The sequence below is a fragment of the Ferrimicrobium sp. genome (assembly GCA_022690815.1).
Taxonomy (GTDB): Bacteria; Actinomycetota; Acidimicrobiia; order Acidimicrobiales; family Acidimicrobiaceae; genus Ferrimicrobium.
Genome location: JALCZJ010000010.1, coordinates 1 through 57,671, shown reverse-complemented (window position 1 = coordinate 57,671; position 57,671 = coordinate 1). Strand labels below are relative to the sequence as shown.

51 protein-coding genes, 3 tRNA genes and 1 pseudogene (1 of these 55 running past the window's edge) are annotated in these 57,671 nt (G+C 58.9%); 18 read left to right on the top strand and 37 right to left on the bottom strand.

Features of this window, described 5'->3' with window-relative positions; translation table 11 throughout:
- The 7 genes in view from flgK to MP439_04680 are tightly spaced (at most 30 nt apart) and all read right to left on the bottom strand, a layout consistent with a single transcriptional unit that may run on beyond the window.
- Positions 1 to 399, bottom strand: partial view of a flagellar hook-associated protein FlgK gene (gene flgK / locus MP439_04710; GenBank protein MCI2975362.1) — the 5' end (the start) only. It extends 1,017 nt beyond the left edge of the window; only the first 399 of its 1,416 coding nucleotides appear in the window; its start codon is at positions 397 to 399; its stop codon lies off the left edge, out of view.
- Entirely contained in the window at positions 396 to 764 is a 369-nt protein-coding gene (locus MP439_04705) for a hypothetical protein (protein ID MCI2975361.1), read from the bottom strand. Before MP439_04705 ends, flgK begins: the two co-directional genes overlap by 4 nt.
- A 30-nt stretch (positions 765 to 794) precedes the next feature.
- Positions 795 to 2,036, bottom strand: coding sequence for a type IV secretory system conjugative DNA transfer family protein (locus tag MP439_04700; protein ID MCI2975360.1), 1,242 nt, complete (start codon positions 2,034 to 2,036; stop codon positions 795 to 797).
- A gap of 1 nt (position 2,037) precedes the next feature.
- On the bottom strand, positions 2,038 to 3,192 hold the full coding sequence (locus MP439_04695) for an ATP-binding protein (GenBank protein ID MCI2975359.1): 1,155 nt from the start codon (positions 3,190 to 3,192) through the stop codon (positions 2,038 to 2,040).
- Complete coding sequence (locus tag MP439_04690; protein MCI2975358.1) at positions 3,183 to 4,436, bottom strand: hypothetical protein; 1,254 nt, start codon at positions 4,434 to 4,436, stop codon at positions 3,183 to 3,185. Before MP439_04690 ends, MP439_04695 begins: the two co-directional genes overlap by 10 nt.
- Entirely contained in the window at positions 4,433 to 5,512 is a 1,080-nt protein-coding gene (locus MP439_04685) for a hypothetical protein (GenBank protein MCI2975357.1), read from the bottom strand. The genes MP439_04690 and MP439_04685 overlap by 4 nt, the downstream gene beginning before the upstream one ends.
- Positions 5,509 to 5,796, bottom strand: a complete 288-nt coding sequence (locus MP439_04680; GenBank protein ID MCI2975356.1) for a DUF6112 family protein — start codon at positions 5,794 to 5,796, stop codon at positions 5,509 to 5,511. The genes MP439_04685 and MP439_04680 overlap by 4 nt, the downstream gene beginning before the upstream one ends.
- A 128-nt stretch (positions 5,797 to 5,924) precedes the next feature.
- Here MP439_04680 and MP439_04675 point away from each other — a divergent pair, with 128 nt between their 5' ends.
- Entirely contained in the window at positions 5,925 to 6,965 is a 1,041-nt protein-coding gene (locus MP439_04675) for an ATP-binding protein (protein MCI2975355.1), read from the top strand.
- The gene (locus tag MP439_04670; protein ID MCI2975354.1) at positions 6,962 to 7,672 is read left to right on the top strand and encodes a response regulator transcription factor; all 711 of its coding nucleotides are present in this window, start codon (positions 6,962 to 6,964) and stop codon (positions 7,670 to 7,672) included. Before MP439_04675 ends, MP439_04670 begins: the two co-directional genes overlap by 4 nt.
- A 16-nt stretch (positions 7,673 to 7,688) precedes the next feature.
- Here MP439_04670 and MP439_04665 read toward each other — a convergent pair whose 3' ends face one another.
- Positions 7,689 to 8,048, bottom strand: coding sequence for a hypothetical protein (locus MP439_04665; GenBank protein MCI2975353.1), 360 nt, complete (start codon positions 8,046 to 8,048; stop codon positions 7,689 to 7,691).
- Complete coding sequence (locus MP439_04660; protein MCI2975352.1) at positions 8,021 to 9,316, bottom strand: FAD-binding oxidoreductase; 1,296 nt, start codon at positions 9,314 to 9,316, stop codon at positions 8,021 to 8,023. Before MP439_04660 ends, MP439_04665 begins: the two co-directional genes overlap by 28 nt.
- Positions 9,317 to 9,536: 220 nt before the next feature.
- Here MP439_04660 and MP439_04655 point away from each other — a divergent pair, with 220 nt between their 5' ends.
- The gene (locus tag MP439_04655) at positions 9,537 to 10,493 is read left to right on the top strand and encodes a quinone oxidoreductase (protein ID MCI2975351.1); all 957 of its coding nucleotides are present in this window, start codon (positions 9,537 to 9,539) and stop codon (positions 10,491 to 10,493) included.
- A gap of 311 nt (positions 10,494 to 10,804) precedes the next feature.
- Here MP439_04655 and MP439_04650 read toward each other — a convergent pair whose 3' ends face one another.
- The 5 genes from MP439_04650 to MP439_04630 all read right to left on the bottom strand — a co-directional run bounded on the left by MP439_04650 (position 10,805) and on the right by MP439_04630 (position 14,377).
- A complete protein-coding gene (locus MP439_04650) occupies positions 10,805 to 11,245 on the bottom strand; it encodes a hypothetical protein (protein ID MCI2975350.1) in 441 nt (146 codons plus the stop codon).
- The gene (clpS, locus tag MP439_04645; protein ID MCI2975349.1) at positions 11,242 to 11,460 is read right to left on the bottom strand and encodes an ATP-dependent Clp protease adapter ClpS; all 219 of its coding nucleotides are present in this window, start codon (positions 11,458 to 11,460) and stop codon (positions 11,242 to 11,244) included. The genes MP439_04650 and clpS overlap by 4 nt, the downstream gene beginning before the upstream one ends.
- Positions 11,461 to 11,567: 107 nt before the next feature.
- Positions 11,568 to 12,539 (bottom strand): COX15/CtaA family protein, encoded by a 972-nt coding sequence (locus MP439_04640; GenBank protein ID MCI2975348.1) that lies wholly within the window; start codon positions 12,537 to 12,539, stop codon positions 11,568 to 11,570.
- 61 nt (positions 12,540 to 12,600) lie between these two features.
- A complete protein-coding gene (locus MP439_04635; GenBank protein MCI2975347.1) occupies positions 12,601 to 13,332 on the bottom strand; it encodes an ABC transporter permease in 732 nt (243 codons plus the stop codon).
- Positions 13,325 to 14,377, bottom strand: coding sequence for an ABC transporter ATP-binding protein (locus tag MP439_04630; GenBank protein MCI2975346.1), 1,053 nt, complete (start codon positions 14,375 to 14,377; stop codon positions 13,325 to 13,327). The genes MP439_04635 and MP439_04630 overlap by 8 nt, the downstream gene beginning before the upstream one ends.
- Positions 14,378 to 14,400: 23 nt before the next feature.
- Here MP439_04630 and serS point away from each other — a divergent pair, with 23 nt between their 5' ends.
- The 4 genes from serS (at position 14,401) to MP439_04610 (ending at position 17,172) form a co-directional block, all read left to right on the top strand.
- Positions 14,401 to 15,711, top strand: a complete 1,311-nt coding sequence (gene serS, locus MP439_04625; GenBank protein MCI2975345.1) for a serine--tRNA ligase — start codon at positions 14,401 to 14,403, stop codon at positions 15,709 to 15,711.
- A gap of 176 nt (positions 15,712 to 15,887) precedes the next feature.
- Positions 15,888 to 16,262 carry a succinate dehydrogenase, cytochrome b556 subunit gene (sdhC, locus tag MP439_04620; GenBank protein MCI2975344.1) on the top strand — a complete coding sequence of 125 codons (375 nt, stop codon included), beginning with the start codon at positions 15,888 to 15,890 and terminating at the stop codon, positions 16,260 to 16,262.
- Positions 16,262 to 16,648, top strand: a complete 387-nt coding sequence (sdhD, locus tag MP439_04615) for a succinate dehydrogenase, hydrophobic membrane anchor protein (protein ID MCI2975343.1) — start codon at positions 16,262 to 16,264, stop codon at positions 16,646 to 16,648. Before sdhC ends, sdhD begins: the two co-directional genes overlap by 1 nt.
- A gap of 8 nt (positions 16,649 to 16,656) precedes the next feature.
- A complete protein-coding gene (locus tag MP439_04610) occupies positions 16,657 to 17,172 on the top strand; it encodes a GNAT family N-acetyltransferase (GenBank protein ID MCI2975342.1) in 516 nt (171 codons plus the stop codon).
- Here MP439_04610 and MP439_04605 read toward each other — a convergent pair.
- The 3 genes from MP439_04605 to MP439_04595 all read right to left on the bottom strand — a co-directional run bounded on the left by MP439_04605 (position 17,156) and on the right by MP439_04595 (position 21,522).
- A complete protein-coding gene (locus tag MP439_04605; protein MCI2975341.1) occupies positions 17,156 to 19,828 on the bottom strand; it encodes an SMC family ATPase in 2,673 nt (890 codons plus the stop codon). The two genes, MP439_04610 and MP439_04605, sit on opposite strands and share 17 nt — an antisense overlap.
- Positions 19,829 to 20,926, bottom strand: a complete 1,098-nt coding sequence (locus MP439_04600) for a DNA repair exonuclease (GenBank protein MCI2975340.1) — start codon at positions 20,924 to 20,926, stop codon at positions 19,829 to 19,831. It lies immediately after the preceding gene.
- 140 nt (positions 20,927 to 21,066) lie between these two features.
- Complete coding sequence (locus MP439_04595) at positions 21,067 to 21,522, bottom strand: MarR family transcriptional regulator (protein ID MCI2975339.1); 456 nt, start codon at positions 21,520 to 21,522, stop codon at positions 21,067 to 21,069.
- A gap of 45 nt (positions 21,523 to 21,567) precedes the next feature.
- Here MP439_04595 and MP439_04590 point away from each other — a divergent pair, with 45 nt between their 5' ends.
- Together MP439_04590 and MP439_04585 are read left to right on the top strand one after the other, a co-directional pair.
- Positions 21,568 to 23,670 carry an MMPL family transporter gene (locus MP439_04590; GenBank protein ID MCI2975338.1) on the top strand — a complete coding sequence of 701 codons (2,103 nt, stop codon included), beginning with the start codon at positions 21,568 to 21,570 and terminating at the stop codon, positions 23,668 to 23,670.
- 619 nt (positions 23,671 to 24,289) lie between these two features.
- Positions 24,290 to 26,023, top strand: a complete 1,734-nt coding sequence (locus tag MP439_04585) for a hypothetical protein (protein MCI2975337.1) — start codon at positions 24,290 to 24,292, stop codon at positions 26,021 to 26,023.
- Between the two features lie 56 nt (positions 26,024 to 26,079).
- Here the strand turns inward: MP439_04585 and MP439_04580 are convergent, their stop codons facing one another.
- The 3 genes from MP439_04580 to MP439_04570 all read right to left on the bottom strand — a co-directional run bounded on the left by MP439_04580 (position 26,080) and on the right by MP439_04570 (position 28,920).
- Entirely contained in the window at positions 26,080 to 27,177 is a 1,098-nt protein-coding gene (locus tag MP439_04580; GenBank protein MCI2975336.1) for a TIGR04053 family radical SAM/SPASM domain-containing protein, read from the bottom strand.
- Positions 27,178 to 27,655: 478 nt separating this feature from the next.
- Positions 27,656 to 27,728: transfer RNA gene (locus MP439_04575), tRNA-Glu, on the bottom strand.
- 16 nt (positions 27,729 to 27,744) lie between these two features.
- A complete protein-coding gene (locus MP439_04570) occupies positions 27,745 to 28,920 on the bottom strand; it encodes a hypothetical protein (protein MCI2975335.1) in 1,176 nt (391 codons plus the stop codon).
- Positions 28,921 to 29,155: 235 nt separating this feature from the next.
- Here MP439_04570 and MP439_04565 point away from each other — a divergent pair, with 235 nt between their 5' ends.
- Positions 29,156 to 29,938, top strand: a complete 783-nt coding sequence (locus tag MP439_04565) for an ImmA/IrrE family metallo-endopeptidase (GenBank protein ID MCI2975334.1) — start codon at positions 29,156 to 29,158, stop codon at positions 29,936 to 29,938.
- A gap of 146 nt (positions 29,939 to 30,084) precedes the next feature.
- On the opposite strand, the gene MP439_04560 is transcribed toward MP439_04565, so the two are convergent.
- Positions 30,085 to 31,266 carry an NAD-dependent epimerase/dehydratase family protein gene (locus MP439_04560; GenBank protein MCI2975333.1) on the bottom strand — a complete coding sequence of 394 codons (1,182 nt, stop codon included), beginning with the start codon at positions 31,264 to 31,266 and terminating at the stop codon, positions 30,085 to 30,087.
- Positions 31,267 to 32,581: 1,315 nt separating this feature from the next.
- Here MP439_04560 and MP439_04555 point away from each other — a divergent pair.
- Positions 32,582 to 32,722, top strand: coding sequence for a hypothetical protein (locus MP439_04555; GenBank protein ID MCI2975332.1), 141 nt, complete (start codon positions 32,582 to 32,584; stop codon positions 32,720 to 32,722).
- Between the two features lie 6 nt (positions 32,723 to 32,728).
- Here MP439_04555 and MP439_04550 read toward each other — a convergent pair whose 3' ends face one another.
- The gene (locus tag MP439_04550; protein ID MCI2975331.1) at positions 32,729 to 33,283 is read right to left on the bottom strand and encodes a hypothetical protein; all 555 of its coding nucleotides are present in this window, start codon (positions 33,281 to 33,283) and stop codon (positions 32,729 to 32,731) included.
- 551 nt (positions 33,284 to 33,834) lie between these two features.
- Between MP439_04550 and MP439_04545 the strand changes: the two genes are divergently transcribed.
- From MP439_04545 to MP439_04535, 3 genes are all read left to right on the top strand, one after another.
- Positions 33,835 to 35,289, top strand: a complete 1,455-nt coding sequence (locus MP439_04545; protein ID MCI2975330.1) for a G1 family endopeptidase — start codon at positions 33,835 to 33,837, stop codon at positions 35,287 to 35,289.
- Positions 35,290 to 35,302: 13 nt separating this feature from the next.
- Positions 35,303 to 36,193 (top strand): 3-hydroxyacyl-CoA dehydrogenase, encoded by an 891-nt coding sequence (locus MP439_04540; GenBank protein ID MCI2975329.1) that lies wholly within the window; start codon positions 35,303 to 35,305, stop codon positions 36,191 to 36,193.
- Positions 36,194 to 36,257: 64 nt separating this feature from the next.
- The gene (locus tag MP439_04535) at positions 36,258 to 37,094 is read left to right on the top strand and encodes a methyltransferase domain-containing protein (GenBank protein MCI2975328.1); all 837 of its coding nucleotides are present in this window, start codon (positions 36,258 to 36,260) and stop codon (positions 37,092 to 37,094) included.
- A gap of 127 nt (positions 37,095 to 37,221) precedes the next feature.
- Here the strand turns inward: MP439_04535 and MP439_04530 are convergent, their stop codons facing one another.
- The 11 genes and pseudogenes from MP439_04530 to MP439_04480 form a co-directional block, all read right to left on the bottom strand.
- Positions 37,222 to 38,358 carry a transposase gene (locus MP439_04530; protein MCI2975327.1) on the bottom strand — a complete coding sequence of 379 codons (1,137 nt, stop codon included), beginning with the start codon at positions 38,356 to 38,358 and terminating at the stop codon, positions 37,222 to 37,224.
- 43 nt (positions 38,359 to 38,401) lie between these two features.
- A pseudogene (locus MP439_04525) lies at positions 38,402 to 39,024 on the bottom strand (IS607 family transposase).
- Positions 39,025 to 39,106: 82 nt separating this feature from the next.
- Entirely contained in the window at positions 39,107 to 39,808 is a 702-nt protein-coding gene (locus tag MP439_04520) for an ABC transporter ATP-binding protein (GenBank protein ID MCI2975326.1), read from the bottom strand.
- Entirely contained in the window at positions 39,805 to 40,572 is a 768-nt protein-coding gene (locus MP439_04515; GenBank protein ID MCI2975325.1) for an ABC transporter ATP-binding protein, read from the bottom strand. The genes MP439_04520 and MP439_04515 overlap by 4 nt, the downstream gene beginning before the upstream one ends.
- 2 nt (positions 40,573 to 40,574) lie before the next feature.
- The gene (locus tag MP439_04510) at positions 40,575 to 41,654 is read right to left on the bottom strand and encodes a branched-chain amino acid ABC transporter permease (protein MCI2975324.1); all 1,080 of its coding nucleotides are present in this window, start codon (positions 41,652 to 41,654) and stop codon (positions 40,575 to 40,577) included.
- 4 nt (positions 41,655 to 41,658) lie between these two features.
- Positions 41,659 to 42,528: a branched-chain amino acid ABC transporter permease gene (locus MP439_04505; GenBank protein ID MCI2975323.1), complete on the bottom strand. Its 870-nt coding sequence runs from the start codon at positions 42,526 to 42,528 to the stop codon at positions 41,659 to 41,661.
- An 83-nt stretch (positions 42,529 to 42,611) separates the two neighbouring features.
- Complete coding sequence (locus MP439_04500; GenBank protein ID MCI2975322.1) at positions 42,612 to 43,889, bottom strand: ABC transporter substrate-binding protein; 1,278 nt, start codon at positions 43,887 to 43,889, stop codon at positions 42,612 to 42,614.
- A gap of 503 nt (positions 43,890 to 44,392) precedes the next feature.
- A complete protein-coding gene (locus MP439_04495; protein MCI2975321.1) occupies positions 44,393 to 45,031 on the bottom strand; it encodes a TetR/AcrR family transcriptional regulator in 639 nt (212 codons plus the stop codon).
- A gap of 339 nt (positions 45,032 to 45,370) precedes the next feature.
- Positions 45,371 to 45,446 (bottom strand) — tRNA-Phe (locus MP439_04490).
- 14 nt (positions 45,447 to 45,460) lie between these two features.
- Positions 45,461 to 45,538 (bottom strand) — tRNA-Asp (locus MP439_04485).
- Positions 45,539 to 45,607: 69 nt separating this feature from the next.
- Entirely contained in the window at positions 45,608 to 46,477 is an 870-nt protein-coding gene (locus tag MP439_04480; GenBank protein ID MCI2975320.1) for a hypothetical protein, read from the bottom strand.
- Positions 46,478 to 47,003: 526 nt separating this feature from the next.
- Between MP439_04480 and purF the strand changes: the two genes are divergently transcribed.
- Genes purF through pyrE form a run of 3 tightly spaced genes read left to right on the top strand, consistent with a single transcriptional unit; the run spans position 47,004 to position 50,046 of the window.
- Positions 47,004 to 48,455 (top strand): amidophosphoribosyltransferase, encoded by a 1,452-nt coding sequence (purF, locus tag MP439_04475; protein ID MCI2975319.1) that lies wholly within the window; start codon positions 47,004 to 47,006, stop codon positions 48,453 to 48,455.
- Positions 48,456 to 48,466: 11 nt separating this feature from the next.
- Positions 48,467 to 49,471 (top strand): phosphoribosylformylglycinamidine cyclo-ligase, encoded by a 1,005-nt coding sequence (purM, locus tag MP439_04470; protein MCI2975318.1) that lies wholly within the window; start codon positions 48,467 to 48,469, stop codon positions 49,469 to 49,471.
- Positions 49,462 to 50,046, top strand: a complete 585-nt coding sequence (pyrE, locus tag MP439_04465; GenBank protein MCI2975317.1) for an orotate phosphoribosyltransferase — start codon at positions 49,462 to 49,464, stop codon at positions 50,044 to 50,046. The genes purM and pyrE overlap by 10 nt, the downstream gene beginning before the upstream one ends.
- Positions 50,047 to 50,079: 33 nt before the next feature.
- On the opposite strand, the gene MP439_04460 is transcribed toward pyrE, so the two are convergent.
- The 3 genes from MP439_04460 to MP439_04450 form a co-directional block, all read right to left on the bottom strand.
- Positions 50,080 to 50,643 (bottom strand): hypothetical protein, encoded by a 564-nt coding sequence (locus MP439_04460; GenBank protein MCI2975316.1) that lies wholly within the window; start codon positions 50,641 to 50,643, stop codon positions 50,080 to 50,082.
- A 613-nt stretch (positions 50,644 to 51,256) separates the two neighbouring features.
- The gene (locus MP439_04455; GenBank protein MCI2975315.1) at positions 51,257 to 52,732 is read right to left on the bottom strand and encodes a hypothetical protein; all 1,476 of its coding nucleotides are present in this window, start codon (positions 52,730 to 52,732) and stop codon (positions 51,257 to 51,259) included.
- A gap of 163 nt (positions 52,733 to 52,895) precedes the next feature.
- Positions 52,896 to 54,266 (bottom strand): S53 family peptidase, encoded by a 1,371-nt coding sequence (locus tag MP439_04450; GenBank protein MCI2975314.1) that lies wholly within the window; start codon positions 54,264 to 54,266, stop codon positions 52,896 to 52,898.
- 1,013 nt (positions 54,267 to 55,279) lie between these two features.
- Here MP439_04450 and MP439_04445 point away from each other — a divergent pair.
- Positions 55,280 to 56,644 carry an MmgE/PrpD family protein gene (locus tag MP439_04445; GenBank protein ID MCI2975313.1) on the top strand — a complete coding sequence of 455 codons (1,365 nt, stop codon included), beginning with the start codon at positions 55,280 to 55,282 and terminating at the stop codon, positions 56,642 to 56,644.
- A 39-nt stretch (positions 56,645 to 56,683) separates the two neighbouring features.
- Here MP439_04445 and MP439_04440 read toward each other — a convergent pair whose 3' ends face one another.
- On the bottom strand, positions 56,684 to 57,508 hold the full coding sequence (locus MP439_04440) for an IclR family transcriptional regulator (GenBank protein ID MCI2975312.1): 825 nt from the start codon (positions 57,506 to 57,508) through the stop codon (positions 56,684 to 56,686).
- Positions 57,509 to 57,671 lie beyond the last annotated feature (163 nt).

The following is a 57,671-nucleotide window of genomic DNA, read 5'->3' as shown; positions in this document are numbered from 1 at the left end:
CGCCACGACCTGGGCATAACTCGCAGGTTGGGTTGGCGAATCGGCCAACGCCGAGAAGTCGTTGTACATCGTGTTGAGCTGTTCAGCGATGCCGCTCGAGCTCGGCTCGTTGAACGAAGCCTGGGCACTGGTCAAGAGCGATTGCAGTTGGTTCGCATAGCTTTGGGATCCATTGGCCGAGAGCTCGAGTTGGCGATTGAAGCTATTGGTAGATTGGAGGACTCCAGCGACACTCACGCCGTTGCCGATCGCATCCCCTGGTATCTGCTGATTGACAAGCGAGGCTGTCTCCTTGAGATAGCCTGGGGTGTTGGCATTCGAGATGTTCTCGCTGACGGTGTCAAGGCCCGTCTGGGCGGCGTCGAGCCCGGAGAGGGCGATCGAGAGGGATCCACTCATGCTCGGTGACTCACTGACTCGGGCTTGAGCAGCTCGACATCACCATCACTTTGATAGAGACCGATATCGAGCCCTAGATCGCGCATCAGATTGGCGACGACCATCGACCGCCAAAAGCAGCCGACCATCACCACATTCGCCTTTGTCACGAGCTGTTGATAACGGCTCCGATAGGTCCCTGGCTCTGGCTGCAACGTCTCAACCTCTCCGACTAAGCGTTCAACGGTGGCTTGAAGCTCTAGTGCACGATTGGCCAGCTCCTCATCGGCGTTGTGCTCCATCAAATCACTCATCGCGCTCAACTCATGATCGAGCTGATCGAGAAGCTCTTCGATAGCGCTCACATTGGCTACATGATCATCCATGGTGGTTCCATCGGCACGGCATCGATCAACCTAAGTTCTCGTTTGCCCGCGAACCCAAAGTCGGCTCACTGAACTCGACCCCTCCATGAGCAGCGGTTGACGAGACCCGAGTGACTCGGGTGCGATATCGCGCAGGTAGGCACGGGTGATGGGATCTGCCGTTGAGCTGAGAAAGAGCTTGCTGGCATGGTTGTTGATGATCGAGTTGGCACCTCGCCCATAGCGGTGCTCGAGCTGGGAAAGATCCTGGACAATCGAGATCAGTCGCACACCCTGTCCCACCCCAACCGCGGCCAGCCGATCGAGATTGGGGATGGGGGCGAGGTTCGCCAACTCGTCGAGGCAGACAAGGAGCGGCTCCATACGACGCCGCTCAAGGGCAACAGCAACGATCCGTGACAAGAGTACGGCGAACAGCAGCGAAAAAAGCTCCTGGTCGGCGGTACTCGCTATTAGGAAGGTTGCACTCGGTGGACCATCGATGAGCTCGGACACGCGAACCTGTGGCAGAGTTGTCTCAACGTTGACCAACGGGTTGACCAACCCGCGCGCCGTCAGGAGCACTGAGTCACGCTGGCGCTCCTCGAGTCCACAGGCAGCCAGCACCCCATTGGCCAACCGCTGTTCGCCATGGGCGACGAGGCTTCGATAGAGTTCGCCTGGGTCATCGATTCCCGCGAGCATCCCAGCGCCGGTGAGCGCCGCCGACCGCAAGAGCGCGGCGACGATCGGCTCCGCGAGTTGGTACCAGAATTGAGTATCCCCACTCGTCAAGGCGAAGCCCGGTTGGGCTAGGACGAGCGCATGTGCCATCGCCAGTGCCGCTCGCTCGTTAACAGCCTCACAGACGAGATCCCAGTGATGCGTAGCGAGTGCCCGATCGCCGATGATGACCACCCGTCCTCGTTGCTTGCGAGCCTCAAGCACTGACGTGGTGAGGAGATCAGTCTTGACCGAGGTGGCCACCAACGACCCTGGAAATGAGCACAAGTTCGGGAGCACGACCCGCGTGGTCTTGCCGCTGCGAGTTGGTCCGACCACCAAGAGCGAGTGCTCATCATCGATGCTGACCTGACGCCTCTCGGAGAGGCGAACCTGCAAGCGTGGGCCCCGCACCCGCTGCAGGCTGCCAACGCGCAACCGAAGCTTTGGCTCGGTCCGGATTCGTTGAGGCCGGGCGTTAGGTCCACGCGGGTGATTCGCACCCGCGCGCTCGAATCGCCCGAGGGTAACGAGGACCGCCGCGATGACGATGAGACCGAAAATCTCCACCTCAGGCTCGCATTGCACGATCGGTGTCGACGAGTTCATGCTCGCCGTCGATGAGGCGGTGGGTCACCAGGAACTGATGCGTGCCGATCGACCAGAGCGCCTCTCCACGACCCAGGGTCGCGATACACTCGGTGAGCGCTCTGGGGAGCCCTAGCATCGTGGCGATGTGGTCGAGCTCCTCCCTCGGCTGGCGAAAGATGACTCTCGTCTCGACATCCTTGACCAACTCGGCAGACTCGGCATCGAGATCAGAAAGACGGTGGGTCACCGCGATCACCGAGGCTCCATAGCTTCGTGCCAGTTTGAACAACTCACGCATCTCGCGCACCGAGTCGCTGTGTTGAAGCACCGACCAGGCCTCGTCGATGACCACAAAGCCGGATCCGACCTCGGACCGGGCGAACTGGGCGATGCGAGCCCTCAGGAGACAGCTGATCGCAAAACCGGTGAGTCGGCGATCCCCGAGCGATCGTAGATCGACGACGACCCGACGCTCGAGGGCGACCCCTGCACCAGTTACACCAAAGATCCCTGCGAGGTCGCCGTCGATGAGACGCATGAGCTGAGCGTGGAGTTCGCGACGAAGCCGGATGCTCTCCGGGTCCACGTGTGCACCTGATCGATGGACCTCGACGAGCTCGACGAGGCGGCCAAGGGTGATGGAAGCTGGTGCGTCAAGCAAGGCGTCGACGAGCTCGTGAAGGAGACGATATTCGAGCGGCAACGGCGAACGATCATAGAGCACCCGAAACAGGCTCACCATAACCCCACCAAGGATACGCCTGGAGCCGTCGACGCCGGCAAACGGGTCGAGTCCCGTCCCTTCGGCCAGGGTCAACCGATGAGCTCCGAGCACCTCGGCGGCCGACTGGTACTCCCCCTTAGGGTCAAGGATCAGTATCGATGAGGTTGCCGATGGCTCACGCACCAACAGGGTCTTCACAAAGGCGCTCTTGCCCCTTCCGATCTCACCCAAAACCAACAGGTTGGGGCTGGTGAGATAACCGACACGATAGAGCTCAAACGGATCGAAACACAGCACCCCACCGAGCTGAGAGGGGCCCACCGGGCGAACGCGCGTCGGCGGAAGCGGACTCGACGCCAGCAGCGGCAACCAACCCAGCGTTCGCGTGGTATCCTGATAGCTCAGCTCCATCCATTCACTCCAAGCAACGCCCGCTCGAAAAGTGCGCGTTGCTCGCCAAGGCCAACTTTGAGCCGCAACTGAGCGCTGGAGGCCAGCGTTTCGAGCGCGGTACGGCTCGCCACCAGTTGACTGGGACTCGGCGCCAACAGTGCCACGATGAGCTGATAACGACAGAGCCGATAACCAGCCAAGAGATCCTCCTCTTGCGTCTGGGCCGTCGCCTCCCGATAGTCGTCTCGGGCTCGATCCAGATACCCACGCTCGCGGCGAAGCCGACGGTCGGCCACCATCTCCGTTCGATGCCGAGCCACGTGTCGCTGGGCACGAGCAGTTTCGATCGGCCTGATGATGATCGAGACCACCCGGCTCGGAGGTCCCGGCCCAAAGAGCGCCAGCAGCATCCGTGGATCGATACTACGGCCGGGCCAACCGGTCACCACATGCATCGATGCCGCGAACTCGGCACCGATGAGCATGTCAACACGCTCATCCATCGTGGTGCCATCGGTCGAGAAGGCCGCGCTCAGATTGCCACAGGCATCGTCGATAAGCTGGCTCGGCACCTCGGGCGCCACGAGGGTGAGACGATCGGAGTGCCCAAGCGCTGCCAAGCCTGTGATCGCTCGCGCCATCGCGACCCGTCGCGCCCTCGGCGCTCCGGGGGGAGCCACCACCAACATCGTGGTGGCGATCTGGTAGCTTCCAAGTGCGAGCGCACGATAGGCTGCCGAACAGCTCCTGAGGTCCTCAACGAGCGTTTGGGGCAAAATAGCGCTACGCACGACCACTTCCCCATGGCTGATCAATCGATTGGACGCCTCATTCAAGAGCTCGGACCATGCGCTCGCCTCATCTCGTTGCGCGCGCAGCGACAAGGTAGGCGTCTCCCCCAGGACATAGAGTCCACCGACCAACTGACGCGTACCCCGGCTCATCAGGAGCTGCCCCTCTAAGACCACACCCCGCGATCGCCGAGCCAATCGGGAGCTAAGCCACATCTTGACCCACGCGAGTGGGTGCACATGTACTACCATCGTCGCCCAGAGTGACGCGAGCAGCGCTACAAGCAGCACGATCCCAATCACGAGGCGCGCAACCCCGCTGGCAAGGCCGATAACGGCCATCGCTCCCAACACCACCGAGGCGATCTTTGCCACGGTGGCGATGGAGAGGCCCAGCATCCGCGTGCCCGAGGCTGGCGTCCCAAAGTAGACCAGCTCACTTCGGTCCTCACCAGTGTGGTGTGGTGTCAACTCCCTCCTCCTTTGCGCTTGTAACCGTTGAGAAACTCATCGACCCAGGGGTCCCGCTTGGCGAGTTCGGCGATCGCAGTGGGCACCGGATGCCCCTGGTACTGTGGGGGCGTCGATGCTCGCTCCTTTGCCCAGGGAGCCGCGAGCACCATTTGGGCCATGTACCCCTGATCAGCTAACCCGCCAAGGCGCGCCATCGCCATCGAGCGCGCACTCGAGAACGCCTCCATGGCCACGACCTCGGAGAAGGCGACCGAGCGCAAGATCGCGATCGGCGCGAAACAGACGACCAACAGCAGTGCCACCCCCGACAACGCCAACGAGAAGAGCCTTGATGGTGCCGACGCACTCGTGGCCTCCACCAGCAACGATGCCCCAAGGCCCACACCGATCGCGAGGATCAGCTTGGCGATCACCAACCCAAAGAGCGATCGCACGGCGTTAGCAAACCAGTGACGCCCGATCGAGAGCACGATCCCAAGCGACGCGAGCGGGAACAGCGCTAGCGTGAGATAGATCCCAGCGTCACGCATCAACAGCTCGAGAAAGAGCGCTACGGCACCGATCAGGGCCAATCCAGCAAGGATACCCGCCACGATTGGGCCAACCCCAGGGATGGCTCGCCCCCACGAGAATAACAGCGCGAGCCGCGGCAACTCCCCAAGGTCGCCGAGCGGCGCACGAGCCAGTGCGTCCACGACGTTGGCCAAATCACTGGTCAGCGTCGGAGCGAGCACAACGGCACAAACAGCCACCGGGACGCGTGCCACCAGCTCGATGAGACCACCGATGCTTTGGCGCCACAACGCCATGATCACCCCGATCAGAAGCGCCGGGAGCAGCACAAGGCTGAGCAACTCGACCTGGTCCCGATAGACACCCAGCATCGCCGATGCCGAGATGTCGAGCCGATCAGCGGCTCCGAGCAACGACACGATCTCGCCCAAGAACCAACTGAGCGCCCCGGTGAAGAGGTGGCCGGCAAAACCGGCGAGCGCGTCGATCAGGTAGGTGATGATGGCATGGGCGATCCCGTCGACGGGGCCGCCCAGGATCGATCCGACCATTCGACTCACACGCCAAGCCCAAGGTGAAAGAAGAAGTTGATGATGGCAGGGGCTGCACCGATGATGAGGGCCGCTGCCCCTGCCGCGAGCACGGCCCGGCGGCCAAAGTACGACTGTTGGTAGTTCTGGCTATGCGCACCAAGCGCCCAGGTCGCCGCGCCGATGATGAGACCAATGAGGGCCAAAATCAGCGCCCACCCCCCGATCCCATTGGCGAGCTGTTGGATCACCGATCCACCAGGTAGGGCCGAGGGATCGGGGGTGAGCGTTACGTTTCCAAGCATCCATGCCATCTGTTGCTCCTTCCGTGGAGATTCTTAGCATATCATCTCTTTACAATATTTTTCATGTCATTCTAGTAAATTCCTTTTTAGCCAACCAACCTACGTCGTCAGCTCGACGTCCGACCTAGGATGAAGTGGTGGAGGAACGTCAAACCGTAGGAAATGCTGAGGGCGAATACGTCGAGATCGTTGATCTATGGAAACGAGCAGCCGCGAGCCTCTCCATCGGTGTGGTCTTGGTCGACGCCGACTACCGAACGGTCTATTCAGACTACGCCGACAAGATTCCGACCGGCGGGTTTGCCGAACGAATCCTCCTGGAACGCGCCATTTCGGCACTCAAACACGACGCTCGTCTTGAGCTCTACCGGACCCAAACCCTCGAGGTATTCGGACCTCCAAAGAGCTACTTTCAGCTGGTCACCACCCCACTTGGCAGCGATCCGCACCCTCCCTTCATCATCACCGTCGAAAACATCACCGAACGAAAGCGATTGGAGGAGGTACGACGTGACTTCGTTGCCAACGTCTCACACGAGCTCAAAACCCCGGTTGGAGGTATTGTGCTGCTCGCCGATGCCTTGAGCCAGGAGAGCGACCCGGCCACGGTGCTGAGGCTGTCACGGCGTATCCTCGACGAGGGCGATCGGTTGGCACGCCTCGTCACCGATCTGTTGGACCTCTCCAAGCTCGAAGAGACCGAACTCCACCAGATCCACGAGGTCAACCTCAATGAGGTCGCCTCCGAATGCGTCGACCGTTATCGCCTGGGTGCTGAGGCCTGCGGCATCGACCTGGTGGTCGAGTTCAGCGCCGAGCAACCCCTCGTCAGTGGCGATCGTTGGCAACTGAGCTCGGCGATCTCGAACCTCGTCGACAACGCCATCAAGTACTCTGAGCCATCGACTGAGGTTAAGCTCACCATCAGGGTTGTCCAATCCAAGGTCGAGGCCATCATCTCCGATCACGGGATCGGTATTCCAGCCCGGGACCTGACCCGCATCTTCGAACGATTCTATCGCGTTGACGCCGACCGCTCCCGAGCAACGGGTGGCACGGGACTCGGACTCTCTATAGTGAGACATGTGATAGAGAACCATCAGGGCACCATCGACGTCACCTCCACCGAAGGAGTCGGAACGACCTTTACGATCTCGCTTCCACGGGTTAGCTCATGACCACGGACAAAGAGCGTATCCTCATCGCCGAAGACGAGGAGAGCTTCGTCGATGCCATGACCCTCGGGTTGAGCCGGGAGGGCTTTGAGCCCATCGTCGCCACCGATGGACAACGCGCACTCGACCTGTTCCACGAGACCCAACCGGACTGCATCTTGCTCGACGTCATGTTGCCCAAGATCTCTGGCCTCGACGTGTGTCGCCAGATCCGCAAGGAGTCAAAGGTTCCGATCATCATTGTCACCGCCCGCTCCACCGAACTCGACACCGTCTTGGGACTCGAGCTCGGGGCCGATGACTACGTTACCAAACCCTTTCGGATGGCCGAACTCATCGCCCGGATTCGTGCCCTGTTGCGTCGCACAACGGAGAGTTCTGAGCGCCCTCGCACCGACGAGGAGGTACTCCGGTTCCAAGGCATTACCGCCTACATCGACCGACATCAGGTTGTCGTCGGCGATGACGAGATCAAGCTGCCTCCCAAGGAGTTCGAGCTCCTCATCTTGTTCCTGCGCAACCCCGGCAAGGTGCTCACCCGCGACGTCCTAGTCGATCGAGTATGGGGGCATGACTACTACGGAGACACCAAGACCCTCGACGTCCACATCAAGCGACTCAGGAACAAGATCGAACCAGACCCGAACCGCCCCACCGTTTTGACCACCATCCGCGGTGTTGGATACCGGCTTGACCTCCCTCGAGAATAAGCGCATCGACGAGGTCCTAGCCCAACTGGCGGCTACGGGACATCGCATCACTAGCCCACGTCGTCACATCGTAACCGCGCTCGTACAGGCGGGGGGTCATCTGACCGCCGAGGAGGTCACCAACGCTGTGCAGGCCCAGGACCCCTCCGTCCATCTGGCTACCGTGTATCGAACCCTGGATACGCTCCAGAGCTCTGGTGTGATCGTCCACATCCACTTGGGTCACGGAAAGGCAATCTATCATCTCGCCGACAACTCTCACTATCACCTCTATTGCCAGGAGTGTGGAGCGGTTCGAGAGGTCCCGCAAACCGAACTCGATGCGCTTTTTGCCCGCATCGGCCAGGCCTACGACTTTGAGCCGAGCCTTGGCCACTTCGCGATCATCGGTACCTGCGGTCGCTGCATCGAACGCAGAGGGTCGAAGGCACGAAGTTCGGGCCCAACCTCACCAGAATCGATCGCCTGAGCCAACAGTCGGCCAGTGAACGGGCCTTGGGTAATCCCCCACATCCCGTGTCCAGCGGCGAAGTAAACCCCTGGCTGAGCGGTCACCCCGATCAAGGGCAATCCATCCGCACTCACCGGCCGGGGGCCCACCCAACGGTGACGGGAGTTGTCAAAATCAACGCCGTCTAGCAGTTCTCGACTCGATCGCACGATGGCCTCCAGTCGCCGAGGATCGAGTGGATCGTCTGGACCACGAAACTCCATGGTTCCGGCGACCCGTAGCCCCTGATCGATCGGGGTGCACGCGACGCGCGCGGCCGGAAAGTAGATCGGCGTCGTCGGGGGTTCTACGGTGTCACAGACCATCGAGTAGCCACGGCCCGCACGCACCGGGATCCGAACCCCAAGTTGACGCCCAAGTCGGTTTGCCCAAGCCCCGGTCGCAACGACGGCAACGTTGGAGCGAAACGCTTCGGCCCCACCTTGAGTGAGCACCCGCACCTCTCGGGAATCGCCAACCACCTCGGTCACCTCCTGTCCCATGACAAAGGTGGCACCCCGAGTACGTAACGCCTCAGCGAGTGCGTGAGTGTAGGCGTTCGGATCGATATAGCGCTGATCGTGGATGTCGATCACCACCTCGATTGCCCCTGAAAGCAGTCGTGAACGCTCGCGGGCCTCATCACCGGTCAGCAGGTCGTACTCCAGTGTTCCACCAGCCGTACGGAGGAACTCGAACTCGGCCAACAACCCTTGTGCCTCCTCACGGTTGCGAAAGCCAGCGAGGATCGGCGCAGCGATCGTCGGTTCATCTACCGATACACCCAGTTCATCGTAGGCCTCAAGCGCCCCGGCGTTCAGGACGGCGAGCTTTGCCATCATCTGAGCGAAGGCCGTTCGGGTACATTGGCTGACAAACAGCGCCAGAAATCTCCAGAGCTCGACGTCGAACCGAACCGGAACATAGAGTGGAGAGTCGGCCTTTGCGAGCGACGTAATGCCGCTGGTGACCAGGGACGGTTCGTTCAGAGGAATCGCCAAGGCGGGTGAGAGCCAACCGGCATTGCCCCAGCTCGAACCGGCCGCGACATCTAAACCGCGATCGATAACCCGCACCTCATATCCGCGCTCCTGCAGGTGCCACCCGCAGGCCAAACCCACGATTCCCGCCCCGACGATCGTCGCCTGCTTCAATGATCCACACCCCTTATGCCACTAAGCTACGCTACAAGATAGTGAGCTTGCTCGTCGGCTACAACCTGTGCTGAGGCGACTCGCACCGTCAACAGCGTACGGCCGTGCGCTGTTGACCATATCGGATTGGGTCAGACTGGATTGGATCAGACTGGATTGGGCCAGTCACGACCGCGAGCCACTAGCACCTAGCTACTCACCCTACCAACTGGAGGTCATTATGAAGGCAGTCGTCGTCGAGTCTCACGGAGGTCCCGAAAAACTCCTGTTCACCGATATTGCCGATGTCCACCCTGGCCCAGGTGATATCAAACTGAGAATGCGCGCGGCCGGGGTGAACTTCATCGACATTTATCACCGTGAAGGGGTCTATCCCCAACAGCTACCCGTCGTCCTCGGCAACGAGGGTGCCGGAGAGGTGATCGACATCGGTGAAGGGGTGACCGAGTTCGTCGTCGGTGATCGTGTTGCCTACACCAACGTCATGGGCAGCTTTGCCGAACATGCGGTGGTGCCAGCCCAACGAGCCGTGAAACTACCCAACGATATCTCCTTCGATCTCGCAGCTGCGGCCATGCTCCAGGGCATGACCGCCCAGTTCTTGACCGAAAGCTGCTTTCCTCTCAAGGAAGGTCAGGTCGCAATCGTGCATGCTGCCGCAGGAGGGGTCGGCTCACTGTTGGTCCAGTTGGCAACTCACAAGCATCATGGGACCGTCATCGCCACCAGCTCGACGCCCGAGAAGGCTGAACGAGCCACCAACAACGGTGCAACCTATTCGGTCGACTACGACCACTTCGAAGACGTTGCCCACCAACTCGGTGGCGCATCCGTGGTCTACGACGGGGTTGGGAAGACGACCTTTGATGCTAGCCTCGCCTCGCTGCGACCGCGTGGAATGTTGGTGCTCTATGGTGCAGCCAGTGGCCAAGTTCCACCCTTTGATCTCCAACGACTCAACGCGGCTGGTTCGATCTACGTCACCCGACCGTCGTTAGTGCACTACATTGCGACTCGTGAGGAGCTGCTTGCACGCGCCACCACGCTTTTTGCCGACATCGCCTCCGGTGTTTTGACCATCGATATCGGTGGTCGCTACCCTCTCGACGCACTGGCACAAGCCCAACAAGATCTTGCCAGTAGAGCGACGACTGGCAAACTTATCATTACCATGTGACGGTCCAACGATCCTTCCAGCATCGAATCCAACCGCACAGTCCTACATGGCTCATCACCAGAAGTGACTCGCTGGCTGGACTCGGTGCGCGTCTGGTTGGGCAAACTCGATACCTTGTCACCTCATTGACGCGATCGGACGGTACGCAATCGATGGCACCCAGACCGGGCGCTCCCCGTTACCGCACCGGGCCACCGATGACTTTGAGGGTAGGCAGCATAGGCGAGTTAACACTGGCGCAGTGGCTATTGGCTCGTTGGTCATCGACTCAGTGAGCACTCCCACAAAGCCTGGTTGTTGTAAGTGCTACGCTAGTCGAGGCCGCTTGAGAGGGCCTCCAGCAAGGAGCTGAGCAAATAGCCCAAGAAGTTGTAGAGGTCCTCCGCGAACTTCGGCGTGAGATTGGCCTCGCTGATCGAGGTCTGGGCCTCGGAGAGTACCAGCCGGCAGTAGTTCAAGAGGGTGGCGAGTTCATCAGATTCGCGCAGACTCAGCGTCGGCTCGTCGAGCATGCCTTCGCCAATGCGTAACCGGGTGACAATATCTCCCACACCGCTTCCACCGCCCTTCACCGCCTCTTCAGCCTCGAGCAGTGGGTCATCATACATCGGGGGTGAAAGCCGCCAGGCCTCCTGACCCCCTGCGGCAGCGATCTGTGCAACCAACAACATCGACTGTTTGGTGACATCACGTTGGGGCTCGGCAAGCGAGATGACGACGGTGTCACCCTCTCTTGAGAATGGCTCTTTCACGCCCTACCCACCGTCGCCCAAAGACCATAGCGATGAAGGCTTGCAACGTTGTTCTCCATGTCTTCACGAGCGCCCGCTGCAACGATCGCCTTTCCGTCACGATGGACCTGCATCGTCAACTCCGTCGCCTTGACCTTCGAGAAGGCAAAGAGCGTCTGGAGCACGTAAATCACATACGGGATAAGGTTGACCGGATCGTCCCAGAGGATGGTCACCCAGCTCTCCTCGGTCCGTGTCGCTTCTTGTTGCTCTTCAGTTGGTGACAGTAATGGTGCTGTTGGCAATCGAATGCAGACCTCCCATACCCGATTCTATCGGTGTACTACGAGGCATACGATGGACCCGAGAGAGAACTCGGTTGTGCAACTCGCTTGCCCGCCTCACCACGGGCCTCGCGGGAGACATGGAAGAGCGATAGGTAATACCAGGTCATCGCGATCCAAGTCAACGTTGCGCCAGCAATATGGATCCCAATCAGCACGGCCGGGAGGCCGGAGAAGTACGTGGTGTAGCCGATGATCGCCTGAATGGCTCCCATCCACAGCAATATACGGGCTCGTCGCTGCACGACCTCAGGGGCGCGAGCCTGGTGCAACAGAAAGAGATTGGCCAATATCAACGCGACCAGGATGATGGCGAAATCAGCATGCAGGTATGCGACCTGACGCAGGTTGAACGGTAAGCGACTCGAGATCGGAGATCCCGAGTAGGGGCCGGTCCCGGCCACCGCGGTACCAACGATGATCACCGCACCGAGGTTCAAAAACATCAACCGGCCGAGCCAGACGACCTCCTGTCCAACGACCGGCTTGGCTTTACCAGCGGCTGAGATGGCGTGCTTGTAGAGGACCAACGAGTTCCACAACACGATGATCGCGAGGACAAAGTGCGCCATGACGAAGGGGGGCGCCAACTTCTCGAGAACAGTGATGCCACCAAGCACGCTCTCGGCGACAACCTCGAGCAACAATCCGACAGAGAGCCACATGATGTCTTTGCGAAAAGGCTTGCGAAAGAACGCAAAGACCGCCGTCAAGCTCATCCCGAGAGCCGCAAAGAAGGTGACGACTCTGTTCACGAACTCGATCATCGGATGGTAGTTAAACGACGCAGTGAAGTGACCGGTCGTGCAATCTGGCCAGGTCGGACAGCCAAGACCCGACTGCGTGAGCCGCACGATGCCACCAGTCACGATGATCACCGCACAAAAGATCAACGTGGCATACGATATTCGACGAAACAGCGCCGGTGAAACGGTAACCGACCGCTGCAGTCGTTGCAGGCTTTGCTTCATTGGTAATTCATGCTACCGTCACCACGATCGCTTCGCGCAATCGATGGCCACGTGGGTCTCATCAGCTCCATCGAAAGAGCCGTACGGCGACGAGCGGTGCACCAATACCCCACACCACGAGGTTGATGACGGCCCACAACGGCACCGGACCAGATGCCGCAAGGCCATGAAGGATGAGTTCGGCAGCGCCAGCCGCCGGCAAAAACTCAGCGATGTGGGCCAGCCATCCCGGAAGGCTCGTCAAGGGTACCGCCATTGATCCAAGCCCAAGTAGCACCAGCCACAACAGCGTCGAGAGGCCGAGGACAAGCTCGGCTTTGAGCGTCCCCCCGATCAGGAGCCCAAGACCGGTAAACGCTGAGGTGGCAAGCAACCAACCGAGGATGAAGATCAGTGGGTTGCCCTCGGGGTGATAACCCATGAGCGATCCAATCACCACCAAGACGATGAGTTGGATGATCTCGAGGACCACCACCTGGGCGAGTTTGGCCCCGATGATCCCCCGACGACCAAGTGGCGTCACGCCAAGGCGCTTGAGCACGCCGTAGTTGCGGTCAAAGGCAACCGTGATGGACTGTGAGACCATACCCGAGGCCATGATGCCAAAGGCGATCGCGCCAGCCAAGATGAAGTTCACCCGGCTGGGCACCCCGGCTGGAACGGGCAAAAACTTCACCGAACCAAACACGAGGAGCCCAAGGACGGGAATCACCAGCGTCAACAGGGCAGCCTCACCCTGTTGTAAGGTCATCTTGACCTCAGAGGCGGCTTGCGCGAGCATCGGTTTAGCCATGATCATCCTTCCTTGACGTTGGCTCTAGGCCATTGGCACCGGATCCACCAGCCTTTGACACCACACCCTGGGTCGCCGATGGCGGCGGTGAGTTTGCGTGCCCTCGAGAGGCTACCTGCGGGTCATTAGCCTCGGTTTGGGTAGCTGATCCGATCAACGACAGGTAGATCTCCTCCAGCGAAGCGGTCACCGTGGCAACCTCGTTGGCCTCGATTCCCAACTCGCCAAGCACCTCAACCAGTCGTCCAAGCAGCTCGGTGGTGGCCTCTGCCTCGACGCGGTATCGGTCAGGACGAACGGCCCGCACGGCGACACCGAGCCGGCTCGCGAGCTGGGCGAGATCGAACGCACCTTTAGCAGAGAACTCGATCCCCTCACCCCCAAAACGCTGGCGAAGCTCCGCTGGGGAGCCGAGGGCTCGCTGTGTCCCTCGGTCGATCACCAACACCCGATCGACCATTCGATCGATCTCTTCGAGTTCGTGTCCCGTCATCAAAATCGCCACCGACGAGGCCCGCAGCTCGGCGATGAGCTCCCTGATAGCTGCCTTGCCTTCGGGATCGACGCCGGCCGTCGGTTCATCGAGCAGCAGAACGCGAGGGCGGCCGATCAACGCCAACGCCAGCGACAGCCGCTGCTTCTCGCCCCCTGATAGCCTGCGATAGGGGGTTTTGAGCACCCGATGCAGGTCAAGGCGCTCAACAAGCGTATCGATGGGCTCTGGGTCATCATAAAACTTGGCATAGAGCGCCAGCGCCGCCTTGGTCGTCATCCGTGAGGGGATACCACCCTCCTGGAGCATGACACCCATCTGCCGGGCGAGTTGGGCTTGCTTGGCTGCCGGGTCAATACCCAACACCCGGACGGTCCCACCGCTGGGGCGGCGATAGCCCTCGATCGTCTCGAGCGTCGAGGTCTTACCGGCACCGTTGGGTCCCAGCAGGCCAAGCACCTCGCCAAAGCCCACCACCAGCGACAGCCGATCGACCGCGACGGCATCGCCGTAGGTGACGGTGAGCTCATTCACCTCGATTGCATCGTTCATATCGGTACTAGCCTAGAGAGTCTATGATCGATCTGCGAATTCTTCGAGAGAACCCCGAGCACGTCACCAAGCTTCTCGGGACCCGCAACGTACCCGCCGAGCTGGTCAAGGAGCTCTTGGGACTCGACACCGAACTGCGCCAGGCGCTCTCGGAACGCGATGGGGCTCGAGCCAGGATCAACCAGCTCTCAAAGACCGTCGGTGAGCTCCGCCGAGCTGGCCAGATCGATGAGGCCAACCATGCTCAAGAGGAGTCTCGTTCACTCGGTGAGCGCGTCAAGGAGCTCGAGACAAAGGCGAAGGCCCTCTCCGAAGCCCGCGACGCCATCTGGCTGGTCACCCCGAATCTCCCCGCCAAAGAGGCACCGATCGGGGAGGATGAACGTGACAACCGCATCGTGCGCTACTGGTCTCCGGCCGGTGGCCATTGCGGCGTTGACGATTTCGAGCTCCCCACGTTCGAGGACTACCAGCGGGTCCCTCACTGGGAGACCGGCGCCAGCCTTGGTATCCTCGACTTCGAGCGGGCGACGAAGATCTCCGGGGCGATGTTTTCCATGTTTCGCGGTCCGGGTGCGCGGCTGCTGCGCTCGCTGACCAGCCTCGCCCTTGACACCCACACCGAGACGTTTGAGGAGATTCACCCACCAACCCTGGTCAAGCGCGAGACCATGCAGGCCACCGGGCACCTCCCCAAGTTTGCCGACGAGGCCTACGCCGTGGAACGCGATGACCTCTACCTCATCCCTACAGCCGAGGTGCCGCTCACATCACTCGGGCGCAACGAGATCCTCGATGAGGCCGAGTTCCCACTGCGTTTTACCGCTTACACCCCGTGTTTTCGTCGGGAGGCCGGAGCCGCCGGCCGCGACACCAGAGGACTACTGCGCCTCCATGAGTTCGACAAGGTAGAGCTGCTCGCCTACTGCACGCCAGACCAGGGGCACGAGGTCTTCTTGGAGGTCCTCCGCCAGGCGGAGCTGCTACTGCAAGGACTCGGTCTCACCTACCGTGTCCTCGATCTGTGCACCGGCGATCTCGGTCAGTCATCGGCACGCACCTTCGACCTCGAGGTCTATTCTCCCGGCACCGACAAGTGGCTCGAGGTGAGCTCGGTCAGCCTGTTCACCGACTACCAGGCTCGTCGCGCGAACATCCGTTATCGTACGAGCACCGGCGACGTCAACTACGTCTACACCGTCAACGGATCGGCGCTCGCATGGCCAAGGGTGATCGCCGCCATCCTCGAGGTGAACCGTCAGCCGGATGGCAGTGTCGTCCTCGCCGACGTCCTCGCCCCGTACTTTCGTGGCACCACAATCGCAAAATCCTAGAAATCTTCGGCGCCGATTTCTGACGACGACTGATTTCTTGCTAGCGTAGCCCTTGTGAGTACGGCACAAATTATCTTTGCGACAGCGCTAGGGGTCATCGCCCTTGGCATCGTTGGGTTTGCAGTCTATGTTTTCTCCACCACCATGTGGGGGAATCGCTGGGTGAGGAGGGTCCGGTGAGCAAAGGAGCAACGGTCTATAAGGGCAAGAGTGGCCAGTGGGCCTTCGTCTTGCACCGCGTCACTGGCTTCTTGGTGTTTTTGTTCCTGTTGTTGCACATCGTGGACGTCTCGACACTGAACGACCCCCATGTCTACAACGCGATCCACCAACTCTATGGGAACATTCTCCTGCGACTCTTCGAGGTTGGTCTGTTGTTCGCGCTGCTTTTTCACGCGCTCAACGGGCTCCGAGTGATCATGATCGACTTCTGGCCCGGTGTCATCAAGAACGAAAAGGGCGTGTTTAACTTCATGTTGTCGCTTGCGATCGTGTTGACCATCATCGGTGGTTGGTTCATCGTCAAGCCGTTCTTTCTAGGAGCACACTGATGGCTGCCGCATTGACGCGAGGACAGGGGCGGGGGCAGCGAAGCTCACGCCAGAACTTTGAGACATGGGCATGGTTCTTCATGCGGATCTCCGGGATCATCCTCTTCTTCCTGGCGCTGATCCACATGTACATCATGCACATCGAGAACGACGTCACCCACACCACGGTGAGTTTTGTCGCCAAGCGATGGGAAAATCCTTGGTGGAAGCTCTTTGACTGGTGGCTCTTGGTGTTGGGGCTTCTCCACGGTGGTAACGGTCTGCGCACCATCATCGACGACTACGTCAAGAAGCCGTTCAAGCGCAGTGTGACCAAGGCGTTGCTCTACGTCGTTGGTAGCGGACTCTTCCTGCTCGGGACCATCACCATCCTCACCTTTAAGTGATTGACCCATTGACCAACCCCCTCGACCTGGCGGTTGACGTGATGCGTCCGCTTGGGTTGGCGCTCACCACGCCGACGATCCATCTAACGCCGCTCGACATCGACGAATGTCGCGCCATCATTGATGGCCGCCGGCTTGCCCACTGGGCCAGCGATTATCCATCGGATGGCGATCGCTTTGTTGCCCATGGCAGCGTCAATCACGCCGAGATCCAGCCATGGTGCCACTACCACGTCAGTCTGGCGTCAGGCCTCCTCGTAGGGGGCGCCGGCTTCCATGGCATGCCCGTCAACGAGACCGTCGAGATAGGGTATGGCATCGTCGGGTCCCAGCGAGGGCGCGGTTACGCCTCGTTGGCCGTCGCCCTCTTGGTTCAACTGTGCATCGCAGCTCCCGAGGTGGCGGTCGTTCGCGCCACCACCGAGCCGACCAACCAGGCCTCCCAACACGTCTTAGCGCACAATGGCTTTCAACGTATGGGCACCGACGATGGGGTAATCGTTTACCTCAGGAGCGTCGAGTAGCCTCCATCAGGTCGATCGTCGCCGACACGACCAGGTCCGAGAACAGCTCAGGTCGACAGGTGAAGATGATGATCTGGTAGCGTCTCGCCGCCGTCATGAGGATGGTCTTGAGCCGATCAAGACGGACACCATCGGCATTGAGCATGGCATCGTCGAGCATCAAGAAGACGGGGACGCCACGATCAGCCATGAGGTCAGCGACCCCGAGACGCGTCAAGAGGGCCATCTGCTCCCTGGTCCCAAACGAAAGTTGTGCAACCGGCTCTAGGACACCTGCACGTTCGAGTCTTCGCGGGGTGAAGGTCTCATCAAGCTCCACGCTCGCAGCATCGGCTGCGATGGCTGGGATAGCAAAGAGCTGGTTGGCATAGGAGGCCAGCCGGTCCTTTAACGGTCTCGTCAACTCCTCTTGGACGTGAGCGACGATACCTTCGGCTATATCGATGAGTGTTTTCAAGGCCTGGCTGCGCTCTTGGAGGGCATCCACCAGGGTCTTTGCACGATCACGGGCGAGCCGTTGGGCCGCGTACTCCTCCTCAGAGAAGGCATCACCCCTGATCTGGCCGATGAGTTCACCGCGGCGCTCACGCACATGGCGAAGCTCATCGAGATGGCGTGCAAGGCGCGCTCGGAGCTCCTCGATGTGGGCTTCGATGGTTGTGAGATCGTCACCACCCATACTCGCCGCTATCTCCGCAAGTGTCGTTCGATGACGTTGCCGGTCGCTCTCGAGCTCGTCCAACGCACGGCGACGCTCCTCGATGCCTTGCGCACCGCCATCAAGGTCAATGGACTCCATCAGCCAACGTCGTGCCTCTTGGGCTGCGAGTCTGACGCTGTCAAGGCGTCGCCGCTCCTCTTCGAGTTTCGCGATGATCGCCTCATTCGAGGCGATCTCGCTCGGGAGTTGTTCGGCCTGCTCGTGAGACAACTTGGCAGCCTCTGGGGCCTGTTCGAGTTCCTGAGCAAGCAGCAGCCTCTCGGAGACAAGCACAGCTTGGCGCTCCGCTAACGCCGCCCGTTGACGGGTCAGCTCGACTAGTTCGGCCTCTGGTCCGTCGCCGTCGCCGACGAGTCGTGCCAGCTCACGTCTACGACTCTCGAGCTCGGTACCGAGCTCATAGCTATCACGCTCGCGACGCCGAAGCTCTTCAAGGTCGGCAACACCAAGCGCTGCTAACCGATGGTCTAGTTCGGCCTCGGCTTCGTTGAGCGCCAAACGCAGGGTCGAGGTACGCTGTTGGGGGATGAGCGAGATGCGCGCTACCCCTGGAAATTCAAGTGTCATCTCATCTTCGAGCAATCGACTACCCGACGAGAGCTGTGCCTCGCCATCAATATGAAGGCGACCGGCCTCCTCGATCTCGACGATGACCTGTGTGCTTGCCGATTGGAGCTGGCTTTGGAGATCTCGACGGCGCTCGGTGAGTTCGGTCAGCTCGGCGACGATCTCATCACTTGGGACCTCGGCAGCGCTCAGCTGTTCCTTGAGGTGTTCGATCTGCCCGTTGAGCTCGGCAACGTCGTTCAACCTGGCACGAAGTTCGCTCTCCTGGGCCAGGATGCGTTCGAGGCTCTCGACGTTACTAGCGTGCTCTCGCTCAAGGCGCACCATTCCCTGAAGGGTCTCGAACGCCTTAGCTTTGGCGTTGAGGCCCACGAGCACTCGCCGGTGGTGGGTCAGCTCGACCTCACACTCGGCCAATGCCTCTTGGGTGCACTCGAGTTCGGACTGCTTCAGGTCGAGCTGAGCCAGCGCGTGTTCAAGACGATCAACCTGCTCCTTAAGATCGTTGATGCGATCCTCAACTCTCGCAAGTTCAAACTCGGCCTGGCGCCGAGCCTCGAAGGCAGAGCGGAACTCCCCAAGGCGTCGCTCCGTCTTCGCGATCTCTTCGTTGAGATGGGTATCCACCTGTTGGGACTCCAGGTTAGCCAAATCAGACTCGATGTGCTCGAGCTCATCTCGCAGATCCTGCGAGGCCTGACGCCGCTGTTCGAGGTCAACAAGCTCAGCCTCACGTTGGGCAAGATCGCGCTGTGCCTGAGCGAGCGCACCCCCACGACCCGTCGGCGTCACGACCTCTGCCAGCCGATCACGCAGTCGATCGATCACCTCATCGGCGGCCGTCTCGCGTGCCGAGCCAATCTCGTCACCGATCTCACGCACCAGGTATCCCCGAGCATGGCTGAGTGCGGCTTCGACACCTAAGGCGTTGCCCTGTGGCACCCAGAAGACTCCTGGCAGGCCAAGCTGTGCCTCGCTGATGAGCCGACTCGACGGCGCCTCAAAGCGAAAGAGGTCGACCAGGCGAGTGACGGCCTCCTCGCCGGTCAGCGTCGTCGATCCTTGTCTCAGCACGCAGGTGCCGCCACGGCGATAAAACTCCTTGGTAAGCTCGTAGGTCTCGCCATCGTGTGAGAAGGTCACCCGCACTCTCGGCCGCGCATCCGGCTGATCTCTTGGAGCCAAGTCCTGTTGTGGGGCCAGGGCGCTGTACTTCTCGAGGAATGCCGCCCCGATCGCCGCCTGCACGGTGCTCTTGCCGGTCTCGTTTGGCCCATAGATCAGGTTGATACCCTCGCCAAAATCACCGAGCGCTAGCGGGTTGATAAAGCGTCGCACTCGCTCGAGCTCTACCCTAATAAGTCGCATTTATCCCTCCTCGTCGAGTGACAACAGCTCGATGACGCCACGGCGAAAGACTCCAGGCTCAAGCGTGCTCCGCAGTGCGAACAGGCGCTCCAACATGAGCCCTCCGACTCCTTGGAGTGCGAGCGAGGCCAGCTCTCCATCGGCTGGTGCAACCTCGACTCCATCGCCGTTCCAGTCGAGTACCGTGACACGTGCGCGAAGCTCCTCCTCCAACCGGTTCAACACGCCAAGGCCCTCCAGATCGACATAGCCCGTCAACGAAACCTTGACGACGTCTGTGTCGCCAAAGCTCGCAAGCTCACCTTCGAGTCCATCGAGATCGAGCTGGCTCCCTACGTTGAAGCTGCATTCATGCCAGGTGAACTCACCAATGCGATGTTGGGTAACGACCGGTGTTGCCCCCGGTTCGGCAATGGTCACGATGGCGACTGACCCAGAGTCGTTAGCTCGGAAGCGATCCGTCTCCGGGGTTCCGGCGTAGTACGTGCGCTCATTTACCCGATAGAACCCGTGCCAATCGCCGAGCGCGAGATAATCGAGTCGTGCACGTTCGGCTCGATCAGCCGCAATCGGGTTGTTGGCTTCTGCGGCTTCGGGCAAGATGCCCATCACCGCGCCGTGGGCGACGCCGATACGGTAATAACCTGGTGGACTGATCTCGGTATCAAAACCCTCAGTCAGATCACGGCCGGCATAGCGAGCTTGCAGCGGAGCTGGTAGCACGACGGTCTTGGAACGCTCCAAAACGATAGGAGTCGTCGTGGTCATAAAGACCACCTCGGACCCAAAGATCGAACGCTCGCGAATCTGGTCCCAGAGACCATGGGGTGTGGCTGGGTCATGGTTGCCGGGGAGCAGGAGCCAGGGTCCTGGATACGGACGCATCGCATCCACAAGACGCCGTAGCGAGACGCGATCGGGGCGCGAGAACTCAAAGACGTCACCAGCAACGACAACGAAATCGACCGCCTCCCGCACGGCGAGTTCTGCAATCCGTCGGACGGCGCTCACCCGTGCATCCTTGAGATAGAGCGATCGCTCACCCAGAAACTGGAAGGTCTCGCCGATCTGCCAGTCCCCCGTGTGTAGGAACTTCACCAAACGTACCCCCCAATCGCTCGCGGTCGCCTCGTTGACGAGCTTAGCGCCCAGAATGCTTGCCTATCAAGGCCAGCGGTGGGCGCTAAGCCGTGACGTGAACCGCTAGCTTCTGGGCGCTCAACCGACGAGCACAGCGATCAGTGATCGCCGCTGAGCTTGGCATAGACCTTCGAGAGCGCATCGAGCAACGCGCGACGCTCAAGGGGCGTGAGCTGTTGGGTGATCGCCTCCTCATGACTCCATGCCAGCGCGGTCGCTTCCTCGATGACGTGGCGCCCCTGTTGCGTGAGTGACACCCGGTGAGCTCGACGATCTTCGGGGTGTGGGTGGCGACTGATCAGGTCTTGAGCCTCAAGATCGTCGAGTAGAGCCACCATGGAGCTCGTTGGCACATGGGCGGCCGTCGCGAGGTGATGCTGGGTAACTGGACCAATGTCCGCCAGCGCGCGCAGCACACCAAAACTTCTCGGTTCGAGCCCGAGCGATGCCATGAGCGCGCCAAAACTTCGGGTCTCCATGGCCCCAAGGATGGAGAGCATGAACGCAACACTTTCCCCAAAGGGTCGTAGCTCCTCGTTCTTGGCAATGTTCATTGCACGTACATTAATAGCTCATCCACACCGCTATATTAGTCAGATATGAATAATTCGATCCCGAACAATTTCTTTAGTCGGACTGGTCGCCAGGTTTTGGCCCATCGCCGTAGCGTGATCGTGCTGTGGGTCATCGTTTTCCTCTTCGGAGGCTTTGCCGCCGGGAAGGTCGTCAACCGACTCAGCTACAACTTCGCGACCCCTGGGCAGCCCGCCTATGTCGCATCCCAAAAAATCCTGCGCCACTTCGGCAATGGCGGTCAGAACGCACCCGCCATCGTGGCGATCTCTGGGGTCGATTCAGCCAACGCTGCTACCGTCGCGAATGCGCTCTCGGCCACGGCCCGCCAATATCCAAGCATCCGCTTCGTCGACTCGTTCAACGCTCCCAATCTCGGCCTACTGCACGCAGGACACGAGGCGGTCTATCTCTTCACCGGCCCACCCACCTCGTTGGCACCATCCAATGTGCCGAATGCGATCACCGCGAGCCTGCATCGATCACTCCCCAACCTAAGAGTCACGCTGACCGGCGAGTCACAGCTCGCCGCTGCTGGCAAGAGCTCTGGGCTCGGCGTCCTGGCCGAGACGATCGTGGCCGGTGTCGGTGCACTCCTGATTCTCGCATTCGTCTTTGCATCGGTGCTCGCTATCATCCCATTAGTGATCGCGTCGGTCTCCATCCTGGCTACCTTCTTGATCTTGCTTGCACTGAGTTATGCCACCTCGGTCTCCTTCGTCGTTGAGTTCTTAGTCTCGCTCATCGGGCTGGGTATCGCCATCGACTACTCACTGTTGATTGTCACCCGCTGGCGCGAGGAACGGAGCCGGGGGCTCGACAATGAAGCAGCGATCCTCACGTCCATGGCCACCGCCGGTCGATCGGTCGCGCTCTCAGGTGTCACCGTTGGCGTAGGCCTGCTGGCGTTGATCGTGCTCCCGGTGCCACTGCTTCGATCGACCGGAATCGGTGGCGTCTTGATCCCGGTGATCTCCATCATCGTTGTCTTAACACTGCTCCCGATCCTGCTCTCACTGATCGGCAATCGCCTGGATTGGCCACACCGACGCGTCCCACGCCAAGGCTCTCCAACCTGGCATAAGATCGGCGAGATCGTCACCGGCCACCCGTGGCCAGCGCTGATCATCGCTGGAGGCCTCATCGTCGTCTTTGCCTTGCCGGTCTTTGGCATCCGCCTCGGCCAAGACCAAGCCCAAAGCCAATCGAGCTCAACGCCGGCAGCGATCGCCTATCGTTCGTTGCTCCATGCCGGTTACACCCCAGGAATTTTGACACCCATGGAGGTGATCGCCAAGCCCAAGCAGGCGCTCCAGGTCGCCGATAGCCTTCGCAGGACGACTGGTATCACCGGTGCCGCACTCCCCGCCGGGTCCTCCGGCACTCGATCGGGACTCTCTGACGTCATCGCCGTCCCGAACGTCGAAACGGTGAACTCCGCCAATTTCGCACCCGTTGACGCGGTGACCACCCTCGCGAGCCACGATCCCGCCATCATCGGCGTTGCTGGACTCGGTCCCAACGATCAAGACTTCTCGCACGCTATCTACGGTCAGACACCACTCATGCTGGCGATCATCGCGATCTTGACCTTCCTTTTGCTCTCCAGCGCCCTCAAGAGCGTCATCTTGGCCATCAAGGCAGTCGTCGTCAACCTCTTCTCGCTGGCTGCGACCTTTGGGATCCTCACATGGTTTTGGCAGTCGGGACACCTCTCTCACATCATCTTCGGCATTCCCGCGACCGGTGCGATCACCTTCTGGATTCCGATCTCGATCTTCGCCTTCCTCTTTGGACTCTCGATGGACTATGAGGTCTTCATCTTGACCAGGGTGCGTGAGGAGTACGACGTCACCGGCTCCACCAGCAAAGCGGTCGTGAACGGACTCTCGCGCACTGGCAAACTCGTCACCAGCGCTGCGCTCATCCTCTTCCTGGCCTTTGCCTCCCTTGCATCCGCGCCCCTGACCGATCTGCGCGTCTTGGCGACCGGCCTCGGGGTTGGCATCCTGGTGGACGCAACTCTGATTCGAGGTATCGCCGTTCCTGCACTCATCCAGCTCTTTGGACGTGCCAACTGGTGGGTGCCATCGTGGGCTCGCCGTGAACGAGCAGAGGTCACGGCATAGGCCATCCACTACCAACCAACGCGAGCTGTTGGGTCATCTTAGATCGACGGCATCTCTGATATAGGGCTCCTCTGATATAGGGCTCGCCTGACAACATCCATACTGACTATCGACCAAACCATCTTCATCGTTCAAGATCGTCGACTCGGCGAGGGCGAACTCGGCGTTGACCCAACACCCAGCTGCGCACCGCAACGATGATGGCGTGAGCGATGCCAATCGACGCGGCGCCCAGTTGCTATCACAGGACCGTTGATCAACACGATCTCGGCGCATGGAGCTCTTGGGTCGATCGTTCGCTTGGGACGATCCTGCTCTTGGCCTGGCAGCCCAACCCAACCTGATCCGATCAAGGCCCCATCTGATCGGCACGCTACGGAAGCAAAACGTTCTGGTGGGGTCATCCCGACACTTTTCGTGATTTTTGGGGGCACTTACTCCAGATTTTCCTAGTATCTAGCGGCCATAACTAGCATAATCTGATTCTAGCGATCAGCTAACACTACTTTCTGTGCATATGCTCAAGTCAGAGCGCGTAAGTTGCCGATACATCTCACTGTAGGCGTTTTAATCCATATATGGAGTCGCATTGATACGTCTACAAGGAGGATGGATCGACATGGGGCCAAAGACGGCAGTAAGATTGCTCGGAACCCTCGCCCTTTCGGGTGGATTAAGCCTGATCGGGATCGGTGTCACCAGCACGACCACAGCAACATCAACCCCAGTGCTCACTCAACCTGGGCCCAGACACGTGCAGACCCAGGTCAAGGCTGCCTGGCCCATCACTGCAATCGCAGCGACTAGTGGCGGCAAGGGCTATCTCGTCGCTGCTGAAGATGGGGGCATTTTTAACTTTGGGAGTGCACTCTTTGAGGGCAACACCTACACGGACGGCCTGACTGGGCTCTCCGGAGCTCATCCACTGGCCGCTCCGATCGTGGGTATGGCCGCGGAACCAAACGGCAATGGCTACTGGCTCGTAGCCAAAGATGGGGGTGTGTTTAACTTCGGCGGGGCAAAGTTCGCTGGCTCCACCTATAGCGATGGCCTGACTGGGCTATCCGGAGCTCATCCACTGGCCGCTCCGATCGTCGCGATCATTCCAACGCCAAACGGTGGCGGATACTGGTTGATAGCCGCCGACGGCGGGGTCTTTGATTTCGGGGATGCGCACTTCTACGGATCCACCTACTCCCAGGGCTACACCGGTCTCAGCGGCTCGCATCCAATCAGTGGCCACATCGTTGGTGGGGTTGCGACTCCGAGCGGTAATGGCTACTGGCTCGTCTCATCGACTGGCGCCGTCTATAACTTCGGCAGCGCACCCAATGAGGGAGATGTGGCCACCAAGGGCTACACCGGTCTCAGCGGCTCGCATCCGCTGCCGGGGCCCATCGTGTCGATGGCGGCCGACTCCGACGGGACGGGGTACTGGCTCGTCGGCAGCGACGGTACCGTCTACAACTTCGGCAGCGCGCCCAATGAGGGAGATGTGCCAAGTCTGCCGACTCCCGGCGTGAGCACGCCAAGTGGAGGAACAACCCATAACAGCAGTGGTCAACAGCCGACCGGGACTACCCAGGCGCCAAAGCAGAGCGCACCACAGGCGAACACATCGAATCAGAGTCCCCCGCCCCCAGCTTCGCTGCTCAATCCAGCCGCCAACATCGCACCCAATCCCGATTATTACTCCAGCTGCACCGCGGATGTCGACGCTGGCCAAATTGCCAACAGCACCGCCTGCGAGCAGGCCGGGGTCAGTGCGCTCGACAACGGCAGGGCCGCCCAAGGGTTGCCGTCGATGACCTTACCGCAAAACTTCTATCAGCTTCCCGCCATTGACCAGCTTTTTGTGCTCGTCAACGAAGAGCGAGTCTCTCGTGGTCTGACCCCGGTTTACGGTCTAGTCAACTCGCTTAACGCCCTAGCCGCCCAGGGCTCCTCAGCCAACACCGATCCACCGATCTCGCAAGCCACGTTCCAAACGGGCCCATGGGCGCTCGGCCTTTGGGCGAACTGGGCTGAGGACTTCTCTACCGCTGGCAGCATGTACGACTGGATGTACAATGACGGCTGGGGAGGCGCTGGCAACACCAGCAACTTGGCCTGCACGAGCCCGACCTCATCGGGATGTTGGGGCCACCGCGCCAACATCCTGGTTCCCAACTCGGCCGGTTACACCCCTGTGATGGGAGCGGCGAGCATCAACGAGTCCTCACTCGGCGGTTGGGCAGGTTTTGAATCAGATGCCACCGTGGTCACCGAGGTTCCCAACAGCGCACTCAGCTCTATCTCCTACAGCTACACCTGGGCCCAGGCGGTGGCTGCCGGTGCCGACCCCCAAACCTAAACCATGCGACTCCATGAGGGTCGCTGTTCAAACGGACAGCGACCCTTTGGTCGCTTTTATGCCACGTAAGCACACGCTGGATCTGAACCCAGTGGATCACCGAGCGCGGCAAAGGCCCTTGAGCGCGAGCCACCGCACAGATCGCGGTAGTCACAACTGCCACACGGACCCGTGAAGTTAGACGCCCGGATATCACGCAGGAGCGGGTGCTCTCGATAGATCGATACCAACGATTGTTCACGCACTGAACCCAGGCTCATAGGGAGAAAGCCAGAGGGATAGACATCGCCATTCTGGGCGACAAAGATGATCCCTTTGCCATCCCGAGTATTTGCGAGTGCCACCCGGTTCGCGTGACGTGGGACACCCAGACGGCGATGAACTTGCGCGATCAGTTCCCGATACCGTGGACCATTGTCCAGGGAACCCTCCTGGCGTTGGCGAACGATCCTGCGAAAGAATGGGGCCTCGACGGTACGAACCACGAGTCCATAGCCGCTCATGTCGTAGAGAAAACTGGCGACATCTGCATTGTCGCTTGGGTCCAACGAGAGCATCCTAACACCGCGACCAACCTCGATGACGAAGAAGACCTCCCAGATTTTGAGCTCGTTGGACACGAGAAACTCCACAATTTTGGGCAATTCATCGACGGTGTCGACCATCACGGTTGAGTTGATTTGGACGAGAAATCCATACGCCTGCAACAGATTGATCGCCTCGACAGTCTGCTCGAAATGTCCCCCAACGCCACGGATTCGATCATGGGCCGCACCAACGCCATCCAGGGAGATCGAGACGGACCGTACGCCCAGCGACCGTAACGCGATAAGGCGTTGCTCTGATAACAGAGGGCTAACCGCCGGCGCGAGCGCGACCCGAACCTTGCGGGACTTGGCCGCAACGATCAGCTCATCGAGATCATCGCGCATGAGGACATCGCCCCCGGTCAGGATCAGGATGGGACTCGGTTGGCCAAAGCTCGCTATCTGATCGATGAGGTCTAGACCCTCTTGTGTGGAGAGCTGATCGGGTAGACCGCACGAAATCGCATCGGCACGACAGTGACGACAGGCCAGCGGGCAGGCCTTAGTGGTCTCCCAAAAGACCAGCTGTGGAGCCTGATCGTAGCGTTGTTCTCTTGTCGTCGCCATCACCATCTACCTTCTTCCTCAACCCGTCGACTCATTCATCGATGCCGATCGATACCTCAACGAGAGAACCGGCTCGATCGCATGAGTCCAGGCTAGATTCACCAGCACACGACGCGCGAAATGATAGGGGCTTTTGAACAAGATTGGGGCTTTCGACCCTGCCACAACAGCCCTTGGTCCACACGACCGTTGATCTCAGACGGTGATCACCGCGCGCCCCTCAACCCAACGATCAGCGCAATGACCAGAGCACGAGGCTGCGCTATCTCGTGTAATCAACCATCGTCGTGGTAAAAACCACAATGAGCGGGCGTACAAGACGGCGGTATCCTTGGGGCACACGCACGGGGCTGAGGCTTACCTTGGGCCCAATTGTTTGGCTCGCCTGATCAGCACCACGCGTGAGGGTTTATCTCACGATCCCACCATGGGATAGACCTCACAATCCCATCAATGGGACCCGACTGACGGTTAGACGTACCCCCAACGGGATTTGAACCCGTGTCGCCGCCGTGAAAGGGCGGTGTCCTAGGCCGCTAGACGATGGGGGCTCGGGACCAGACTACTCTAGTCGGAGGTCGCGAATCTCCAGGTTGTGCCGTCAGGGCCATCTTCAAAAACGATGCCGCAGGCAGCGACCACGTCGCGTATGCGGTCAGACGTTGCAAAATCTTTCCCGGCCCGAGCGGCCGCACGCAAGTCGATTACAAGCTCTACGAGAGGACCTAGGAGCGCTCGACGATCGACAAAGCCGTCGTTAAGCATCGCATCGAGGAGTCCAACCATGGCGAGCGCCTGATCTGATTTCTGCTGCGAAATGGCGGAGGCGAGCAGCTGCATAGCTGCGTCAGCATCAAAGTCCTCCAGGGCGGCACGGAAGGCTTCGGTGCCCATGGCTTGACTTCGAGCATCTTGGGCCTGTGCGTCGGGCGTTGATGGTGCAGCGTGCACGGCAGTCGACTCAGTAAGCCCGAGATCGTGAACATCGAGAACCGAGCCTGACGGGAACTCCTTGGTGTCGCCACCGCGCCGGATCGAGAGCACACCCTTGCCGAGCACCTCGACACGTCCATTGGCGTCAAAGGTGACACAGGTGTGTTCATCGATCCCGATGATGGGAGTACCCCCAGGGAGCTGTGCCTCAAGCAAGCGCAACCGCCGATCACCGATGTAGCAAAAACGCGTATCGTGAGTAGCACCTTCGCGGTTATCGAAGTGAGGCACAACTGCTGCCTCGATGCCAAAGGCGCCAAGGAGATCGAGACCGTCCTGCCAGACAGGGTCCTGCCCTGCCTTGTAGATCTCGTAGACCGGTATCGACCAACGCCCAGTGGTCACGGCTGCCGCGCTCGCGAAGCACAAAGTCGCGTCTCGGCCAAGCTGGTCGCGTAAGAGCTGCGCGGCTCCGACCTCTTGCAAGTTCCCTAAGGCATAGCTCGGACTTCCCGGGCCGGCGAAGATGTAGTTGGACCCCTCCAGAGCATGACGGAACCGGGTGATCTCAAGGGCATCCGCGCCCTTGGCTCGACGCAACGAGGCAACTCCGAGATCGGTCGTCAAGCTCTCGTCAAAAAAGGCCTGCGCCTTTTCGGTAAGCTCATCCGCATTTTCTTGGAAGCCATAGGTGGTATCGATGAGGACCGGACGAGGCGGTTGGGCAAGGGACGCCAGCAGGGCCCGATGAACCTTGACCATCGATGGCGCAGTCTCACCAGATCCCATCAGTGCAATACGAGCTGTCATGTTGGTACTTTCTTCGTGACGATTCGGCCAGAGCTATAACGTTGTCCCTACCTTAACGAGTTCGGCCCAGTTCTCATTCCAAGCCGCTTCGATGCATCGTGCCAAGACACGCGAGCGACCCCCACATTCGTTGGTTGTCAGAGCCAGCGACTAGAACCATCTTCGACGCACCTGACGTCCTCGCCCTCTGGGCCTCAATCACAACGTATTGAAGCGCAAGAAAAGGGGAAGAGGAATGTCCATCACCGTCACACTGCTCGAAGATGCTATCCGCTCGCTGGCACTCGAAGGAGAATGGGAACGCTATCTCAAAGTTCAATCGCGGTTTCACACCTATAGCGCCCGCAACGCCCTGCTGATAGGGCGACAGTGCCCAAGCGCAACCCAGGTTGCCGGCTATCGCACCTGGCAATCGCTTGACCGCCAGGTGATCAAAGGTGCTCACGCCATCAAAATCGTAGCCCCCAGCCAACGCAGTGATGGATCACTGCAATTTCGCACGGTATCCGTCTTCGACATCAGCCAAACAACCGGTGCTGACCTGCCAGTCACACCGACGCTACTAATCGGAGATGACCCTATCGGACTCTTTGGTGCCCTCGCCCAAGTGGCGAACAATCACGGGTTTGTGGTTGGCCTCGATGCGCTGCCTGAGGGGATCAACGGCCTGTGCACCCACCGGGACCGCACCATCGCCATCTCCCACAACCTCTCCGCCCGCCACCAGGTCAAGACACTTGCTCACGAGTTGGGCCATGCCATTTTGCATGACGGAGCCGGGGTGACCCGCCCAATCGCCGAGTTCGAGGCAGAGTCAGTTGCCTACTTGGTATGCGGAGCTTTTGGGATCGAGACCGGCGAGTACACCTTTGGCTACATCCTTCAGTGGGCTGGTGGACCAGGCCGTGCGCTTGAGGCCATCGTCACCTGCGGCGAGAGAATTCGCACGACCGCCGAACTCATTGCCAGCGAGTCACGCATCGTCTTAGAAACCCCAGCCACGTGCCGGGTCGCCTAAGCGCCGTGTTGAAAGCCTCGATCCCTGGTATCAAGGGCGATACGGGCTATCGCCCGGCTTGACGCGCCGTACTGAGCGCATGCGGCCCATCGTCACGTGGCAGATGCCCTCATTAAACCAGGCATCCATCGCTGTGTCGGCTGGGTCTACGCCTGGGTGCCCATATCCTTTCGCCACAGGGAGCGGGCAAGGATCTTGGAGTCGTCCACCCTAAAGGCGTACTTGCCCGCGACCTCGCGGACCTCAGCCATGAGGCCATCGGAGAGGGTAGTGGGGTTGAGGCCAAGCTCCAGGAAGGTGTGGTTGTCGACCTTGAGGGTATTCTCGTCGGCCTCAAGGCGTGGGTTGGGGAGGTTTTGAACCTCGGCCCCAGTGTGGCTGGCGACCAGGTTGGCCAGGTCTCTAACCCGGTGGGTCTCGGTGACCTGGTTGAGGATGCGGGGACGGTCTCCTGGCTCTGGCGGGTTGGTAATGGCGAGTTCAATGCAGCGCACCGTGTCGGTGATGTGGATGAAGGCACGGGTCTGACCTCCGGTACCGTGTACGGTCAGTGGGTGGCCGATGGCGGCCTGCATGAGGAAGCGATTCAATACCGTCCCGTAGTCTCCGTCATAGTCAAAGCGATTGATCAGGCGCTCATCGACCACGGTTTGGGGGGTCTGGGTTCCCCAGACGATGCCTTGGTGTAAGTCGGTGACGCGGATGCGATCATTCTTGGCATAGAAGGCAAACATCAACTGGTCGAGGGTCTTGGTCATGTGATAGACCGAGCCAGGGCTTGTGGGGTGCAAGATGTCACGCTTGACGACTCCAGCTGGGGTCTCGAGCATGACCTCGAGGTAGCCCTCTGGGATCAAGGAGTCATCGGACCAGCCATAGCCATAGACACCCATGGTGCCAAGGTGTACCAGATGCACCGGCAGATCGGTATCGGCGATGGCGGCAAGCAGGTTGTGGGTGGCTCGGATGTTGTTGTCTACCGTATAGCGCTTGGTATCTACCGAGCGCATTGAATAGGGAGCTGAGCGTTGCTCAGCAAAGTGGACAACAGCATCGGGCTTCTCAGTGACTAACAGCTCTCGTAAGCGGTCGAACTCGGTGGCCAAGTCAAGGAGGTGAGTTCTGATCGTGTGATTTGATACCTCATGCCAGGTGTTGACCCGAACGCTCAGCGGCGAGATCGGGGTCAGTGACTCGGTCTCCATGTCGATGTCGATCTTGCGGCGTGAGAGGTTGTCGACGATCACGACCTCGTGACCAACCGAGGAGAGGTGTAGGGCCGTTGGCCAACCACAGAAACCGTCACCACCAAAAACTATGATCTTCATCTTTCCTCATTTCCTTCGAGCAGCTTAACCGTTCGAGTGCTTTGACCGCCTACCACCGTCAAGCAACCGCTGCATCCAGCCAACTGCTATGTCTAACCAACTGCTATGTCTAACCAACGATCGTGTCTACCGGTCGGCGTGGCCGACCACTCGTACCAACGTCTACCGTCATGGAGAGCCAATGCCGCGGACCTACACGTTCACAATCTCGTATCACCGAGCTCCACCAACGAGTCGAAACCGCGCCAAGGTGACGCCGCACAACAGCTCTAACCCCGGCCAATACTATCACGCATGAGACTACGCTGAGACCCTGGGCAAGACTTGAGAGCAACGTGATAATCAACCGCTAACACCTCCACGTTTGCGCGGTCGATTTTCCCCACCGTGGCGCCCCAGGTGCGGGCTGATCGACCTAGCGGTGACCATCGACCTAGCGGTGATCATCGACCTAGCGGTGATCATCGACCTAGCGGTGATCATCGACAGAGTCACGAATTGATCATTCAACGAAAAGTACATCACCCCGCTCTCCAACACAAGCAACCCACGGCAGAGCCTTTGCTACCTTGTCGAAGCGACCCGCGTCTTCCAGAATCTGAGATCACCATCTCTCAGACACGCACAATAAAGCCGAGAACCAAGTACGAACTGTAGCCACCACTCATGCAGCCATCGCTGCCACATCACTGGTCTCTGGGGGGGGACTGGACTCGGCCCAACGTTGCTGCTCAAATCGTCTGGCTCATCGGATGCCAGCCGGGACTGGCCCCTCGTCTTTGTCGCCGATATCCACAACCAGACTCGTCATCAGCAAGGACTTCACAGGCCGCGTGACTGAGTGTGTCGACGAGGGGCCGACAGGGGTGATTTAGGGTCTACGCGAATCGAATACCAGAAGACCGCTCCAGCTGGCACGCTGGGGTAACACTTACGTTCGATCAGGCGACGCTCAATCACCTCTGGATGGTACCCGCCTGAAACCACCACTTCAGCGACCAGGATCCACTGTTGGTAGGCTTGGCACGTGATGAGAAGAATCCTCCTTGTGTGCCTTGTGGGGCTAGTCGCTGGGCTTGGCCTGAGCGCTTGTGGCTCTGTGAGCGTTGCCAGCCACAAGCTCGCCTCCGACCACGGTTGGGTTTTGTCCTGTTCCAAACAACGATTGAGCGAGCCATCGTTTTTCATTCTTAACTGCGCCACGTCCTCCCCTCTCGTCGCCGATGCAACTTGGACGAGTTGGAGCGCCAACAGCGCCACCGGAACCGGGCGCCTAGGGGTTGCCCCGTGTAATCCGGTCTGCAAAGTGGCCTCGATGGACTTCTACCCTCACACCCAGATCACCCTCACCGATCCCACTACCGTCGATGGTCATTCGAGGGTGTTTACTCACGTCAAGATCGTCTACACCTTTGAGGGCAAGCGCTATTCGTTCGAACGCACCCTGGTCTCCTAGTTCGCCCTAGGTCCATGGTTGGGAGCCATCGAGTACGATATCTGCCCGTCGATCAGGGCGCTCTTGATCGAAATAGCGATCCTCATCGCGCATCCACTGCTCCCAATAGGCTCGCATGGCTTCACCATCGCGAGCCAGCCCTCGTCGGAGGCGTTCATCTCGGGGCGTCTCCACCCAGATCGTCAACGCTAGGTCCCCACGGAACTGATCCCGAGACGATGAGACACCCTCAAGGATGACGAAGGGAGTCGGGTCAACCTCGACCCACTCACCGAGCGCCCGCGCGATCCAGTCGTAGCGTTGATAACGAACCCGCCTCTTTGCTCGAAGCGGAACCAGCACCTGCTCAAGTAGGCGAGGCGCCCAGTCAAGATTGTTTTCCCAGGAGGCGAAGTCATCGGTATGTAGTACCGGACAATCATCGAGCCACGTGCTAAGGATGGCTGCCAATGTCGTCTTGCCAGCCCCACCAAGGCCATCGATGGCGATGACGCGGGTACTCATACCGGCGGGTAGCACGCACCCGCGAATCATGGCAACGATTGCCTCGACATTCACCATCTGAACTTACGCTCTCTCGACCCAACGCTCTGGCCACGGTGCATGATCACCGCCTTTGCCCTGCCCAACACTGCTCGGCGCAGTACCTCTGCACCCTACCGCAGATGTTGTAGACACCAGCGTCTTTTCGGTCGGCGGCCCACCCCTGTCAACTTATATCAGTCATACCACCGCTGGCTGCGACAGCGATCAAAGGCTTCGCTGGCAGGGTGAAAACCCAGATGGCCCTCGTGACCGGGCCTCGATTGCGGCCCTGGCTAACGCTTTGTTCATCTCCCCAGGTTGCTACCGCTCTCTCCTCACAGGGCACTACGTCGAGGCAATCGGCGACGCTGCAATGCACCCATAACCGCAAAACGACGGCGAGGCATTTGCGTCAGCGGCGACAATACGCCAGATGATCGCAATGGTGAAGCCTTTGACTTCTCAATTCGCAAAGGCAACCCCTAGACTAGGCACCAACGAACGGTAGAGCTCAGGTGGCCAGGCGTCGCAGGGGGAGTCGCGTTCAGTGCCGGTCATACGCTGAGTCAGCCGAGGAGAAAAAACGGATGCGTCGAATTCTGGTCATGGCGGTCATCGTCGCGCTCGCACTGCTCGCATGGCCGAACGCGACACGAACCGACACATCGCCGGCGACCTCACAGCGACCACCGAGCCAAACGTCTACTTTGGGTGCAACCCAACTCACCGCGGACACGGCCCCTTCACAGCCTGGCTACTATCTCGCCAGCAAGGATGGGGGTGCCTATGCGTTCGGGACACCTTCTTACGGGTCGACTTACACCTATGGGTTGACCGGGCTTGGGGGGTCGCATCCACTCAATGCTCCGATCGTGGGGATGGCTGCGGCACCGAACGGTGGCGGATACTGGATGGTGGCGGCCGACGGTGGAGTCTTTGACTTTGGGGATGCGCCATTCGAGGGCAGCCTCGTGGGCAAGCGCATCTCTGCTCCAATCGTTGCGATGGCCGCCACGTCCACGACACCGACGATCACCACGACTGCGTTGCCGAGCGCGATCGTGGGCGAGCCCTATGCTTCGTCGATCACCGCTACCAACCTGGGGACGGCAGGTACGTTGAGCGCAACGGGATTGCCAGCCGGCCTCAGCTTGACCCAGTCTGGGACCATCCAGGGGACCCCGACAAGCCCGGGGGTCTCGACCGTCACCGTGACGGCGACGAATGGCGCTGCCACGAGCACCCAGTCTCTCGACCTCGCCGTCACCGAGCCACTCCAGGGTCTCACCACCAGCGTCACGCCGCAGGCCTCGTCGAACTGGGCCGGCTACTACGTCGAACCGGGGAGCTATGACGCGATCACCGGAACCTTTATTGTCCCTACGCTCTCGGCCAACCAACCCTCCTACTGCTTGGGTTCTCAACCGGGGCCAACCTGCTCGCTCTCTGAATGGGTCGGCATCGATGGCGCCAACAACGCATCGTTGATCCAGGCTGGGGTTGAGCTCACGCCGGTCGGGAACGGTTCGACCTATCAGGTCTATCCGTGGTGGGAGATCCTCCCAAACGTGCAGACCAATGTCAACACCCTCACCATCTCCGCAGGCGATCAGGTGACCATCAACATCTACAAGACCGACAGCGCCGCCAACTGGGAGATTCAGATCATCGACGACACCACCGGCAACGCCTTTACCACAACCCAGACCTACAACGGTCCTGGCGCATCGGCTGAGTGGATCGTGGAGGCACCATCGACGACGAATGGGGCCATCCTTCAGGTTCCAACCCTCAACTCCCCCGTCACGTTCTCAAATCTCGGCGTCAACACCAGCGCAAATGGGTCGGTCTCGCAGGCCGTCCAGAGCTTCCTTTGTCAGGTGACCACCGAGCAACCAGGATCGTTGTCGAGCGACCAGTTTCAGGTGACTCAGCTTGCGGGAGCAAGTGGACCGTGCTTGAACGCATCGCTTTTTAACAGTGGTAACGGCACCAGGATCAAGACCAGCGCCGAGAATACGAAGATCGAAGCGCTGCAGTAGTACCATCTTGGTTATGAAGCAATTTCACCATGTCGTCGTCGCCGGACTTGGAGTTTTAGGCGCCCAGATCGCCTACCACAGCGCCTACTCCGGCTTTGCAGTCACCGGTTACGACGTTAACCAGGAGAGCCTTGACGTGGGCCGGGTGAGACTCGAGCAGTTACGTGATAGCTATGGGATCCGCGTTCTCGATCGTGATCCGGTCAAGGCACAGGCGGGGTTCGAGAGAATCACCCTAACGACCGACCTCAGCGAGGCTGCGCAAGGAGCCGACCTCGTGATTGAGGCCATTCCAGAGGACCTTGAGATCAAGCGGAGCTTTTATACAAAGCTTGGGCCCATGTTGGCACCGACGACGATCATTGCCACCAACACCTCGACGCTGCTCCCGAGCGACCTGATGGACGCAACCGGACGCCCAGATCGATTCTTAGCGCTGCACTTTGCCAACCAGATCTGGCGACACAACACCGCGGAAGTCATGGGTACCTCGTCCACCGACCCCGCCATCTACGAGCAAGTGGTGACCTTTGCCAAGCAGATCGGTATGATCCCGATCGAGATCAAGAAGGAGCAGGCAGGTTACCTGCTCAATTCGCTCCTGGTCCCATGGCTGATGGCGGCAAGCTCGCTCTTCATGGATGGGGCCGCCGACCCAGCGATGATCGACCTGACCTGGCGGACCGCCACGGGTGCCCCAGCCGGGCCCTTCCAAGTCTTTGACGTCATCGGAATTCGCACCGCGTACGCGGTGTCTGCGGCCGGCGATGCCAACCAGCAAGCGTTCGCCAACTACCTAAAAGAACACCTCCTCGATCAGGGCAAACTTGGGGTCGAGTCCGGAGAAGGCTTCTACCGTTACCCCGCGGGTGACGACCAAGATCCGGGGACTGACGGCGACTGATGACACCGTGGACCGATCAACCATGGTGGGGCAGCCCTGATAGAGCGATCCTGATGGAGCGATCATGATGGAGCGACGCAGGGTCGACCACTCCTACCTGACGTCGTTCGCCTACGCTGATGCGACACGACTCGGAGCGAGGATCGCCATCTATGACTATCAACAGCCCAAGATCGATCTCGTCGCCGAGGTCCGCGATGCCCTAGGTGTCACCCAAGGCATGCGCGCACTCGATGTCGGTACCGGGGACGGGCGCTATGCACATGCCATCACCAAAGATGGCGGCTCGGCGATCGCCCTCGACCTCTCCCTCGGCATGCTCAAAGGGGTCGGTGGAACATGGACACGAGTCGTGGCCGACGCTGAGACACTCCCCTTTACCAGCGCCTCGATCGATCGCATCGTCGCTGCCCACATGCTCTATCATTTGGCGCACCCCCAACAGGCCTTGGCCCAATTCGCTCGCGTCCTCACCCCCGAAGGTGTTCTCATCGCAACTTCCAACACCGAGATCCACCTTCAAGAGATGCGCCGGCTCTGGGACGAGCTTCTCGACGATCGAGGGCTTAACACCCAGGAACCAAACCTTGCCTTGATGAACCTTGAGCTGCCTATTGATCGATTGCTCGCCGACGCCGGTGCCACCTTTCACCACGTCGAATCAAGGCTCCTTACCAGCTCGCCGCGTTGTGACAACGCGGAGGCGCTCTTCGCCTACGCAGCATCGACCACCGCTGCGATGACGACCAGCGAGTTAGGGTACGATCTGCTCACGCCCTTTGGCGACAAGGTTCAAGCCCTCATCGAATGCGACGGAGCCTTCAATATCACGACGCAGGTCATCCTTATCCGCTGCACGGATCCTCGCTCAACACCGCTTCAACTCATCGAGGACCAGTAGATTGAAGGCCAGTCGATCGACGATCGCTGCTTGATCGAGCACAGCTCAACTGACACGTCACCACGCCCTCAGTCGCACGATCCATCCAGTCACTGTCGGCGCGCTCGCTTCAACCGTTCTATGAACCTCACACAAATCCACTCACGTAGGTTTGCAGTTCACTTACTGCTTCGTCGGAGCCAGTTTCACCAGACGCCAAACCTAGGCTTGGTGTTTGGCCAGAGCTTTCTTCTCCACAGTCGTTACTTCCGGCGGAACTCGCCGCGTTGGTGTCTCGGTCATGGGAAGCACCACAACCGTCGCAGGTCCACTCACGGACGCTCAACGGCATAGACGCGGCTACTCGTCCGCAGGCGGAACAAGTCTTCGAGCTTGGATACCAACGGTCAATAATCACGAGCTGACTACCGAACTTCTCGCACTTGTACGAGAGCTGTCGCTTGAACTCGAAGAACCCCATGTCAGACACAGCTCTTGCAAGGTTGTGGTTGTTAACCATGCCAGGGACATGCAAGGCTTCAATGCAGATCACTTCGTAGTTCGAGGCCAGTTCGGTAGTGAGTTTGTGGAGTGAGTCGTTACCTATGTCGGCGATCCTCGCGTTGAGTCTCGCCAGCTTCAGTTGTGCTTTGTGCCTGTTCTTTGAACCTTTCTGCTTGCGACTGAGCTGTTTGCTGAGTCGGTGTTGCTTCTTGAGTAATTTGGCTTGTGCTTTCGGCCCATCGCTCTTCTCTCCGTTTGAGAGCGTCGCCAGCGTCTTAACCCCAAGATCGACACCGACCGAGCGTTTGGTTTTGATGGTGGGAGAGGAATCATCGACTTCAACTGCAAAACTTACGAACCATTGGTCTGTTCGTCTTGATACGGTGGCCGAGAGTATGCGCCCATCAAAACGCAATGGCTCTGACATGCGAACATACCCAAATTTCGGTATTCGGACTCGGTTGGGGTCTACTCCGAAAGTCCCGCTCGACAAAGAGAAGGAGTCGCAAATGCCCTTCTTCTTGAATTTTGGATACCGACCTCTGCCCTTGAAGAAGTTGTCGAACGACGACCCCAAATCAATCAGTGCTTCTTGGGGTGCACACTTGGTGACATCCATCATCCACGGGAACGGTTCACGCTTGATGCTGTTGAGTTCGCACCGAAGCAAGTACTGGCTTGGAGCCAGGACAGAGGGGTCTGCCTTATGAGCTTCGTAGCGCTCTTTCCAACGAGCTAATCTCCAGTTATACGCGAAACACGCTGTACCGCCAGCTCGCACACGGTGGCTAGCCTGCTTGTGGACGGCCCCTTGTGGGCGGTTATCACGGATTATCGACCGCCTCGGTCATGGATTCAATCATCCGTTTCGCCTTGTGTGATCGTGATCCGTAGAACCGAGCACCAAAGACCTCAATGATCTCCAAGACGTCGTTTGCTAGATCTTCTTCAAAGGAGGGATCTCGGCCTTGGTTGATGATGAGCACTTCGCACTCTCTCGCCGCACAAACGGCAAACACTAGCTCTGCACCAAACCTCAAGTCGGTCTGTGTGGGTGAGAACCAGTCTTTTCAACCTCTCCGTTGACGATGCCGTCGAGTAAGCGCTTGAGACTTTTCTGCTGGCAGTTCATACCGGAACCCAAATCGGAGATCACCTCGTCTATCCACCCTTGCGACGCACAATAGCGTTCGAGCACATGGGCCTGTCGTTGTAGGTCTGCTTGTTGATCCTTCGATGACACCCGCGCATAGGTGACCGTTTTGCGGTCTGGTTGACCAACTGGTCGGAACCCCATCGTCTGGATCTTGGTCAGGTCGTACCGTCGATGACCACCAGGGGTCATTTCAGTGGGTTGTACCAGCCCATCGCGATCCCACCGCCTGAGCGTCTACATGGACACACCAAGGGCTTGCGCGGTCTCGCTCATGGTTAACATGTTCCCCATTATGGTGGCACTTTACCACATATGGTGGAGAATCAGCGTATTGTAGCGTACCCTTACTGCCATCATCTGACCCCTGGTGAGGCTACACCCCGAGAAGGTGGCGCGCCTCATCACTCGATCGAAGATCATTCGCAGTGGCTTCGAGACGAATCCTGCCCTTTTCAAGGACATATCCTCGGTCGATGATCGAGAGGGCAAAACCCATGTTTTGCTCGCTGATGAGCATCGACATTCCGAGATCCTTCAACTCGAGCAGCTGGCGCCCAACTTCCTCGACGATAGTTGGCGCGAGCCCCTCAGACGGTTCGTCCAGCAGCAATAGCTTGGGGTTCCCCAGCAACGCCCGGCCAAGCTTGACCATCTGGGCCTCACCACCCGAGAGCACCCCAGCTCGGCGATCCATCAACACGGCGAGCTTCGGGAAGGCAGCGACGACCCGATCGATGTCCCAAGGATTCTCGGTCTTACGCGCAGCCTTTGTCGCGAGCACGAGGTTCTGCCGCACCGTCAAATCACCAAAGACTCGGCGTCCACTCGGGACAAGACCCACACCGAGATTAGCCACTTTATAGGCGGACTTCCCTTGGATCGGGCGCTCTTCGAAGGTGATCAACCCGGAGCGCGGCGGGGTTAGTCCGGTAATGCTACGCAACGTGGTGGTCTTACCGGCCCCATTACGGCCCAAAAGCCCGATGACCTCACCTGCCTCCACCGAAAGCGAGACCCCTTGGAGCACATGCGAGCGATCGTAGTAGGTGTTGATGGACTGCAAGTCAAGTATCACGACAGACCCTTGCTAAACTCTGAGGTGCCGAGGTAGACCTCCACCACCGTTGGATTGGTACGTATCTCATCAGGCGGACCCTCGGCGATCGTTTGGCCCTGATGCATGACCGTGACTACATCTGCCAACGAAAAAACCACACTCACATCGTGTTCCACGATCAAGACGGTAAGACCGTTGGCATGGACCAGTTCACGCACCAGATTGACCGCGCGCAGGGTCTCAGATGGTGACATGCCGGCTGTCGGCTCATCGAGTAGCAAGACCTTCGGCTTCATCGCTACCGCCAGTGCCACCTCGAGGGCTCGCTGATCGCCATGGGATAGGTCCCGGGCTGTTGCTCGAGCAAGTCCTGAGAGGCCGACCTGATCGAGCAGGGAGGCGACCTCGTCATCAACGTCACGGCTGAACAAGCCAAAGAGTCTCGCTGAATGTCTACGCCTTGAGGTCACCGCAACCTCTAAACACTCTTGTACGCTGAGCCGCCAGAAGACGTTGGTGGCCTGAAAGGCACAACCCAGTCCTCGCATCATCAGCTTGTGCGTGGAAAGCCCAGTGACATCCGTGCCGTCGAGTACGACCCGTCCGGCGTTCGGGTGCAACTCGCCAATGATGACGGAGAACAGTGTCGACTTACCAGCACCGTTCGGCCCGATCACCGCCCGAATCTCTCCAGGCATCACCGACAAGGAGACGCCATCGACCGCGCGAAAGCCGTCAAACTCCTTGATCAGGCTGTCAACAACGAGAATTGGTTCAGCCATCGTTACTGCTCCTCATCGTCAAAGATCTGCTCATCAAAGACGTCATGGGAAGCAACCTGCGCAGGATCCTCCTCATTGGACGGCACGCGCCCTAGGCGAGCAAGTACAAACCGACGAATCGGTGGCCCGAGCCCAACCAGGCCATCTGGGGCCAGGAGCACCACGCCAACGAGGACGACGCCAAGCACCAGCTCCCATTGCGAGGTGTATTGGCTGATTTCAAGCTTGCCGACCTCGAAGATCACCGCTCCAATCACCGGGCCCATAAAGCTGCCGATGCCGCCAACCAGTGCCGCCAGCAATGGGTTGCCCGCCTCCAGCCAGTTGAACAGGTGCGGATAAGCCGACGAGTTCTGGACCACCAAGAGCGCCCCGGCGACACCGGCTCCAGCTCCAGAGATCACAAACCCGATGAGTTGATGTTTATAGACGTTGACCCCGACCGCCGCTGCTCGCCGACGATTTTCACGGATGGCCTTGAGGGTAACCCCAAATGGGGAGATCATGATGAAGTACATGACGACGATGGCCACGACCGCGAACGCCGCGATAAAGAGATAACCAGAGGTCACGCCGGAGATCGATTGGGGAATCATGTTTCCAAAGATGCCGGTCGCCCCTTGCGTGTAGCTATAGGCCTGTTCCACGATGGTATGCACTAGTTGGGTAAAAGCAAGGGTGACCAAGGCAAAGAACCAACGCCGCGTCCGAAGTGCCACGAGACCGACCGGAATTGCGGCAATAGCGCCGAGGATCGGAGCGAGGATAAAGAGAGCCCAAAACGGCCATTTATAGTGGTACCACCCAAGCGCCAAGGTGTAGGCACCGACTCCGTAAAAGAGCGACTGACCAAAGGTCACCAAACCGCTATAGCCCACCACAATATTCGTCGAAACAGCGAAGACCGCCATAACCAGCACTGACTCGAGGATGGAAATCTGGCCGGAACTTAGGACAAAGGTCGCGATGACCAACAACCCAATGCCGATGAGCGCCCAAACCAAGGGACCGCGGTCTATCTTCTTCGGTGATGACAGCTCACCCCCGGAGGTCGCCGCATTCCGCGGACGTACAATCGCCATGGCGTCAATCCCCTGTTCCGACACGACCAAAGATACCACTTGGCCGCACCACGAGTACAACAATCATCACAACATAGACACTGATCGGTGCCAGCGACGGTAGGTAGCGCGCACCAAAGGCATCGACGAGACCGATCAACACTGCAGCGACTGCAGCTCCAGAGATGGAGCCAAGCCCCCCAATCACCGAGATGATGAAGGCATCGATGAGAATCGATTGGTCAAGCCCAGCCGAGATCGAGATCTGTGGTGCCGCGATCGCACCCGCAATACCGGCTAAGAGCGCCCCGAAGGTAAAGACGAAGAGATAGATTCGCGAGACATTCACTCCCGTCGCAGCCAAGAGCTCGTTATCCTCAACGGCCGCACGGATCTTCCATCCGAGCGTGGTGAAGCGCAAGAGCGCAAACATCACACCGCCGACGACGAGCGCAACCAGGATGATCACCACGGAGTACTCAGGAAACGACTGACCGAATATCGTGAGGCTACCAGCGACCGAGGGCGCCGTCGAAACCGTCCGATCGGATGATCCCCAGATCACGAGTCCAAGATCAGCAAAGACATAGAACAGACCGAAGGTCGCCAGCATCTGCGAGAGGTGCTCTCGTCGATAGAGGCGACGCATCACCGTAACCTCAACAAGGACCCCGAGCGCCGCTATCACCAACGGAGCGATGATCAACGCACCCCAAAAGTGCAGCTCCGAACTCGAGGCACCCACAATCGTTGAGACGACAAAGGCCGCGTACATGTAGAAGCTGCCATGAGCAACATTGATGAGCCGGAGCGAACCGAAGATCAGCGTCAGTCCTGCTCCGACCAGAAAGAGCGTACCAGCCTCAGCGAGGCCGGTGAGAACGGTGACGAGCACACTTCCCAAGTCGCATGTCCCCTTTCATGTGAGCCCTGGAGCGAGGGAATACTCTCGGTCTCCCTCGCCCCAGGTGATGGAACTCAACCTCGAAGCTTCAGAGCCTGGGAACAGGACATCAATGTCGCCGTCGGACTGGACACAAAGAGATTGGTCAACAACGGGAACCCGTACTTGGCCGAAACGCTACTCGCCACTTTGCCGAAGTAGTCGGGAACAACCGCTTGGTTGTCACAGGCCTGGAACTGGAACGTACCCTTCAGCGTGTGGACAGTATCGCCCTTGAGTGCCGCAGAAACAGCATTCCCGGTGAACGATTTCGCCTTCTCGACCCCTTGCGCCCAACTCTGGACCGCCGAATAACCAAGCACTCCCCACTCAGAGGGCCACGAGCCATAGAGGCTATGGAACTGGTTGGTAAAGGTCTTCATTGCCGCGGTATGAATGGCAAAGAACGGAGCTCGGTCGTTGAGATAGAGGTTCTTCGTCGGCGTCGCCTTGCCAAGTGCCAACAGCGTATCGGTTCCAGTGGGTCCGAACACCGCCGTCTTTGAAAAGAGGTTGTAGCTTTCAGCCTGCTTGATAAAGGTGATCTCATCGCCACCGAAGATGCCCAAGAAGATCATCTGGGGGTGGGTGGCTAGGGCAGCCGAGATGGCCGAGGTGAAGCTCGGTTGACCGATCTGCGTGTAACTCGTCCCGAGGTTCACCAACTTGATACCAAGACTCTTCATCGAGGCCTGGAAGGAGTCGATGTCGTCTCGTCCAAACGAATAATCTGGTGTGATGAAGTAGTACCGGCGATACGGCAACTTCGAAAGATATTGCGCTGCACCGAGCGGCTCCATGTAGGTATTTGGCTGCAGCTGAAATGCATACTTTGAATAATCGGTGGTCACTGTGGCGATATCATTTCCATTCCAAATCATCAGCGGAAGCTGATACTTGGTGGCCAACGACTCCATAGCACCAACGGTCGAACTCGTCGAAGCGCCAAGAAGTGCGACCACATGGTCATTCTGAATAAGGCTCTGGGTGTTCGAGATCGCCGTTGGAACCGAGGCGTTGTCGTTGCGAAAATCAACCAGCACTTTTTTGCCCAACAAACCACCACTCTTATTGATCGCGTTGACCGCCATGGTGATACCATCATCGCCATCAACCCCCGACTCCCCGAAGAAGCCGCTGGTAGCCGTATCAACACCGATAGTGACCGTACCACTGAATTTGCTCTTCGAACTCGACGAGCTGGTCGAACTACTCGAACTACTTGACCCACACGCTGCCAAAAGCGCCGCGGCCATCGCGACTCCTGCAATCGCTACCACGCGCTGACGGGCCTTACGAATTTTCCGTGCCAACTGATTCCCCCCTGTCATCAATGCTCAAAGCTCCAATTGGCCTTGAGAGCCATTGCGATGATGTAACAACCCGCAATTCGCATCGTTGCGAACTTCCACAGGGCGAACAGTTGTGAAGATCGCCGAGCGAGGTTGAACACCTGAGCCTCAGCGTAGCAAGCTTTCACAGAAATGTCAACCATTACTCAGCATAAACTAAGAAAGACCTTATAATTCTTTAGCAAAGCACTGGTAGCTTCTCGAAATTGGAACATAACTTGTTACAATTAGACGGTTTCTTGAACAAGTCGCCCCAAAGTTGTCGAGGCGCAACCCCATGGAATTCGATCCCTGTAGAATCGCGATCATCTCCGGCAGACGACCCCACCGCACTGCTCGCTCATAATGACTTGGCCAAGGGCTCCAGATTACAGCCACCAAACCGTCGCGTGGGTTACTCTTAGGTGCTGGTGAGCCGCACACAAAGATCGACACCCACCAAGAAAGCAAGGTCAGGCGCTGGGTTAAGGCTCTGAGGTTCTCTTGCTAGAAGGTCCTGATACCTCTTGTGTCACCAGCATCTTGAGCATCGGTCCAACAAGTCGCGCTGCCTCATCCACGAAGCCACGATCGGTCTCTTCCACCATTTGTCGGCTGAGCATGATCCCCCGGATCACCGCCAAGACCGCATGGGCCACCGGCACCGAACGATCCACAGACATCTCAAAGTGCTCGCGCAACGCACTCTCGATCAAGGTGATCCAGTCATCCATAGCGTGGGAAAGAAATTCCCCATAGAGATCACGATCGCGCATGCTGGCTCCGACCAGCTCAAAGAAGAGCTTGTTGGCGCCGTCGTTCTCAGGTTCCGAGATGTCCTCAATCGCAGCCCAAAAATACTGCTCAAAGTCGGCTGGGGTAGGGTGATTCGCCGCCATACGTGTCTGAAGGCCCCTGCGCTGATCGTTGGCCAAACGCGCCAACAGTTGCTCAAGGAGTTTGTCTTTGGAGCCAAAGTGATGCTCAAGCGTGTTGGGTGCCACACCCAGCTCGTCTGCTAACTTACGGTAGGTGAGCGATACCAAACCATTGGCCTTGAGATACTCTGTTGCCTGTTCGGTAAGCTCCTCGCGACGAGGGTTACGTTTGTCACTCTGTTCCATTGGCCATAGCATACGAGCTCGGCTGCACAACATGTTGACCCAGTTCGATCAGCTCCGAACCACTTCCTCCAACTTCTTCATGGCAATCACCAAAAAAGGATTCTCGGGTTCGATCACGGTCTCCACCTCGATTGGTGCGCCAGGGCAAATAGCCCATCGGCGCAACGCTTCCCTCAACACATTAAAGCTCTCGTCAGGGATCTGCACCATGGGCCAATCATGGTTAACAGGTGTCAATGGCCCCGGGTATCTTTGGCGCAGGGTGTCGATATCACCGAGTTTCAAGGTCACCAGGTGCGTGTGACCAGTGAACCAAAGAGCGAAGGCTCGCCTCATATCTGGTGGTCGGAACCGGTGTCGATCCGGTGACCTCACGCTTTTCAGGCGTGCGCTCTACCTGCTGAGCTATCCGACCGCAAACTGCGATTGTGGCGGACCCGACGGGATTTGAACCCGCGACCTCCGGCTTGACAGGCCGGCGTGCACTCCGAGCTGCACCACGGGTCCCTACGCAATCGCTTGCAAGTAGATCAGTATATAAGACTCACAAGCTCGGGCACTGCAGCTGAGCCAAACTCATGCCCGCGACAGCCGTTCCATGAGGTTGTCGCCGACTTCGGCCGGCATTACAAGATCGCCATACCCCGTCAAGGCAGCGAGCCCCGGCTTAAAGGTGCCGTGAAAGTCAGAGCCACCGGTGATGAGCAGGTCCAGGTCACGTGCAAGAGCGACCAGTTCGTTGCGCTGCTTGAGCTCATAGCCTCCGTAGAGGCACTCGACCCCCGCCAAGCCCATTTGCTTGAACTCACGCAACCTGGCACCAAGTGAGGACAGGGGGAGCCCCAGGCTTAGCGGGTGAGCGATCACTGCCACAAATCCAAGCTCGGCACACATGGGCCCGATCTCCTCGATACCAAAGAGCGTTTTGGGACTATAAAGAGGACGCCCCTTGGCCAAGTATCGATCAAAGGCATCCTGAATGCTCTCGGCATAGCCGTGATCGACGAGAACTCTGGCAAAGTGTGGGCGTCCGACGCTCTTGGCGAGGAAGTTCGGGGCGCCAGCCGCAGCGAGGACTTCGGCCTCGGTGATCGAGAGCCCCAGTTGATTGGCACGATCCAAAAGCTCGAGGTTGCGATTACGACGCGCAAGCGCCAAACGCTCGATGTTGGCGGCGAGTTCACTGGTCGAAATCGAGTGGCCGTAGATCAAGAGATGAAAGGTGCCACCGCTCCAGTTGAGCGATAGCTCCACACCCTCGGGAGGAGTGAGTTCGGCATCGAGCGCATCACGAAAGGCATCGCTCCCAGCGAGCGTGTCGTGATCGGTTAAGACGGCGAGATGGACATGGCCTAGATCACGGGCGAGCTGACCGGGGTCGACCGAGCCGTCAGAGGCATTGGAGTGGAGGTGCAAATCGCATAACGGTGGCGAAGATGCTGACATGATAGACAATGAGTCTAGCCACCCCAGAGCGAATGGTCAGGTTCACAGACATTCATCCATTCGTCGTGAGCACAATGGTGGTCCAAGATGACGCGAAGATGTTGTTAGATAGGTGCAGTACATTTGTGTCAGAGAGAGATTGTGTCAGAGGGCAGGCAGTCTTGGCTGAACATGTTGCAGCGCTCTGACCGTGACATGTACACGGGGCTCGCTGGGTACAACACGTTGGCCCGCACCGCCGCCCTGACGCTGTCGACGTCCGTCTTAACGACCCACAACCGTCTCGCTGTCACATCGTCTGTCAACGACGGTCTCTACCAACATCGGAGCCGCATAACCGACTCTTGCGTACCCGTCGCCAGCCATCCGCTGACTGATGGCTGGGCAACGGATCGTTAGCCAACGCCATCTCCATCGACAGTGATGGTTCCATCGCCAATGTCAGGTCTATCGAGGTGCGCCCGACCTGCAAAAAATCCCGATGATCCATCGGTGACACGCAAAGAAATGCTAGGCTAAACATACCGTGATCGAAGATCCCCAGAACAACCATCCGGAGCACGACCCACTGGCCCGTGATCATCCGGAGGAGGCTTGCGGGGTCTTTGGTATCTCCTTACCAAACGAAGCCGTCTCCTACCTCACCTTTGACGGCATCTACGCGCTACAGCACCGCGGGCAAGAGTCTGCAGGCATTGCGGTCGCGGACCGTGGCGAGGTGACGGTTGTGAAGAACCTCGGGCTCGTGAGCGCGGTCTTTGACGAGTCGACTCTCGCCTCGCTACCTGGTGACATGGCCATTGGACACACCCGATACGCCACCGCAGGTGACCGTAGTTGGCACAACGCCCAGCCCATCTTTCGAGCCAGTGGTGAATACGGCGTCGCTGTCGCTCACAACGGGAACCTCACCAACTCCGCCGATCTCGTTGACCGCCTCTTTGACACCATCGCAGTCCAACCCTCCGACACTGAGATCATCGCCCAACTGGTCTCGGTTGCTGTTGCTCGCTCGCGACCATCCACTGTCGAGGACTACGCCGCTGCCGTCCGTAACGCCCTCGATGAACTGAGGGGGGCGTATTCACTCGCGATGCTCGACGGCGACCGGATCATCGGTGCTCGGGATCGGGACGGTTTTCGTCCGCTGTGTCTTGGGAGCATCGCACCCAACGGCTGGGTGATCGCATCGGAGTCACCAGCGCTTGACGTCATCGGTGCCGAGTTCATCCGCGAGATCGACCCTGGGGAGATTGTGATCATCGACGCTGATGGTGCGCATAGCTTCCCTTGCCAGGATCCTCAACCTTCGCACCTATGTATCTTCGAGTTCGTCTATTTTGCTCGGCCCGATACCAAGCTCCTCGGCAAAGAGGTGCACGGCACCCGTAGGGCGATGGGCGAATACCTCGCTCACACCCTCCCGGTAGCCGCCGACATGGTCATGGGGGTTCCAGACTCAGGAGTTCCCGCAGCCGAGGGCTATGCGTTAGCCGCAGGCATTCCCTATGGTCAGGGGCTGGTCAAGAATCGTTACATCGGTCGAACCTTCATCAACCCAGGTGTCAAGAGCCGCCAGGATGCCATTCGCAGGAAGCTCAATGTACTCGAGGAGAATGTGCGGGGCAAGCGGGTGGTCGTGGTCGATGACTCAATTGTCCGTGGCTCCACAACAAAGTCGATCGTTCGACTGCTCAAGCTTGCTGGCGCGACCGAGGTGCATCTGAGGATCTCATCACCCCCCTATCGCTGGCCCTGCTTCTATGGCATCGACACGCCCAATCGACCCGATCTCATCGCCGCTCACCACAGCGTCGAAGAGATCACCGCATTGCTTGGCGCCGACAGTCTCGCCTATCTACAACTTGGTGACCTGCGCAAGGCTATCGGCACCCCTGAGGGATTTTGTGACGCCTGCCTCACCGGCAACTACCCCGTCGCACTGAACACTCAATTCGCCGGCCAACAGGTGCTCTAGAAAGGACATCCGTGGATTACCAGCAGGCTGGCGTTGATCTGGTCAACGCCGAGGAGGCGGTGCGAGCGATCTCGTCGGCCGTTCGCTCCACCTACAACGCCAATGTCGTCTCAGATATCGGCGGCTTTGGTGGCCTCTATCGTCTCGGAGACGAGGGCTCTAGTGTGCTGGTCGCCACCACCGACGGGGTGGGAACCAAGACCGAGGTTGCTCGTGCTGGACGACGGTGGGAGGGGATCGGTCAAGATCTCGTCGCCATGTGCATCGACGATCTCGTCTGCACCGGAGCCAAACCACTCTTCTTCCTCGACTACCTCGCCGTCGGCAAGAATACCCCGTCGCTGATTGCCACGCTGGTCGCTTCCATGGCGAGGGCACTCAAATCGGCTGACACCGCCCTGATCGGCGGAGAGATCGCCGAACACCCAGGCACCATGGCCCAAGATCAAGTCGACCTGGCTGGCTTTGCCGTCGGACTCATGGATCCGACGACCGCGATAGGGGCCGAACGCGTGCGGCCAGGGGATCGCGTGATCGGGCTGCCCTCGCCGAATCTGCGCTCGAACGGTTTTTCCTTGGTTCGTGCGGTCTATGCGGATTTGTTGCGACACGTGAGTGACGGCGTCGCGACCAACGATGAACTCGCCCTCTATGAGGAACTCATTGAACCTTCCGTCCTGTACGCCCCACACGTGCTGCCCCTCATCGCAGATTCGCTATTGAACGCGGCTAGTCACACCACCGGGGGTGGTCTGGTCTCCAACCTCGCACGGGTGGTACCTGATGGCCTGAGCGCCGTGATCGACCCAGACGCCTGGGAATGGCCAGCGATCTTCCAACGTCTGATGCGCGACGGGGCGATCGAACTCCATGAGATGCGGCGTACCTTTAACCTTGGTATCGGCATGGCACTCGTCGTGAATCCGACTCACGCCGACACCGTCCTGGCCCGCTATCCTGGTTCGTTGGTTATCGGAACTATCGACGAAGGAGACGAGGGAGCACGATGGGCCTAAGCGCCGCAAACCTGGCAGCAGCGCGTGCAGAGCTGATCGCAGCCATCAAAGCCGACGCCGTTACCCACGGCGATTTCACCCTCAAATCCGGGTTGCAATCAACCTGGTTTATCGACACGAAGCGTGCGATCTGTCGGCCACCAATCCTCTATCGCATGGCCCAACTCGCACTGACGGCCATCTCGGATGAGGTAACCGCCATCGGTGGCCTGACGATGGGGGCTGATCCTGTCGCCTTTGCCACCGCAACCCTCGGTCAAGCAGAGGGGCGCCACCTTGGGGCCTTTTCTGTGCGCAAAGAGGTGAAAGATTATGGGCAGGGTGGCCGAATCGCGGGGTCGCTCAATCCCGAGGATCGCGTCTGCGTCGTCGAGGACACCCCGTCGCGAGGAACATCGTTGTTGGCCGCGATCGAAGCTGTACAGGCCAGTGGTGCCACCGTCGTCCAGGCTCTCGCGATTGTCGATCGAGGCGGTACTGCTGCCTCGGTGGTGGCACCCATCCCATTTATCGCCCTCCTGAGTGCCCCTGATCTTGGCCTGCCCTACGAAGGTGGCCTCGAACTCAACTCGTAGTCCGCGGATCTGGATTCGTCAAAATATCACGTTCTATCCTTGTCGAGTATCCAAGAACCTCTCGAGATCGCGCGGATGTCGAAGGCGCACAATCGGGAGTTCCGGACGTCGCTCGAGAATGCGACGCATCCGAGCTGGGGAGCTGGAATGGCTACGCCACGCCCATCGAACGATGTGCTCTGGATTGTTGATGACCGTCCACAGCGGCGGCTCAACATTGTCATTCCAGAGTAGTTCGTGAGCCAATCGGCGGCGAATTGTTCGCATGGTTACCCGCCACATCACGATGTAGGCTGGATAGTCAAGCCAGATCAACAGGTTGCACCGATCCACTAGCCGGTCCCTCACTCGGTCATACTGCCACTCCAACACCCAACGCTCGTTGGCGATGAAACCGTCGACCTCAGCCTCAAACGATGGCAACTCGCTCCAGTTTGGGCCGTGAAACAGGCTGTCGATCTCCACGTACGGCAGGTCACACCTGTCGTGTAGCAGTCGACAAAGGGACGATTTGCCCGATCCGGATGCACCAGCAATCAGGACTCGACCGGTCACAACATCATCTATCGAGAGACCTGTAACCTCAACAAATCCCATCCCGTCACCCAATTATCGCCGTCTCGTGCACATCCTCAGCGTAACGCCCATATCGGCCTGTTCACGACGACCAGCGAATGCAACCACCCTACCGCGATCAACGACCCACAGAGCCACAAGGTGACGGTCTTGATGGCTCACCGTCTCGCACCTCATGATCAGGGGGGAGGAAACTGAGGAGTGAGGTCAATACGGCCGACCAACCCCCACTGTCAGCCGATCCCCACCACCGGCCGATCCGATATCATCGACGCAACATGCTACGTTGCACCGAGTGTGATGGTGACGGTTGTATCCATTGCGGGCCTGGCACCGATCGCGAACATGTCCTGACCTCTCTCATCGGGCGCACGCCGGGTGCGATCCGCACCCCGAGTTCACAACCATCGGCTAATGGCAGATCATATGACGTAGTCGACATCGACGCACTCGTGGCTTCGATTGGGCCTCGACGGAGGATCATCTCCATAATTTGTACACAAGAGCATCCAGCTAGACCGTCCATACCACCGTGATCAATGTGTACGCGCCTGCAACGCCACTAAGGGAGCGAGCGATGACCGAGGCGTGAGATCTCAACCAATTCCGCACCGTCAAGGCTCGTCATGGACGACTAGGCCAATAACCCACGCAACAGTACCGCGACGGGTCCTGGGCCAGACCCGGCGGACCGCAACATCACCGGGGCGCTGAGCTGGGCATAGAAGTACTCCTGGAGATAGGTCACGAGCTGATAGCCCACATCCGGTTTCTGATCGTAGAGAATGCACACCCGTGTAGCCTTCACCGCTTGAGCCATGAGCTTCTCGTCAATCAGGCCTGGCTGATGAAGCTCGAGAACGCCAATGCGACTCCCGACGTCTGCAAGGAGTACACAAGCATGCAGGGCAACCTGCACGCTTTGGCCCCAGGTGATGACGGCTAGCTCGCCCAGGGGGCGCAACCAGCGACCGGTAGAGGCTTCGAGATGCCCAAAACCATCTCGCCGCAGGCGTGACGAGACAATCAGGTAGTCATGTGTCGGCTGCGTCGCCTCCCCAAGCAGTCTGGAGGCAAAGTAGGCAAACGACTCTTGGCTATGGACGAGAACACCAGCACTCCCGGGTCTTAAATCGTGATCGAGCGTCAACGCAAGACACGGAATCCCAGGTGACGAAGTAGATTTGGCCCTCAACACGATCGGGAAACCACCCCACCGACTGACGGCTTTAGCAAGTACAGTAGGGTCAGTCACGCGGATCAACTCGTCACCCTCGATTCCCTCAACCTCGTCGAAGACCTCGCGGCCGACCAGGATAGCCGCCGTGCCAAGCCGCGCGCGGACCAGCTCGACAAAGGCTCCAAGGGAATCGACGTGCGCCTCTGCGATCAGTGCTGCCAGTCGTCTCCTGTTCCCAGCCCTAGCCAACTCAGGGCGAGGGTCATCGGCGAGCCGACTGGCAGCTTCAACAGCCTCGCGGTCAAACCGCCTCAGCGTCGCTGCCCCAAAATCGCCGAGTTCGCCAACATCAAAACTGTCGGCGTCTCCGTGGACGACAACGACCACCGGCACCACAACGCTTTGGAACCGATGCCAGAGTGATCGACCAAGGCTCCAACCTTCGAACAGGTCGCCACCAGCAAGGGTTTCGACCTGCCAGCCAAGCGAGGCAGCCGCCTCAATTGCGGGTTGGTCCTTTGGTTCGGCGATCATCACGAGCCTGAGACCAAGGCGAACGGCTTCGCCGAGGAGCTCGACCTGCGTTAACAACGCACCGCGAACATCAAGATCGCCAAGGATCGCGTCCGCATGCCCGTTAGCCATCACAGCCATGGCGAGAGCATCTACCAATGAGCCAGGACCGGCCCTATAGAGGTCCTTCAACGGCGATGCACCTCCGATGATCAGCGCATCACGATTTGAAGCGATCCCGAGACCGAGGGAACCACGCAGCCCCTGGGCGAGTCCGAGCAACGCCAGTGGAGATCGTCGATAGATGTCCAAGGTCTGAACGTAGCGCAGCCAGTGATATCGTCGGGCCAGCTCCTCCAGCTCGGGAGCCGGAACTTCGAGCTTCACACGAGTCTGAGCGCGGGAACGAGAGACCATGGGTAGTCACCCTAAAGGGGGTGGTTGGTCTGTGATACAATCAACGACCAATTCACCGAAGAAAGAAGCCGCCACGTCTGGTACGCAGTTGAACAGGGTGATAGGGGCAAGCACACAAGTGCCAGTTCCCATCACCCGATCCGTTAACTATCGTCCGGTCGACCTATGACAGCGTCCGCAGTGCCGCGATCAGCCCACTGACATTTGGGGTCCCTAGACCGCTCGCCGCATTCCACCCAGCCGCTGCCGAATAACCGGTGATGCCATCAAATGAGTTGTTACCCGACAGAACCGGATAGAACGCCTCAGCGTAAAGACTCGGCGACTGATAGATCTGGTAGAGCTTTGGCGCGAGGAATCCTTGTGATCCAAGGGAGCTTTGCACGTCAGCGTCCACCGCCGCCCACTGTGGCGTTGCCGCACTGGTGCCACCAATCGGGACCCAACCAGGACCGTTCACAGGGTCAAAGCTTTCATAGATCAGTACCGAAGAGATAACCGCGGCGTTATAGGAAACGTCTGGCAAGCCACGCATCTGCGTTGGATCGCTGATCCCGGCACCCAACTGAGAGCTAGGTTCCGGGAACACGGACGAGTAGCCACCGCCGCCCGCACCGTACCCATCGTTCCATACTTGCTCGGTTACGTGCGAAGTAATCGAGGTTGGTTCAGACCCAATCTGTGTTCCACCGACTGCAATCACGTTCGGGCTCGAGGTAGGGAAGTTCACAGTAGGATAGGGATAGGTAACTCCCTGTTTGTTGGTGTTGGCAACCCCCGAGTCTCCAGCCGCAAAGAACACCGAAACACCGTCTGCGGCAGCCTCAGCGTACAGCTTGTTCAGTCGCTCGATGACTGCCGAGTTGTGAAACGACTGCTCAGTCGTAGACCAGCTGTTCGACCAGATGTTGGCGTGGATGTTGGCGAGCGCCCAAGCCTGAGCCCGTTCCAGGTTTTCAAGTCCCTGCACGCCCTCAGTCTCGTTTACCGGCACGGTAACGAGATCGATGGTCGCGCCGGGCGCCATCGCATGCGAATACTCTACATCGAGGGTCGTCTCATAGGCCCAGCTCACCTCGGTTTCAAGCTGTTTGGAATGGTAGTTAGCTGGGCTAGGGAGCTTATCATAATTCAGCACCACGTTGCCCTCAGGATGATAGATGTTCAATGCCGGTGGGGCTGGCAGGTTATAGGCGGTGTCAAAGTGAGCCAGATCGTTACGAATGGTAGGGCTCCCATAGGAGTCAAAGATTACGATGGTCTGGCCCTTACCGTTGTCGCCAGCCTTATACGCTGGGCCATAGTTATACTCGGCCGCCATCTGCGAGGGTCCGTAGCAGGCGATGTCGTAGTTGGTCTCACAGAACGCGGCCGAAGGCGGCGAAGCTGAGACTGACTTGATTACTGGACCAACCTCAATCATGGGTACCGCCGAAGGTGCAGAAGTTCCAACAGCGGTCGAACCCGGCAGGGCCAGTGCCGCCAGCGATGCGAGGGCAACTGACGACGATACGAGTCCGAGCTTACGTAACACGGATCCCTCCTTTGCTTCAATTTGCAAACTATAGCAGAGAGCCTGCGAGGGTGTTGGCTTTTTAGATTTTTTAAGGGTTAGACCGAAATTCCCCCCTTGCGATTATCTCTACCTGGTCAGGAGACCTTGATACACGGCTATTGCAGAAGGGTGGTTTTGGCAAACCTCCAGACAGGGTCCCACACGATAGTCATCTAGGGGACCTTCGGGCAAGAAGACGTAAAGCCGACGCTGGGGACGATCTTCCGCCGAGCAGCCTTCGGCAATGAGTAACACACACCACGCCCAGACAGTGCGATCGCCAAGCCGACTTGTCATCAGCACACGAGAGTGGATAAACACCTCAAGTTCATCGCCCCATCGGAACCTCGACGGATGCCTCCATGCATAGACATCTCCGTGATTCGGCGAACGGTTCACGCAGCTCCCAAAATCACATCCTTATGCTAGACCAATCATCGCGACTCGTTGAGGAGTCGTCTCAAACCGTCAATCGAAGGAGTAGCAGATCGAAGGCGCCCTGCTTCGTCACGACAACCTCCAGTCCCTGCCATAGATGCAGGTGCCAAACTTGCATCTCCATCCAAGAGCTGTTACTCCCTTCGATTATCCACTGGTGTCACGGACATCGAGAACCCAGTGTCACAACCGCTGTAAGTCGTCGCTCGTTTAGGGTGCCCTTGCACCAGCGATCCAACCCACGACCACAAAGGCACCTAGAATCTTGACATGTCCTCGATCTCCACGATCCACCTCGTCGATGCATTCACCAGTCACCCGTTCGGCGGAAATCCAGCAGCAGTAGCACTGTGTGACTCCTACCCCGACGATACATTCCTCCAGGCCATCGCCCAAGAGTTAAACCTCTCCGAGACCGCCTTCGTCTGCATCGGATTCGACAGAGGAGTTTGTCAGATCAATGGCTTGGCTTCGTATCGTCATCAGTGTCGCTGTAACACGATTCGACGCATCAATACCGTATGCCAAGAGACCCAGCAAACTAAACTTTTGCGATGGATCTAGCAGCAGACATCGTCAACAGCGCCTACCGCTCGCTGCCATACTGGCTAGAGTCAGCCGTAATCGAACGGCTACAATTCGGTATCCTTGATACTGTAGCCGTCGCTTTACACGGGGGATCTACCCCAGAGGTTCAGCACTTGCGACAAACCCTGTTGGACCACAACGACACGACCACTATGTGGCTCACTGGTGCCGACGTTTCTCCTGAGCGCAAAGCATTTTTCAACGCCCTTCCGATCACTGCGGAACAACTCCAAGATGGCCACCGGCTGGCACGAGGTCATCCTTTTGCTCACCTAGTCCCAACATGTCTCGCGGCAGCGGAATTTACCTCAGCCAAGCTCCCCACGATCCTTGAGGGTCTGCTTCTTGGATACGAGGTTGGCGTGAGGCTTGGCATATCGATGCATGGAACACCGGAGGGGATCCACGACATCGGCACCTGGGGCCTGCTCGGGGCCACTGTGGGCTACACCCACATCTTGACCACAGGTGACCAAGCCTTGGGCGCGGCAGGTTTACGCCTCGCATCAGGTGTAGTCCTCGGTTTTGATGCAGAGACCGTCTTCGATGGATTCAGTGCCTCTCACCTCTATCTCGCAACGGCGTGCCAGCTCGCTATCCAGTTTGCCATGACTGCGGCGCTTGGAACGACCACGGCTCCCGGCACCCTTGAGCGTCACTGGCTCCCACATCTGGCCAGCCAACAAGTTCCCCTCCATGAGACTTGGACACAGGCGGAGATCACTAACGGATATTTCAAAATCTACCCAACCGTCGCGCACACCCATGGAACAATTGACGCCATCCACCAGTTCCTGCAACAAGTCACCCCATGGATGTCCCAAGGTCAACTTCAACATCAGATTGCGAGCATCCAGGTCAGCACCTACGGCTCAGCAGCACAATTTTGCAACCAACGTCCTCAATCAGTCGACGCCTGCAGATTTTCGATTCCCTTCATCGTTGCAACCGCTATCGTGGATGGACAGATCTCTCCTACTACCGACTTCACCCGGGCGCTACAAACTCAACAAGTTCGCGATTTCGCCGAACGCATCAGCGTCGTTGAGGATGCATCACTCACCGCAAGGTATCCGCTCTATGGTCGCCCCACCCGGGTCGTCGTCGAGTTTGTCGATGGCACAAGGCATGAGACCTCGTGCGACCTTACATCCGGTGACGGACCAGGTGCTCTCACAAACCCTGACGTAGTATCGAAACCTGACAGGTTGGTGACCGGAATTGTCTCACCCTCATCCTGGCAGACGTTCTCTCGGACCATCATGAATCTCGGTCAAACGAACTCACCACAGATCTTTGACGCTCTGACACACCTGACACGTAGTGAGTAGGCAGAGACGCAACGAGATCTTGATCAAAGTGTTACTCGTTCATCCTAGACCATTGCCCATCTGGGCCGAAACCCTGCGGGTGGTATCGAGCAAGGCCGCGGCGCAAAGATCGACCTCCTGTGCCAAACGCTCTGCCGGCCCGCACACACTGATAACGGCGATCGGCAAATTTTGATAGTCAAGCACAGGCGCGGCAACGGATCCAGCCCCCGCTTGTCGTTCCCCGAACGACAACGCGTAGCCTCGACGTCGAATCTCGGCGATCTGCCGTCTGAGCTGGTCTCGATCAGTCACCGTCGACGGTGTCACTTGCTCCAAGGTATTTTCAAGATAAAACTCGATCTCTGCCGGTGGCAAGAAGGCCAGAAAAGCCTTTGATGAGGCTCCGGCGTGCAGTGGATGAGGTAGTCCGATCTGGACCGACATAAGGACCTCCCGTTCAGGGGTGACCTGGTCTACGTAAACCCGATGTTCGCCTGTCCGTATCGACAACGTCGCTGTCTCAAAGGTCTCGCGCGACAGCGCCACCAGCTCAGGGTGTGCTACCCGCCGAACATCAAGTTTACTCAGATAGGTCAAACCGAGGCTGACGATGACCGGCCCAAGCAGATAGCGTCGAGTCACGGGCTCGATCTCGACGATACCCTTCTTGCGCAAACTTGAGAGAATCCGGTGAACCGAAGCCTTCGACAGACCTAGCTGTTGAGCAATCTCAGTCACTCCGAGGGTAGTCGAACTAGAGCTAGCGAATAACAAGAGGACGTCTGCGGCTCGCTCAACGGTAGAGGCGGAGCTACCCTCTGAGGGTCGGACCGAGGCGATCTCGGTGACCTCATCCTTGCCAATATCCCTCTGTAAAGCCACCTACACACCTCGTTCTTTCTGCGTCTCGCCAATCTCAGATCGATTGATGGTTACCCACCCCATCTGGGCAGCACTCACATCCACTCTAGCTGCGCTCCCAACGCGCCTAGAGTGGTCACAACAGACCGCCACGCAGGCCATCGCCGAACCACGCGACGGTCCT

Bases quoted from the DNA above. Each gene is read 5' to 3' on its own strand.
- MP439_04705 (MCI2975361.1), bottom strand. From the start codon at position 764: ATGGATGATCATGTAGCCAATGTGAGCGCTATCGAAGAGCTTCTCGAT.
- MP439_04695 (MCI2975359.1), bottom strand. From the start codon at position 3,192: ATGGAGCTGAGCTATCAGGATACCACGCGAACGCTGGGTTGGTTGCCG.
- MP439_04680 (MCI2975356.1), bottom strand. From the start codon at position 5,796: ATGGCATGGATGCTTGGAAACGTAACGCTCACCCCCGATCCCTCGGCC.
- MP439_04670 (MCI2975354.1), top strand. From the start codon at position 6,962: ATGACCACGGACAAAGAGCGTATCCTCATCGCCGAAGACGAGGAGAGC.
- MP439_04655 (MCI2975351.1), top strand. From the start codon at position 9,537: ATGAAGGCAGTCGTCGTCGAGTCTCACGGAGGTCCCGAAAAACTCCTG.
- MP439_04640 (MCI2975348.1), bottom strand. From the start codon at position 12,539: ATGAAGCAAAGCCTGCAACGACTGCAGCGGTCGGTTACCGTTTCACCG.
- MP439_04635 (MCI2975347.1), bottom strand. From the start codon at position 13,332: ATGGCTAAACCGATGCTCGCGCAAGCCGCCTCTGAGGTCAAGATGACC.
- MP439_04630 (MCI2975346.1), bottom strand. From the start codon at position 14,377: ATGAACGATGCAATCGAGGTGAATGAGCTCACCGTCACCTACGGCGAT.
- serS (MCI2975345.1), top strand. From the start codon at position 14,401: ATGATCGATCTGCGAATTCTTCGAGAGAACCCCGAGCACGTCACCAAG.
- sdhD (MCI2975343.1), top strand. From the start codon at position 16,262: ATGGCTGCCGCATTGACGCGAGGACAGGGGCGGGGGCAGCGAAGCTCA.
- MP439_04605 (MCI2975341.1), bottom strand. From the start codon at position 19,828: ATGCGACTTATTAGGGTAGAGCTCGAGCGAGTGCGACGCTTTATCAAC.
- MP439_04595 (MCI2975339.1), bottom strand. From the start codon at position 21,522: ATGAACATTGCCAAGAACGAGGAGCTACGACCCTTTGGGGAAAGTGTT.
- MP439_04590 (MCI2975338.1), top strand. From the start codon at position 21,568: ATGAATAATTCGATCCCGAACAATTTCTTTAGTCGGACTGGTCGCCAG.
- MP439_04585 (MCI2975337.1), top strand. From the start codon at position 24,290: ATGGGGCCAAAGACGGCAGTAAGATTGCTCGGAACCCTCGCCCTTTCG.
- MP439_04580 (MCI2975336.1), bottom strand. From the start codon at position 27,177: ATGGCGACGACAAGAGAACAACGCTACGATCAGGCTCCACAGCTGGTC.
- MP439_04570 (MCI2975335.1), bottom strand. From the start codon at position 28,920: ATGACAGCTCGTATTGCACTGATGGGATCTGGTGAGACTGCGCCATCG.
- MP439_04565 (MCI2975334.1), top strand. From the start codon at position 29,156: ATGTCCATCACCGTCACACTGCTCGAAGATGCTATCCGCTCGCTGGCA.
- MP439_04560 (MCI2975333.1), bottom strand. From the start codon at position 31,266: ATGAAGATCATAGTTTTTGGTGGTGACGGTTTCTGTGGTTGGCCAACG.
- MP439_04555 (MCI2975332.1), top strand. From the start codon at position 32,582: ATGGACTTCTACCCTCACACCCAGATCACCCTCACCGATCCCACTACC.
- MP439_04550 (MCI2975331.1), bottom strand. From the start codon at position 33,283: ATGGTGAATGTCGAGGCAATCGTTGCCATGATTCGCGGGTGCGTGCTA.
- MP439_04545 (MCI2975330.1), top strand. From the start codon at position 33,835: ATGCGTCGAATTCTGGTCATGGCGGTCATCGTCGCGCTCGCACTGCTC.
- MP439_04540 (MCI2975329.1), top strand. From the start codon at position 35,303: ATGAAGCAATTTCACCATGTCGTCGTCGCCGGACTTGGAGTTTTAGGC.
- MP439_04535 (MCI2975328.1), top strand. From the start codon at position 36,258: ATGATGGAGCGACGCAGGGTCGACCACTCCTACCTGACGTCGTTCGCC.
- MP439_04515 (MCI2975325.1), bottom strand. From the start codon at position 40,572: ATGGCTGAACCAATTCTCGTTGTTGACAGCCTGATCAAGGAGTTTGAC.
- MP439_04510 (MCI2975324.1), bottom strand. From the start codon at position 41,654: ATGGCGATTGTACGTCCGCGGAATGCGGCGACCTCCGGGGGTGAGCTG.
- MP439_04495 (MCI2975321.1), bottom strand. From the start codon at position 45,031: ATGGAACAGAGTGACAAACGTAACCCTCGTCGCGAGGAGCTTACCGAA.
- MP439_04480 (MCI2975320.1), bottom strand. From the start codon at position 46,477: ATGTCAGCATCTTCGCCACCGTTATGCGATTTGCACCTCCACTCCAAT.
- pyrE (MCI2975317.1), top strand. From the start codon at position 49,462: ATGGGCCTAAGCGCCGCAAACCTGGCAGCAGCGCGTGCAGAGCTGATC.
- MP439_04460 (MCI2975316.1), bottom strand. From the start codon at position 50,643: ATGGGATTTGTTGAGGTTACAGGTCTCTCGATAGATGATGTTGTGACC.
- MP439_04455 (MCI2975315.1), bottom strand. From the start codon at position 52,732: ATGGTCTCTCGTTCCCGCGCTCAGACTCGTGTGAAGCTCGAAGTTCCG.
- MP439_04445 (MCI2975313.1), top strand. From the start codon at position 55,280: ATGGATCTAGCAGCAGACATCGTCAACAGCGCCTACCGCTCGCTGCCA.